This is a genomic window from Labilibaculum sp., from assembly GCF_041595635.1.
Lineage (GTDB): Bacteria > Bacteroidota > Bacteroidia > Bacteroidales > Marinifilaceae > Labilibaculum.
In genome coordinates this window covers 1-49,372 of record NZ_JBFHJW010000026.1, presented here as the reverse complement: position 1 = coordinate 49,372, position 49,372 = coordinate 1, and the positions used below count along the sequence as shown (strand labels likewise).

38 protein-coding genes, 4 tRNA genes and 1 pseudogene are annotated in these 49,372 nt (G+C 35.4%); 22 read left to right on the top strand and 21 right to left on the bottom strand.

Annotated elements, in window-relative coordinates:
• From ABYT26_RS09475 to ABYT26_RS09465, 3 genes are all read left to right on the top strand, one after another.
• On the top strand, positions 1-2,411 hold a 2,411-nt coding region (locus ABYT26_RS09475), incomplete at its 5' end, for a TIM-barrel domain-containing protein (RefSeq protein ID WP_372753216.1).
• 78 nt (positions 2,412-2,489) lie between these two features.
• Positions 2,490-4,142, top strand: coding sequence for an alpha-amylase family glycosyl hydrolase (locus ABYT26_RS09470; protein ID WP_372753214.1), 1,653 nt, complete (start codon positions 2,490-2,492; stop codon positions 4,140-4,142).
• Positions 4,143-4,249: 107 nt separating this feature from the next.
• A complete protein-coding gene (locus ABYT26_RS09465) occupies positions 4,250-5,626 on the top strand; it encodes an alpha-amylase family glycosyl hydrolase (protein ID WP_372753212.1) in 1,377 nt (458 codons plus the stop codon).
• A gap of 183 nt (positions 5,627-5,809) precedes the next feature.
• Here the strand turns inward: ABYT26_RS09465 and ABYT26_RS09460 are convergent, their stop codons facing one another.
• On the bottom strand, positions 5,810-6,256 hold the full coding sequence (locus ABYT26_RS09460) for a hypothetical protein (protein ID WP_372753210.1): 447 nt from the start codon (positions 6,254-6,256) through the stop codon (positions 5,810-5,812).
• A gap of 258 nt (positions 6,257-6,514) precedes the next feature.
• Here ABYT26_RS09460 and ABYT26_RS09455 point away from each other — a divergent pair, with 258 nt between their 5' ends.
• Positions 6,515-7,822, top strand: coding sequence for a hypothetical protein (locus ABYT26_RS09455; protein ID WP_372753208.1), 1,308 nt, complete (start codon positions 6,515-6,517; stop codon positions 7,820-7,822).
• Positions 7,797-8,531, top strand: coding sequence for a DUF6320 domain-containing protein (locus ABYT26_RS09450; protein ID WP_372753206.1), 735 nt, complete (start codon positions 7,797-7,799; stop codon positions 8,529-8,531). The genes ABYT26_RS09455 and ABYT26_RS09450 overlap by 26 nt, the downstream gene beginning before the upstream one ends.
• Here the strand turns inward: ABYT26_RS09450 and ABYT26_RS09445 are convergent.
• Together ABYT26_RS09445 and ABYT26_RS09440 are read right to left on the bottom strand one after the other, a co-directional pair.
• The gene (locus ABYT26_RS09445) at positions 8,528-9,196 is read right to left on the bottom strand and encodes a type II CAAX prenyl endopeptidase Rce1 family protein (protein ID WP_372753204.1); all 669 of its coding nucleotides are present in this window, start codon (positions 9,194-9,196) and stop codon (positions 8,528-8,530) included. The two genes, ABYT26_RS09450 and ABYT26_RS09445, sit on opposite strands and share 4 nt — an antisense overlap.
• Positions 9,197-9,205: 9 nt before the next feature.
• Positions 9,206-9,949: a slipin family protein gene (locus ABYT26_RS09440; RefSeq protein ID WP_372753202.1), complete on the bottom strand. Its 744-nt coding sequence runs from the start codon at positions 9,947-9,949 to the stop codon at positions 9,206-9,208.
• Between the two features lie 493 nt (positions 9,950-10,442).
• On the opposite strand from ABYT26_RS09440, the gene ABYT26_RS09435 reads away from it, so the two are divergent.
• The 4 genes from ABYT26_RS09435 (at position 10,443) to ABYT26_RS09420 (ending at position 13,572) form a co-directional block, all read left to right on the top strand.
• A complete protein-coding gene (locus ABYT26_RS09435; protein WP_372753200.1) occupies positions 10,443-11,168 on the top strand; it encodes a sialate O-acetylesterase in 726 nt (241 codons plus the stop codon).
• A 96-nt stretch (positions 11,169-11,264) separates the two neighbouring features.
• Positions 11,265-12,518, top strand: a complete 1,254-nt coding sequence (locus tag ABYT26_RS09430; RefSeq protein WP_372753198.1) for a carcinine hydrolase/isopenicillin-N N-acyltransferase family protein — start codon at positions 11,265-11,267, stop codon at positions 12,516-12,518.
• A 39-nt stretch (positions 12,519-12,557) separates the two neighbouring features.
• Positions 12,558-13,001, top strand: a complete 444-nt coding sequence (locus tag ABYT26_RS09425; protein WP_372753196.1) for a CGGC domain-containing protein — start codon at positions 12,558-12,560, stop codon at positions 12,999-13,001.
• A gap of 127 nt (positions 13,002-13,128) precedes the next feature.
• Complete coding sequence (locus tag ABYT26_RS09420) at positions 13,129-13,572, top strand: DMT family transporter (protein ID WP_372753194.1); 444 nt, start codon at positions 13,129-13,131, stop codon at positions 13,570-13,572.
• Positions 13,573-13,720: 148 nt separating this feature from the next.
• Here ABYT26_RS09420 and ABYT26_RS09415 read toward each other — a convergent pair whose 3' ends face one another.
• From ABYT26_RS09415 to ABYT26_RS09375, 9 genes are all read right to left on the bottom strand, one after another.
• Positions 13,721-16,306, bottom strand: a complete 2,586-nt coding sequence (locus ABYT26_RS09415) for a M1 family metallopeptidase (protein WP_372753192.1) — start codon at positions 16,304-16,306, stop codon at positions 13,721-13,723.
• Positions 16,307-16,429: 123 nt separating this feature from the next.
• Complete coding sequence (locus tag ABYT26_RS09410; protein ID WP_372753190.1) at positions 16,430-17,239, bottom strand: DUF1338 domain-containing protein; 810 nt, start codon at positions 17,237-17,239, stop codon at positions 16,430-16,432.
• 399 nt (positions 17,240-17,638) lie between these two features.
• Positions 17,639-17,715, bottom strand: a tRNA-Asp gene (locus ABYT26_RS09405).
• Positions 17,716-17,768: 53 nt separating this feature from the next.
• Positions 17,769-17,845, bottom strand: a tRNA-Asp gene (locus tag ABYT26_RS09400).
• A 54-nt stretch (positions 17,846-17,899) separates the two neighbouring features.
• Positions 17,900-17,976, bottom strand: a tRNA-Asp gene (locus tag ABYT26_RS09395).
• 71 nt (positions 17,977-18,047) lie between these two features.
• Positions 18,048-18,121 (bottom strand) — tRNA-Asp (locus ABYT26_RS09390).
• 151 nt (positions 18,122-18,272) lie between these two features.
• Positions 18,273-18,821 (bottom strand): 16S rRNA (guanine(966)-N(2))-methyltransferase RsmD, encoded by a 549-nt coding sequence (gene rsmD, locus ABYT26_RS09385; RefSeq protein ID WP_372753188.1) that lies wholly within the window; start codon positions 18,819-18,821, stop codon positions 18,273-18,275.
• Positions 18,812-19,660, bottom strand: coding sequence for a DUF3822 family protein (locus ABYT26_RS09380; RefSeq protein WP_372753186.1), 849 nt, complete (start codon positions 19,658-19,660; stop codon positions 18,812-18,814). The genes rsmD and ABYT26_RS09380 overlap by 10 nt, the downstream gene beginning before the upstream one ends.
• 15 nt (positions 19,661-19,675) lie before the next feature.
• Positions 19,676-20,317, bottom strand: a complete 642-nt coding sequence (locus ABYT26_RS09375; protein WP_372753184.1) for a hypothetical protein — start codon at positions 20,315-20,317, stop codon at positions 19,676-19,678.
• 88 nt (positions 20,318-20,405) lie between these two features.
• On the opposite strand from ABYT26_RS09375, the gene ABYT26_RS09370 reads away from it, so the two are divergent.
• Positions 20,406-21,839: an ATP-dependent RecD-like DNA helicase gene (locus ABYT26_RS09370; protein ID WP_372753182.1), complete on the top strand. Its 1,434-nt coding sequence runs from the start codon at positions 20,406-20,408 to the stop codon at positions 21,837-21,839.
• Here the strand turns inward: ABYT26_RS09370 and ABYT26_RS09365 are convergent.
• The 4 genes from ABYT26_RS09365 to ABYT26_RS09350 all read right to left on the bottom strand — a co-directional run bounded on the left by ABYT26_RS09365 (position 21,836) and on the right by ABYT26_RS09350 (position 27,094).
• The gene (locus ABYT26_RS09365; RefSeq protein WP_372753180.1) at positions 21,836-23,056 is read right to left on the bottom strand and encodes a response regulator; all 1,221 of its coding nucleotides are present in this window, start codon (positions 23,054-23,056) and stop codon (positions 21,836-21,838) included. The genes ABYT26_RS09370 and ABYT26_RS09365 overlap by 4 nt on opposite strands.
• 47 nt (positions 23,057-23,103) lie before the next feature.
• Positions 23,104-24,849 carry a phospho-sugar mutase gene (locus ABYT26_RS09360; RefSeq protein ID WP_372753178.1) on the bottom strand — a complete coding sequence of 582 codons (1,746 nt, stop codon included), beginning with the start codon at positions 24,847-24,849 and terminating at the stop codon, positions 23,104-23,106.
• A 355-nt stretch (positions 24,850-25,204) separates the two neighbouring features.
• Positions 25,205-26,146, bottom strand: coding sequence for a UDP-glucuronic acid decarboxylase family protein (locus ABYT26_RS09355; protein WP_372753176.1), 942 nt, complete (start codon positions 26,144-26,146; stop codon positions 25,205-25,207).
• 369 nt (positions 26,147-26,515) lie between these two features.
• Positions 26,516-27,094 (bottom strand): PhnA domain-containing protein, encoded by a 579-nt coding sequence (locus tag ABYT26_RS09350; protein ID WP_372753174.1) that lies wholly within the window; start codon positions 27,092-27,094, stop codon positions 26,516-26,518.
• A gap of 288 nt (positions 27,095-27,382) precedes the next feature.
• Between ABYT26_RS09350 and rpsA the strand changes: the two genes are divergently transcribed.
• From rpsA to guaA, 6 genes are all read left to right on the top strand, one after another.
• The gene (gene rpsA / locus ABYT26_RS09345; protein ID WP_372753172.1) at positions 27,383-29,188 is read left to right on the top strand and encodes a 30S ribosomal protein S1; all 1,806 of its coding nucleotides are present in this window, start codon (positions 27,383-27,385) and stop codon (positions 29,186-29,188) included.
• A 17-nt stretch (positions 29,189-29,205) separates the two neighbouring features.
• Positions 29,206-29,565 (top strand): STAS domain-containing protein, encoded by a 360-nt coding sequence (locus ABYT26_RS09340; RefSeq protein WP_101311468.1) that lies wholly within the window; start codon positions 29,206-29,208, stop codon positions 29,563-29,565.
• Between the two features lie 3 nt (positions 29,566-29,568).
• Positions 29,569-30,498: a ribonuclease Z gene (locus ABYT26_RS09335; protein ID WP_372753170.1), complete on the top strand. Its 930-nt coding sequence runs from the start codon at positions 29,569-29,571 to the stop codon at positions 30,496-30,498.
• A 58-nt stretch (positions 30,499-30,556) separates the two neighbouring features.
• Positions 30,557-31,804: a C1 family peptidase gene (locus ABYT26_RS09330; protein WP_372753168.1), complete on the top strand. Its 1,248-nt coding sequence runs from the start codon at positions 30,557-30,559 to the stop codon at positions 31,802-31,804.
• A 306-nt stretch (positions 31,805-32,110) separates the two neighbouring features.
• On the top strand, positions 32,111-33,358 hold the full coding sequence (locus ABYT26_RS09325) for a C1 family peptidase (protein ID WP_372753166.1): 1,248 nt from the start codon (positions 32,111-32,113) through the stop codon (positions 33,356-33,358).
• A gap of 245 nt (positions 33,359-33,603) precedes the next feature.
• Positions 33,604-35,136: a glutamine-hydrolyzing GMP synthase gene (guaA, locus tag ABYT26_RS09320; protein ID WP_372753164.1), complete on the top strand. Its 1,533-nt coding sequence runs from the start codon at positions 33,604-33,606 to the stop codon at positions 35,134-35,136.
• Between the two features lie 83 nt (positions 35,137-35,219).
• Here the strand turns inward: guaA and ABYT26_RS09315 are convergent, their stop codons facing one another.
• Positions 35,220-35,894, bottom strand: a complete 675-nt coding sequence (locus ABYT26_RS09315; RefSeq protein ID WP_372753162.1) for an Hpt domain-containing protein — start codon at positions 35,892-35,894, stop codon at positions 35,220-35,222.
• A 165-nt stretch (positions 35,895-36,059) separates the two neighbouring features.
• On the opposite strand from ABYT26_RS09315, the gene ABYT26_RS09310 reads away from it, so the two are divergent.
• The 4 genes from ABYT26_RS09310 to ABYT26_RS09295 all read left to right on the top strand — a co-directional run bounded on the left by ABYT26_RS09310 (position 36,060) and on the right by ABYT26_RS09295 (position 40,047).
• Complete coding sequence (locus ABYT26_RS09310) at positions 36,060-37,673, top strand: S41 family peptidase (RefSeq protein ID WP_372753160.1); 1,614 nt, start codon at positions 36,060-36,062, stop codon at positions 37,671-37,673.
• A 181-nt stretch (positions 37,674-37,854) separates the two neighbouring features.
• The gene (locus ABYT26_RS09305; RefSeq protein ID WP_372753158.1) at positions 37,855-39,018 is read left to right on the top strand and encodes a class I SAM-dependent RNA methyltransferase; all 1,164 of its coding nucleotides are present in this window, start codon (positions 37,855-37,857) and stop codon (positions 39,016-39,018) included.
• 83 nt (positions 39,019-39,101) lie between these two features.
• Entirely contained in the window at positions 39,102-39,641 is a 540-nt protein-coding gene (locus ABYT26_RS09300) for a SiaB family protein kinase (RefSeq protein WP_372753156.1), read from the top strand.
• 22 nt (positions 39,642-39,663) lie between these two features.
• Positions 39,664-40,047 (top strand): DUF1987 domain-containing protein, encoded by a 384-nt coding sequence (locus ABYT26_RS09295; RefSeq protein WP_372753154.1) that lies wholly within the window; start codon positions 39,664-39,666, stop codon positions 40,045-40,047.
• A gap of 61 nt (positions 40,048-40,108) precedes the next feature.
• Here ABYT26_RS09295 and ABYT26_RS09290 read toward each other — a convergent pair whose 3' ends face one another.
• The 3 genes from ABYT26_RS09290 to ABYT26_RS09280 all read right to left on the bottom strand — a co-directional run bounded on the left by ABYT26_RS09290 (position 40,109) and on the right by ABYT26_RS09280 (position 44,589).
• Positions 40,109-43,177, bottom strand: a complete 3,069-nt coding sequence (locus tag ABYT26_RS09290; protein WP_372753153.1) for an ATP-binding cassette domain-containing protein — start codon at positions 43,175-43,177, stop codon at positions 40,109-40,111.
• 43 nt (positions 43,178-43,220) lie between these two features.
• Positions 43,221-43,559: a hypothetical protein gene (locus tag ABYT26_RS09285; RefSeq protein ID WP_372753151.1), complete on the bottom strand. Its 339-nt coding sequence runs from the start codon at positions 43,557-43,559 to the stop codon at positions 43,221-43,223.
• 97 nt (positions 43,560-43,656) lie between these two features.
• Positions 43,657-44,589 carry a hypothetical protein gene (locus ABYT26_RS09280; RefSeq protein ID WP_372753149.1) on the bottom strand — a complete coding sequence of 311 codons (933 nt, stop codon included), beginning with the start codon at positions 44,587-44,589 and terminating at the stop codon, positions 43,657-43,659.
• Between the two features lie 254 nt (positions 44,590-44,843).
• Here ABYT26_RS09280 and ABYT26_RS09275 point away from each other — a divergent pair, with 254 nt between their 5' ends.
• Both ABYT26_RS09275 and ABYT26_RS09270 read left to right on the top strand, forming a co-directional pair.
• A complete protein-coding gene (locus tag ABYT26_RS09275; RefSeq protein ID WP_372753147.1) occupies positions 44,844-47,000 on the top strand; it encodes a DPP IV N-terminal domain-containing protein in 2,157 nt (718 codons plus the stop codon).
• A gap of 133 nt (positions 47,001-47,133) precedes the next feature.
• Positions 47,134-48,465 carry an MATE family efflux transporter gene (locus ABYT26_RS09270; protein ID WP_372753145.1) on the top strand — a complete coding sequence of 444 codons (1,332 nt, stop codon included), beginning with the start codon at positions 47,134-47,136 and terminating at the stop codon, positions 48,463-48,465.
• Between the two features lie 33 nt (positions 48,466-48,498).
• On the opposite strand, the pseudogene ABYT26_RS09265 reads toward ABYT26_RS09270, so the two are convergent.
• A pseudogene (locus tag ABYT26_RS09265) lies at positions 48,499-49,372 on the bottom strand (hypothetical protein); the annotation flags it as partial.

The window sequence follows — 49,372 nt, the reverse complement described above, 5'->3', positions numbered from 1 at the left end:
CTCTGAATATGTACAATAAAATTATTCTGCGGATTTCTCTTTTTTGGATTGTTGCTCTTGCCTCTTTTTCAGCATTGGCTCAGAACAGTCAACGGATTTATCAATCGTATCAACTCAATGGCGACAAGCTTGAAGTACTTACTCAGGACGGAAAATACCAATTTCAGTTTTACGATGCGAATATTGTAGAAACGGCTTTTGTACCCAAAGGGGAAGTGTTTCAGTCCCAATCGCATGCTGTGGTAATGAAACCTGAATCTGATCTGGCAAAAGTAATTGAGAAAGAGAATCTCCTGCTTTTTCAATCGGCAGGAATTAGTGTAGAGGTTCACAAATCGCCTTTTGGAATCAGCTACAGCTACAAAAATAAGCCATTACTTTCTGAACAGGAAGGTTATGTGAAAACGGATAGTAGCGAGAACATCGATTTTACGCTCGACAAAGATGAAGTTTTATATGGAGGTGGAGCAAGAGTGTTAGGAATGAATCGTAGAGGAAATCGCTTGAAATTATACAATCGTGCTGATTACGGATATGGAACTCATTCCGAATTGATGAATTACACCATGCCTTTGGTACTTTCATCGAAAAAATATGCGGTGAATTTTGATAATGCGCCTATTGGTTACCTCGATTTGGATAGTGAAAACACCAATACACTGCGTTACGAAACGATTAGTGGACGGAAAGTTTATCAGGTAATTGCTGCCGATAAATGGGAGGATATTACTTATGAACTGACCAATTTAACTGGTCGACAGCCCATGCTTCCACGATGGAGTTTTGGAAATTTTTCGAGTCGTTTTGGTTATCATTCCGAAGAAGAATGCCGCAATACAATTGATGAATTTAAGAAAGATTCCATTCCGGTAGATGCAATTATTCTGGATTTGTATTGGTTTGGAAAAGAGATGAAAGGGGAAATGGGAAATTTGGCTTTCAATCGCGATTCTTTTCCTACAGCGGAAAAAATGATTGCCGATTTTAATACCAAAGGAGTGAAAACTGTTCTGGTTACCGAACCTTTTATTCTCACCACATCGAATCGATGGGATGAGGCTGTAAAGGAAGAAGTGCTTGGAACCGATTCAATTGGGAATCCTTACACTTTCGATTTTTATTTCGGTAACACCGGATTGGTAGACATATTTAAACCCAAAGCAGTAGATTGGTTTTGGAATATTTATAAAAATTTAGCAAACAAAGGCGTTGCTGGTTGGTGGGGCGATTTGGGTGAACCTGAGGTGCATCCTTCGGCTTTGCAACATGTCAACGGATCGGCCGATGAGGTTCATAACATTTACGGACACTATTGGGCCAAAATGATTCATGATGGATACCAGAAAGATTTTTCCAAGCAACGTCCTTTTATTTTAATGAGGGCAGGAGCCGTTGGTTCGCAACGTTATGGCATGGTGCCATGGACAGGCGATGTGAGTCGCTCGTGGGATGGATTGAAGCCGCAAACCGAAATCTCTTTACAAATGGGATTGCAGGGAATTGCTTACATGCATTCCGATTTGGGGGGATTTGCAGGCGATAATTTGGATGATGAATTGTATACCCGCTGGTTGCAATATGGCGTTTTTCAACCCATTTTTCGTCCGCATGCACAAGAGGCAGTTGCCTCGGAACCGGTATTTCGTGAGCCAAAAACCAAAGCTCTGGCAAAAAAATCAATCGAACTTCGTTATCAGTTAATGCCATACATCTATACGCTGGCATTCGATAACAATCAAACAGGAATTCCTTTGATGCGACCCCTGTTTTTCGAGGAACCTGAAAATAAAGAGCTACTCTCGGTTTCGGATACTTACTTGTGGGGAGATGCCTTTTTAGTATCGACAATTACCGATGCTGGTTTGAAAGAAAAAGAGGTGTACATGCCAAAAGGATCGGTATGGTTCGATTTTGTTTCTGAGCAGAAATATGAGGGTGGACAAACGTATTCTATAGCCTTGAAAGAAGATCATATTCCGGTATTTGTACGTGCAGGCTCTTTCCTTCCAACAATTACAGGAATGCAAAGCACAAAGACGTACTCTTTGAAGAATTTAAATTTGGATTACTATTACAATGAATCGATTGCTGAAAGCAAAGGACATTTATACGACGATGATGGAGTAACGGCTGAGGCTTTTGAAAAAGGAGAATATGAACTCATTTCTTTTACTTCAAATTCCTCAAAATCGAAACTGAATTTGAGGATTCACAGCGAAGTAGGAAGTGATTTTGAATCTTCTTTGCAAGCTATCAACTGGACAATTCATAATATCAGCAAGAAACCAAAGAAAATATTTTTAGGAAAAAAAGCCATCGATTTTACTTGGGATAAAGAGTTGAAAACAGTGTGTTTTTCGGGAGATGTTCAAGTTTTAGGAGATCAATCAATAACAATAAAATTGCGATAGGTTTTCTTGCTGTTTGATTTGAAAGCAGCGAAAACCACAACCAATCATATAAAATTAGCGTCTAAAATAATCGAAATAATGAAGAAATTAGCATACAGTTTATTTGTCGCACTGCTTTTTTTACTGTCGGCATGTGCAACATCCGAAAAGGAAATGGTAGCTGCCCAAAAACCCTTTGTGTGGGAGGGAGCCAACTTGTACTTTTTGTTGACCGACCGATTTAACAATGGAACGAGCGATAATGATGTGAATTTTGAGCGCGAATTGCCTACCGGTAAACTAAGAGGTTTCGAAGGTGGCGACATTAAGGGGATAACTCAAAAAATAAAGGAAGGCTATTTTACCGATTTGGGAATTAATGCCATTTGGTTTACGCCTGTAACGGAACAGATTCATGGTTCGGTTGACGAGGGAACTGGAAATACTTACGGTTTTCATGGTTACTGGGCCAAAGACTGGACGGCTTTGGATCCGAATTTTGGAACAATGGAAGATTTGGCCGAATTGGTGGAAACGGCTCATGCCAATGGTATTCGCATTGTTATGGATGCGGTGATTAATCACACGGGACCCGCAACGGAAGTTGATCCTGCCTGGGAAAAAGATTGGGTTCGTATTGAGCCAACTTGCACCTATAAAAACTTTGCAACAACTGCAGAATGTACCTTAACGGATAATCTGCCAGATATCATGACTGAAAGTACTCAAGAAGTTGCAATTCCAGCTAGTTTAGCCGAAAAATGGGACAATGAAGGTCGTTACGATCAGGAAATGGAGGAACTGGATGCCTTTTTTACTCGCACGGGATATCCTCGAACTCCAAAATACTACCTAATTAAATGGTTGTGCGATTACATCATAGAATTTGGAATAGATGGCTATCGCTCGGATACCGTAAAACATACCGACGAATCAGTTTGGGCCGATTTTCGCAAAGAGTGCGAATATGCATTTCAACTGTGGAAAAAGAAGCATCCCGAAAAGGTGTTGGATGATAATGAATTTTATTCCGTTGGCGAGGTGTATGGATACAACATCAGCAGTAAGTTTACCTATGATTTTGGCGATAAGCAAGTGAATTATTTTGCCAATGGTTTTAATGAGCTGATCAACTTCGAGTTCAAGTATAATGCACAATCTAGTTGTGAGCAACTGTTCTCGAAATACTCCGAAATTTTAAATGGTGATTTAAACGGTTATGGGGTTTTAAACTACCTCTCTTCTCATGACGACGGATCGCCTTTCGATCCCAATAGAGAAAAAAGTTTCGAAGCTGCCAATAAATTATTGCTTTGTCCGGGAACTTCTCAAGTTTACTATGGCGACGAAACAGCTCGATCGCTAGTGATCGAAGGAACGGTTGGCGATGCAACTTTGCGTTCGTTTATGAATTGGGATCAGTTGGCTTCAGATACAAGCAGGCAACAAATTTTGAAACACTGGCAAAAACTCGGTCAGTTTCGTAGAAATCATCCTGCGGTGGGTGCTGGTGTTCATAAAATGATAAGCGAAAAGCCTTACTTGTTTAGCCGGACTTTTAGCAATGCTGATTTTCAAGATCAGGTATTTGTAGGAATGGATTTGCTAAAGGGTAAAAAAGAATTGGCGATTCCGGAACTTAAAAATGGAACGCAATTGCGCGATGCTTATTCTGGAAAAATCACGAAAGTGAAGAAGGGAAAAGTGAGTCTGGATACGCAATACGATATCGTACTGTTGGAGTTGTTGTAGGATCTAATATCAACACAAAGTGTCCCAAGGATTTCTTTGAATGTCTTAGTGAATTCCTATGAGACCTTCGTAGTTAATTTGAAAACTAATCATATTAAATAACTGAAATGAAAAAAATTAATCAGATTATTTTGAGCATGGCTGTACTAACAGGAATGTTGGTAGGTTGTCAAAATAAGCCAGTTGAAAAAGCTGTTGCTGAAGAAGTTAAAATTGAAAAACCTCTTGCGTGGACTCGAAATGCGAACATTTATGAAGTCAACATTCGCCAGTATACACCCGAGGGAACCATTAGTGCTTTTATTGAACATATGCCTCGGTTGAAAGAAATGGGCGTGGATATTCTTTGGGTAATGCCGATTTTTCCTATTTCGGAAAAAATGCGCAAAGGAAGCATGGGAAGTTACTATGCTGTAGCAGATTATCGTGCTGTAAATCCAGAGTTCGGAACCATGGAGGATTTGAAAAAAATGGTTGACAAAGCTCACGAAATGGGCATGCATGTGATTCTGGATTGGGTAGCGAATCATACAGGTTGGGACAATGTGTTAATGACTGAACATCCGGATTATTATACAAGAAATGAAGTTGGTGACGTGGTAATTCCGGAGGGAACAGATTGGACTGATACTGCAGATCTAAATTACGACAATGAAGGTCTACGTGAATACATGATTGGTTCATTAAAATACTGGATTGAAAATGCTGATGTGGACGGTTTCCGTTGCGATGTTGCAGGAATGGTTCCTACTGATTTTTGGGAACAGGCTCGTGAAGATTTAGATTCTGTAAAACCAGTATTCATGTTAGCCGAGGATGGCGGTGCTGAATTGGTTCAAAATGCATTTGATATGTGTTATGGTTGGGATTTTCATCATTTGATGAACGAGATTGCTCAAGGAGAGAAAAATGCGAACGATATTGATGCCTACTATGCCAAAATCGATACAGTGTTTCCTGCGGATGCTTACATCATGAATTTTATTACCAATCACGATGAGAACTCTTGGAATGGTACCGTTCAGGAGCGAATGGGAGATGCTGGGAATGCTTTTGCTGTGCTCACTTTTACTTCGCCTGGTATGCCATTAATTTATAGTGGACAGGAAGCTGGATTGAACAAGCGATTGGAATTTTTCGAGAAGGATACAATTGATTGGAGCAACAAAAGCTTGCTGCCATTTTATACCGAATTATTGAGTCTGAAAAGTTCGAACAAAGCGCTTCAGAATGGGGTAAAAGGAGGAGCAATCGTGCGTATTCCTTCCGATAAAAGCGAGAAAGTATATGCATTTGTGCGTGAAGCCGAAGGCGATAAAGTTTTGGTTATTTTGAATCTTAGCGGACAAGATCAGGAATTTACACTCCAGTCGGAAGCATTCGCTGGTGATTATAAGGATTACTTTAATGGCGAAGATGTCAGGTTTACTGCTGAAGAGGAAATGTCTCTTAAAGCATGGGGATTTAAAGTATTTGTGAACTAAGTTAGATTTCCAATTTTGGGAATACAGATAATGTTGTGAAAAAGTCGTTTTCAAGAACGGCTTTTCTATTTTTAATTTGTCTGGCTCAGAAATAAGTTAACACTAGTATTTGGCTCTGGATACTTTCCGGAGCTTTTTTTATTGGTTTGAGGGAAGAAAGATTAATCAGCTGTTTTTGTGGTTTTACATACTAACTTTTATTGCAGTATAAAATAGGGTATAAACAAACGACCATGTAATTTGAGAGATGAGCAAATACAGATAGCTGATTTTTTTATGTCCGTAATATTTGGTGTTTAGAAATACACCTATTGGAATCGATAAAAGAACAGGAGTGAGGATCGCAATTCCAGCGAGTCCGTACTTGTTCTTTAAAATGACCAAACGTCTATTTTGTTTGTTGAATTTTTTTTTGATTTTCTTTTTTGACTTGAACAACTTTAAGCCATAAGCATTAAATAGTTTGATTAGACCTTTTGAAGCTAAAGTAGAAATTAGGATGCCGATAAGTCCTCCGATATTTGTGTACAAGATGGTTTCAAAAAATGACATCTGAAAAACATAGACCGCAAGGGGAAAAGTTGCTGCGAATTTCCAAGTGCTCGAAAGAATAATTAGGAGTGCTTTCATGGGATGATCGTAATTGGAAAGTATCTTAAGTATAAAGTCTCTATTTATAAAGGTAAGAATATAAATTCGCAAGCTCCAGAGATACACGATCTCTCAATTGTAAGCGATATTTTAATTTAGACTTTACTGAATTTGATTTGTGTTTGGATTGAAATGTGTGAATATTTCGCAAATTATGAAATATACTAAGGGGACTGCCTTTTTTTCGTAACTTGATAAATGTAAAGACGGATTTTCGTTAAAACACTTACTCTTGTAATGGATAAAAAATTAAGTTTTTGGGCACCTCTTGATAATGCAGCAAAAATATTTCCAGCCATACGTACAAAAGAACATTCTACAGTGGCTCGAATTACAGCAGTTCTTAACGAGAGAGTCGCTATTAAACAGCTTTTTTCGGCGATTGAATTGGTCGAAAAAAGATTTCCTTATTTTAAAGTGAGTCTGCGAAAAGGCTTTTTTTGGTATTATTTGGAGCAGATTGATGATCCTATTAAGGTGACAAGTGATGATGGACAAGTCTGTAAGGCTTTCAACAGTAAGGATTCAAACAGGCTTCTCTTTCGTATTTTGGTTCGTAAAAATGAAATTAGTGTTGAATTTTCTCATGTTCTTACCGATGGAGCTGGTTTGCTGCAATTTCTGAAGGCCATCCTGATTTACTATTTTAAGGAAAAAGGAGTGATTCCTAAGGAACAAATAGATCCATTTTATACAAGCAAAGCGAGTCCTGAAGAATTCGAAGATGCCTACAATCGATACTTCAAAGAAAAAATACCTCATGTGATTCGCCAGCCAAAATCTTTTCATTTGCCTTTTGATTTGAATCCCAAACCTCGTTTTGATGTGCTTTTGGCCATGATTTCAATTCAAGAACTAAAATCCAGATCAAGCGAAAAATCGGTTAGTATCACCGTTTATCTCATTGCAGTTTACCTGCTGGTTCTTCAGGATATTTTTCATAAATGTAAGGCTAACGGAAAGAGGTTGCGACGTAAATTTGCTAGAATTCAAGTACCTATAGATTTGCGGAAAATCTATCCAACGAAAACCATGCGTAATTTTTCTCTCTTTGTTATGCCTGAACTGGACTTTAGGTTGGGGATTTACTCTTTCGACGAAATTCTAAAGATTGTTCACCATAAAATGGAGTTGGAAACCGATGAAAAGCTTATCAGTAAAATTATATCGCGTAATGTTGGTGGCGAACGAAATGTTTTTGTGAGAAGTATTCCGATTCTACTGAAGAGCCTTGTTTTGTATGCAAAGTATTATGCAGAAGGAGCCAATCAATACAGTGGAGTGGTGACGAATTTGGGAAATACACTTGTGCCCGATGCCATAGCCGATCAAATAAATTATTTTGTAATAACACCGCCACCACCCAATAAAAAAGTAAAGATAAATTGTGGTGTAATAGGATACAAGGATAAACTGGTTTTGAGTTTTGGCAACATTAGCAATTCAAAGGAATTTGAACGTAGATTCTTCCGATTTTTGGTTCAGCAAAATGTGAAGGTGAAAATTTTAAATACATATCATGAACAGCGAGATGAATTACTGTAATAAATGTGGTGTTGAATTGGATGACAATATGAATTTTTGTCCCTTGTGTGGTTTATCCATTGGAGAAAAATCAGAAGAGTCAGAGTCATCCATATCTGTGCAAAGCATGGAAAAGGATAAGATTATAGATGATTTCGAAAAGCTAAGCCAAGTGCAGAAACGAAAATTGTTTTGGGAGTTGTCAAACATCATTCTTTTATCGGGTATTTTGGTTACTATAACCATTAATCTTTTTTTGAATAAAAGCATTACCTGGTCGAGTTATAGCACTGTAACCTCGTTGGCAGTGCTTGCCAATATCAGCATTTTTACCTTTTGGCGGCATCGAATGTTGGTCATGGTTTTGGGAAGTTTGGTTTCAACTTCGCTTCTTCTTATTTTATTGGATTTATTTAGCACTAATGTTGGATGGGGAATTAAACTGGGAATTCCCATTTTACTTTCGTTTTATCTTTTGTTATTGCTTGTAATTGGGTTGATTCGTATCTCGAAACAGGTGGGCTTTAATATTTTGGCGATTGCATTTTTGGCAATTGGTATTTTTTCAATTTGTGTTGATGGCTTTGTTTCCCTCTATTTTATTCATCAGTTTCAGATCAGATGGAGTATTATTGTGTCAATATCCATGATTCCAATTTCAGGACTTTTGTTTTATGTCCATTACCGATTAAAAAAGGGTGTCGATTTAAAAAGATTCTTTCACATTTAAAACCAGGCGAATAGTTCGTCCCAAAGGTCCCTCATAAGGACAAAATAGAGCAAAAAACTTCCAATCCATCCATGGGCAATACCTATGGCCCAAAGGTTTCTCCATTTAAAGTAAGCCAGCAAAAAAACGACTTCCATTCCAAAAACAAAAATCATTAAAAAGATACTGGTATAGTGTACCAAACCAAAAAGTGCTGAGATCAAAAAAATAAGGATATATCTATTTATGCTAGGTTTTACCAACGAAATCAGATTATTGGTAATTAGTCCGAGCATTAAATATTGTTGAACGATTCCCCAAATGGGATACAGGCAAATAATGGGCAGAATGTGCCAGGTAAATGTTAGGGAATGATTGAAGTATCCATAAATCAGGGAAACCGTGATACTTAACACAACAAGCGGAAGCAGAAAGGTTATAGAGCGTTTAAAATTACTTCTTGTAAATCCCCAATGTTTAAGTACCTCCCGATTGGTAGAATATCTAAACAGAATATAAGCAGCCCAAAAAATACAGATGCCTGCAATGTAAAAGGCACGCATCTGCAAGTGGTCCATCAGGATGTATTTTAGTATGCCGCTTAGGATTACGGCAATTAATTCTAGACGAGGGTAATTCGTAATTCTCAAAATTTTATTTGTTGATTTGCTCAATAAGATGTGCATAAACAGTTCTTAATCCTCCTCTTTTTGGCGTCGTGGTAAAACCTCTTCTGGAAATGGGAACAGAATGGTCGAGTTCTTTTCGGAAGCGATGTTGGCCAGTGTTTGGTACAATCGAAGTTTGATTGCCGATGGCGATTTATCGATGAGCTTTCCTGCGGCCAGCAAACTTTCTGCAGCTTGCTCTTCTGCTGTAGCCAAAATAATTCGTGCTCTTCTTGATCGTTCGGCTTCGGCCTGATTGGCCATCATTCGGCGCATGTTTTCGGGCAACTGTATGTCTTTTATCTTTACATCAATAATGACAATTCCCCAGACTTCAGTTTCTTTTTCTACAATGCTTTTGATGTTTTTTCCCATTTCCTCACGTTTGGAGAGAATGGTATCCAATTCTACCTTACCACACACATCGCGTAAAGCAGCTTGTGCCAATTGTGTGATAGCAAAAGTGTATTCTTCTACCTCCAAAACTGCCTTTTCGGGATCGTTGATTTGAAAAAATACTACGCCATCGATACTACAGGGTACATTATCTTCGGTCATAACTTCCTGCGAATCGATATTGATGGTGATTACCCGAATGTCGACAATATTGATGGTTTCGACTACGGGAATCACCCAGCGAAGACCGGGTTGCAGAATTTTGATGTATTTGCCAAATCGGAACTTTAAGGCTCGTTTGTATTCAAAAATGACACGAATTCCAGACAGTAAAAAAAATAGAAGAATGACTGTTAAAATAGAGAAAATATTCATGGTATTTTGTTTTGTGTGGGATGAAAAAACGGGTTCAATATAAAGCTGTTGAGAGGGACTGAAAAAGATGGATACCTTGTTTCCAAATTTTTGATTGGATGATGCTTTACTTAATTTACGAAAAAGGCTGCGCTCTAGCAAAAAATCATTTTAGAAGTTTTTACTTAGGTATTTTCTGTTCACAACATTTTTTCTTTTTAGAGTGAAATTCATCTTTTTTTGTTCTGTATTTACTACTTATATTGTTCGTAATACATTTCTAATAAGCTTTAAAATGGTGATTTATCTAGGTATTGGCTAATTTGAGGTTTCTATGTTTTGTTAAGCTATGATTGTTTCGTAGATTCGGGAAGAAAATACACTCAAAATCCTCATGGTTCTCCAAAAGTAGGAGATATAGAAATTGTAATTATTTGGAGCTTAGTCTTTATTCTAGAAGAGTATTACAATTTCTCTTGAAAAGATAAAATACATGTATATATTATTATAAGGAATGAAAGGAAAGACAATTTTATTACTGGGTTTATTCATCATATTATATTTTGGATCTAAACAAGAAGGAAAACATCTATTCATACTCTCGGGTCAATCGAATATGGCGAGATTAAAAGTTGAGGAATCATTTACTCCTACAGTCGAAGCTAAATTTGGAGCAAATAATGTGATTGTAGTGAAAGATGCTTTAGGTGGTCAGCCTATAAGACGTTGGTATAAAAACTGGAAACCACTCGAAGGTGATGAACCAAAGGCTCAGCCTGATTTGTATGATTCCTTGTTGATTAAAGTTGAAACTGCTATTAAAAATGAAAAAATTTCAAGTGTAACTTTCGTTTGGATGCAAGGAGAACGTGATGCCAAAGAGAAATTAGGAGAGGTTTATGAAAAAAGCTTGCTTGGACTATACCAACAGGTATGTGATGACCTAAATACTAAGGATGTAAATTTTATTATTGGAAGATTAAGTGATTTTGATATGTCAAATGAAAAATATCTACATTGGACCATGATCAGGGATATTCAGGTAAAAGTAGCTGAATCGAATCCTCATTTTGATTGGGTGAATACAGATGACCTTAATGATGGTATCAATAGAGGTGGAAATGAAATAATAAATGATTTACATATGTCTGCTGAAGGATACGTAACTTTGGGTAAGCGCTTTGCCGAGACTTCAATTCGGTTAATTGATATAAATAGTAAAATCTATCCTTTTCTATAAGTACTGACAAGGATAAAGCAGCATATAAAACCGCTTATAAATAAACAAATCTTATAACCAAAAAAACACAAAACAAACCCGAAAATTAAAACGTTCATGATAATTACTAAAACAATAAGAAACACAGTTTTATTAGGTGTTTTGATTCTTTTATCTTTTTTACCTATCAACACATTTGCTTGTACAACATTTCTTATTTCAGGAAAGCATACCACAGATGGAAAACCATTGCTTTTTAAAAATAGGGATACCAAAGAGATGAATAATTCATTGGCATTTTTTAAAGATGGGAAATACGATTACATGGGGCTTGTAAATGGTGCAGATGATTGGAAAGATATGGTTTGGGGCGGTTACAATGAAACTGGCTTTGCGATTATCAATTCTGCAGCCTACAATAACAATGTTGGCGATACAGCCAAGATCATCGACCAGGAAGGCATAATAATGAAACGAGCCTTACAAACTTGTAAGACAATAGAAGATTTCGAAAACTTACTGAATAAGCTCCCAAAACCAAGTGGTTTGGATTCAAATTTTGGGGTGATTGATGCTTTTGGTGGAGCTGCATTTTATGAAACAGGAAACTATAGTTTTATGAAAGTTGATGCCAATGATCCAACGAATGCACCCAATGGTATTTTAGTACGAACCAATCATTCAATTAGCGGTGTTAAGGAAAGTGGAATGGGCTATTGCAGATACAATACAGCTACTGCTGCACTAAACAAAGCTGCTGCTGATCAGAAAATTACTCCTCTCTTTCTTTTTAATCATGTATCCAGAAACTTGTACCATTCATTAACAAATACAGATTTATTGGCCGATATCCCTCCGAAAAGAGACGTGCCAGAGTTCAAATTTTTCATTGATTACATACCAAGAATTTACTCGGCTTCTGCTATAATGATCGTAGGTGCCAAGGATGAATATCATGAAAAAGATGCCATGATGTGGACAATTTTGGGTTTTCCCTTGACTTCGGTTGCTATTCCTACTTGGATATCAGCAGGCGAACAATTACCCAAAGTAGCAGTTATGGATTCCAATCTAAAATCGCCTATTTGCACCGCTGCGTTAAAGTTTAAGGAGGAATGTTTTCCTCTTACCTACGATAAAGGTTGGAACTACTTGAATCTTTCTGTACTTGTAAATCAGGAAAAAACAGGGTATATGCAGCTTCTTAAACCGATAGAAGAGGAAATTTTTTGTAAAGCAAATTCATTGATAGCTGAAATGGAAAAAGGCCAAAAATCAGAAAAGAATATTCGATTGTTTTATGCATGGTTGGATCAATATTTAGCAAAAGAATACAAAAATGAATTTGATTTTAACCTAGGTGATTTTTGAAAGTAGACAGAACATCAGTTTTAAAAAAAGGAGGATGAAATGACTAAAATTGGAATAATTATTTGTGGACGATACCTTAATTGTGCAGGGGGAAAATGCCTTAGAGCAATGAAGGAAAATGTTGGCGGATTTGCAGTTTATCCTAAAAGCGAAGATCTCGATTTGGTTGGCTTTGCTAATTGTGGGGGTTGTCCTGGTGGAAATATTGAATATGTCCCCGAAGAAATGATTAAAAATGGAGTAGATGTAATTCATCTAGCAACAGGACTAGTTGTTGGATATCCACCTTGTCCTTATATTAATCAATTCAAAGAGTTCATAGAGACTCGTTATAAAATTCCAGTTGTAATTGGTACGCATCCTATTCCACTGAAATATTTTACTACTCACAACAAACTTTTAAGTTGGAAATCCATGAAAATGGATAAGATTTGTGCCCCATTATTGACCGAGGACAAAACGATTATGGAATCGTATAATTAAGGTTTGTTTCTTTACTAACAAATCGTAGAACTTCTCTTTTTTTTAATCGAGAAGTTTTTTTATGTAATAGCATGTTATTTGTAAAGTCTTAAATACCTACTTTTACAGTCATATTAAATTCCAGTTTATGAGATATTTTTTGATGCTATTGGCATTACTTGTGGGAAGTCTTTTGCCTTTACAAGCTAGTTTAAATGCCAAGCTAGGCTCTTTTCTGAAAGCTCCGCTTATGGCTGCTTTAGTCAATTTTATGGTGGGCGCATTTATTTTGTTGATGGTAATTATTGGCAGCCGAACTCCAAACAACCTAATGTTGGCAGTAAAACAAGCACCGGCTTATGCCTGGATTGGTGGTTTGTTGGGTTGTATTTATGTAAGCTTTATTATTATTTTGGTGCCTCGTTTGGGTGCAGCTTTAAGTTTCGGATTAATTATCTTCGGACAGTTGGGCTTCTCGCTCATATTAGATCATTTTGGTTGGCTTGGTCTTCCGGTTCAGCCCATTAATTGGTTTCGTATTGGGGGTGTTCTTTTGATTTTAGCTGGGATTTTGGTCATTCAAAAGTTTTAACTCGTTTTTCCATAAATTGTACATTCTTTTCTATTAGCAGACAAGCTGCATTACATTTTCGAAAAAAATGAAACTCTATTTGTTAAGCTCTTAGCTGGAAGCTTAAATGAAAAGTAGCGGGTTTAATGGGACTACCACTTTTATTTCTTTAGCCCTTTTCCTTTAGTCTTTCGTTTTTTTCCTTTCGAAGTACCAAATCAGCAGCTTGAAGTATTTTCAATTTTAAATTTTCTGGGTAATTGGGTTTGTCTTGTAGAAATTGACGGGTGATATCGCCAGCTTCTATAGAGGAAAGACCAGAATAGGATGCACTCAACCAATTGTAAGGGAAAAAAATGTCGCCAGTAATCTGAATTTCCTGAAGTAATTCCAAGCATTGTGGCAAATAGGTAAGAGCTTCTTGCTCGCGTAAGGGATGATTTAGATAACGTAGTCCTTCACAAACCCAAGGTTCGTGTTCCCTTTGGTCTTTTTGTTTTAAACTTGTAAAAAATTGCTTGCGAATTTCTTCGTTGGGCGATAAGGCAGGAGCCACAAATAGCATTCTTTTTTTTCGATCTGGATTTTTAATTCGTTCTATTTGTGTTGCTACAATCTCATTGGCTTTTTCTGGTATTTTAATGGCCAAATCGCAGGCCAATGCAATGGATTTGCTTTCTGATAAACTCAACCCACCAATGGCAATTTCTTGCTTCCATATTTTGTACATGTGTTTTAAATTGTTCTCGCTTTGGGTAATGTCTGACAAACATGAAAAAAGACTCGACTTTTTACTCATATCCGTTTCGGTATTGAGTTGTAGGTACAAACTTTCTTCTAGCGATGAACCAATTTGGGTTCTTTCATCTTTTGTTAGATCTTGCCAGTATGAAGTTCGCAAATATTTTAGCATTCGCTCTAAAATCAAGTTATTCTTCTCACCATCAAGATGTGTTTGCAAAGCTTGAACAAAGGCCAAAGGATTTAGGTCTCCTTCTCGAAGATTCTCATATAAGTTAATCCAAGCAATCCCTCTTTGCAAATCATCCTTCACCCGATCGATGTGATGAAGTAAATAAGTCTTCGATTTTTCATCGAGTTTAAAATAGCCGTAGCCATTTCCGCTTCCATTTGGGATCAAATATTCAGGAGTATCCAAGCCCTTTGCATCAGAAATAAGAGTTATAGGCTGGTCTATATTTACAGGTAAAGAAATTGTTTTATCTGCATATCCTAGGATTATATTTAGCTTCTGAGACCAATGTCCCTCATTTCCATTTACATCTTTCTGTACGATGCTTAGCTTAGTAATTTTCCCATCTTCAATTTTTAATTCACTTGTAATTTTTGGCCTTCCGGCCTTATCAACCCATATTTTGCTCCATTCTTTTAAATTAACAGAACTGTTTTTGTCAAGAATTTCAATTAAATCTTCCCAGCTAGCATTGCTATAAGCGTAGGTTTTAAGATAGTTTTGTAAGCCATTTTGTAGTTTTTGTTCACCAGTAATCTTTTCCAACATATCCATTACAATGGGCGACTTGTGGTAAATAATACTGCCATAAACCGAGCCAGCATCTTTTAAATTTTCCAGTTGCTGATTAATCGGGTTGGTTCCAGAGGTACGATCAACGCTATAGGAACTTGGAAAATGAGCCATCTCAAATTTTAGCTTGTGATTTAGTTCCGGAAAGCTTGGATTGGTAATTTTATCGGCCATAAAATTGGCAAATACCTCTTTTAACCATACTTGATCGAACCATTTCATCGTCACCAAATCGCCAAACCACATGTGCGAAGTTTCATGTGCAATCAGATTAGCACGACTTAATAATTTGCTTTGAGTAGCATGTTCATCTAAAAAAAGTGAGGAAGCCTTATAAAGAGTTGCACCAGTATGCTCCATTCCACCATACTGAAAAGAGGGGATGGCAACAAGATCATATTTTCCAAACGCGTAGGGAATTTGCGTATATTCCTCAAGCCAATCGAGAGACTGAAACAGTAAGCGAAAAATTTCATCGGTATTTTGTGCTAGTTTTTTAGGGTCGCTTTCGCGATGATATAGGATGTGCTTGTGTCCGTTTCGTTCACGACTAATGGTGTCGAATTTTCCAGCTACAAATGAGAATAAATAGGTAGGCAATGCCTTTGTTTTTGCGAATGTATATGTGCTTTTCTCCTCTTCTTTCTTTACAGATGTAATTTCTGCATTTCCCATTGCTTTCCAGGATATTGGAATTCTTAGTTTGAGTTGAAAGTTTGCTTTTAGATCGGGCTGATCGAAACAAGGAAAGACTGTTCTTGCCCTATCGGGAACAAAAAGAGTGTACAAAAATTCATCGTTACGGTTCAATGAACTGTTTCCAGCAACAAATTCAATCTTAATTTGATTATCGCCTTTTATTAATTCTTTTTTGGGGATAATCAAGTGCTCCATTTCAAACCGATAATCAGAGTTTCTGCCATTACAAATTACCTTGCGAATCAATTGAGCATTTTCTCGAAAATCAATTTGTAAATCCTGATCATTTTTTTGTAAGCTAAAACGGATCAGATTAATCGCTAAAATAGCTTCTGTTTTGTCTTCAGGAATATCAAAATAGACTTGGTATTCCAAACTGGAAATATTTTCTTTTCTGTAGTTGGCAAGTTGTTTGGAAACGCCAATTTCTAGGGCTATTTTATTTTTCTTGGTAGTACAGGATAAAATTAGAATCGAAAATAGTACGAGTAGGCTTGCAATATTTTTCACGTTTTGTATTTGAGTTCAATGGAAGGGTAAAGTTAAAAGTTTATATCAATAATAGAAAGATAATTACAGAAAAGCCCGTCCAAACAAATTTGTTTGGACGGGCAAATAAAACCAGGAATATGTTTAGTTTATTTTTTCTCTGAAATTGCTACTGTCAAAAATTTTATTGGCATTGGCTGCTATAAATCCAGAGAACAATTCCCCATTTTCATCGGCATAGCGAATGGCAAATTCATAAAAACAAGCTGGAATCTCGAAAATTCCTTCTTCAAATTCAAGTTTTATGAGCTCTGAAAGGGTAGAGGATTGTTGGAGTAATTTCTCGGGACTTCCTTTAATTTTTCCGCCCGAAGAATTCATTTCAAAACCATTGTCTGTGATAAACTGATTCACCATTTCAATGCTATTGAATTTTTGCAGAGCGTTTATACTTACTGTAAAGTGATTTGCTCTAAATCCATGCACATATAGCCATGCTCCATATTCCGATTCTTTTCGTAGTAATTGGTAATCAGCGTAGACAGGCTTTCCCCATACACTTCCTTTGTAAATTAAATCAGGATCGGCATAATAGGCATTCCCAACTGAATTCAGTCTTTTTTTAATTGTTGCTTGAAATTCTTTCGAAAATTCAGAAAGGAGTAATTCTGATATGAATACCCTAGGTGCATTTTTCTCATCTGTATGTTCCAGATGAACTGCCTTTAGGTGTTTATCTTCAAATACATATTCTCCTGCGTATTGGTAGCCAGCCTTCAGAAATTTTTTGGCGATAACCTGAATGTTCATTCTGGGATCATCAAAAGTACGAAAGGCTACATGATCGTTAATTACATTTTCATTTTCTTTAGTGAATAGGTTATGAATATGCTGTGCTGAAGGATTTTGCGCGGTATATTCTTTCCAAAGTCGATTAAATATTTCCTGTTGCATAATCTATGTTTTAGTTTGTTGATCAGTAATTTAGGAATTTTAATTGACTGAATTTGTGTTTGCGACCAAGTTTTTGCGAATCTTGTCTTCTTTTTTAACTCTTGGCTTGATATGATCTGCTAAAGCAAAAAAGAATCGTTTTCTCATTTTTCATTGAAAAGAGATTTATTTTAAAACTAGATGTGAACAGAATTAGTGAGCCACAAATCTGTATTAGGTATTTTGGAAAGTTTGCAGCTATTTTTAGAGCTTCTCTATCCCAATATTCCGTTTTATATGGATTGTGTTTTTGTTGTGTTTTTATTGCAGGAGAGCTTCTAAAAATGCGTTGGTATTTTTCAGTTTTTGTGAGAAGTAAAAAAGCCTTCGACTCAAAAGAATCAAAGGCTTCTACTATTTTGGCGGTCTGGACGAGACTCGAACTCGCGACCCCATGCGTGACAGGCATGTATTCTAACCAACTGAACTACCAAACCAAAATATTCAACGATTTGTTTCTTTTAAGAGTATCAAATCAAAACTCTACTTTTGGCGGTCTGGACGAGACTCGAACTCGCGACCCCATGCGTGACAGGCATGTATTCTAACCAACTGAACTACCAGACCAAAATATTCAACGATTTGTTTTTTTTTAAGAGTGTCAATTCAAAACTCTATTTTTGGCGGTCTGGACGAGACTCGAACTCGCGACCCCATGCGTGACAGGCATGTATTCTAACCAACTGAACTACCAAACCAAAATATATTAAATTTCCTTAAAAAAAAGAAATACAAATCAAAAATAGTGCAAAGAACTTTTTCTTTTTAGCGGTCTGGACGAGACTCGAACTCGCGACCCCATGCGTGACAGGCATGTATTCTAACCAACTGAACTACCAAACCTTTTTTTGATTGCGATGCAAAGATAATGCAAGTTTTCTTACTTGCAATATCTGGCTCTTTTTTTTTTGTTCATAATTCTTCTTTGTGGTAGTAAAACAGGGGTTTTGAGCGTGTTACGGATCTAAAAAAAAAGCATTTTTTTTAGAAAGATTTATTCTTGTTCTTTGTGCTTCTTAAAGAAAGTGAAGTTTACACTTCCATAGCTTCTTTTCTCGATGAAGTTGGGATGAGTGCCAAAATCATTTGTAGAACCGTGTTCCAGAATTAAAATGCCATTTTCGCTGAGTAGTTCTTTTTCGAAAACTAGTTTAGGAATCGTTTCGAAGGATTTCATGTCGAAGGGAGGATCGGCAAAAATCACATCAAACTTTTGACTGTAATTTCTTAGGAATCTAAAAACATCAGATTTAATGACCTGAATTTGTTCGAATTTTAATTCTTGAATGGTTTTTTGGATGAAGGAGAAGTGACTGTGATTTTTTTCAACACTCATGACTCTTTTAGCTCCTCTAGAGGCAAATTCATAGCTAATGCCTCCGGTACCACTAAAAAGGTCCAAAACATTTAAATCCTCGAAATCGATGATGTTGTTTAGTACATTAAAGAGGTTTTCCTTTGCAAAATCGGTTGTTGGACGAGCCTTAAAATTTTTATCCGGACTGATTCTTCTTCCTTTATGAGTTCCACTGACTATTCGCACTTGGATAAATTTAAAAGGTTAATGAATTGGTTGTATTCCTTTGGTGTAATTTGATTGTTTACCTGATACTCCAAGGGAAGTGTTTTAAGTTCAACCTGCCCTAAGTATTTTTTCAGCAATAAAATCACTTTACTGTCTTTCTGAATGAAACCATCTACAATCAGCTTACTTCTCTCATTATTCAATTTTTGTTGTTTATAGATATTGAGAATGTAGTAGGCTAAATCGGAATCGGCAGTATAGCTAAATGTATTTATAAAATGTTTTCCGTTGCGATCGGGTATGATGACATGGAAAAAATTGTTTTGAATATTTACATACACTGGAGGATGAACTTCAGCAGGTTTTTGACTCAAAGCTTTTCTATAAAAAGGAAAACTATGATGAAATAGCTGGCAAGCGCTAAAGTGGGAATGAACAAACTCTTTGATGTCATTTGGCATTGAGAAAACAAGCCAGGCATTTAATTCTGAAATTTCATTCCAAAGCAGGCTTTCATTTTCGGCCAAACTGTGGGATAGTTGAAAACTCTCGTAAGCGAAATCTTCGCTGAAAAAATCAGAGGGAATAATTAATTGTTTATTAGATATCCATTGAAGAAGGATTTCCTCGAAATCTAGATTTAAGATTTTGTTGTTTCTAACTATTTCGGTGAAGGATGCAAGAGGTTGATTATCACTACTCTTTTGAAAAGAAATAAAGCGATTCAATGCAATGCATTTCTTAAGTTTATTCACTATAGAAAAAGAAAATCCATCCAGGCCAAGCTGGATGGATAGAGTGTATTCTTTTGTTTTGTTTGTATCAAATGTTGAATCAACAAATACAAGTTCGTCCATAAATCAATTGTATAATTATTCCCAGTTACCGGCATTGTTGTTTGCTTCCTCAAGCGATCCAACCATAAGTCCAGGATATTTATTTAAACGTTTACGATTACCGTTTTCTTCAAGGATTTCTTCACGATATTCATCCATAATGTCTGCAAAGATATCCATATTCGATACTCTTGCTTCAAAAACTTGAACTTTTACATTAGAACCTGTTACGAAAACACCAGAACCCAATTTAAATTGATATTGTCCTTTCGTAAATGGAACATAGCGCAAATTTTCAATTGGATATTCTTTTCCAAAAACAGTATCAAGAGCTGAAATCATAATAGTATCACGAGTAATGAATCCTTTTTTAACAGCTTCTTTTTCAGTCATACCAGCTTCAACTTGCTCATCAGTTAACGATCCAATTGATTTAACCAAAGGCATTGAATCAGTTTTGATGAATTGAATTAAAGTATCAAAACTTCCGGTATATTTACCATAAACGTCTTTGTACGCACCTTGAGCCTTACGGATATCTTTCAACTGTTCAATTATTCTATCGTATCTTTGATTTTTGATTTTACCAAATTCAATAGGTTTCATAATGCTTTGGTAGCTCAAATAAGCAAGTGCAACAATGGCAATGGCAAGTACGATTTGAAAGACTTTTTTCATTTTATTCTTATTAGTTTGTGTAAGTTTGAATGCAAATTTAAAAAAAAAATCTATTTGGCTATTTTTCTAGCCCATAAAATTATCAGAAATGTTAAAAAATCATATTGCTTCAATGATAAAGGATTGCCTAAATTTCGATCCAACGGACGATCAGCAAAGAGCAATAAACGGCTTGTCGGAATATGTGACTAGTAATGAGGGAGATGGAGTATTTCTATTGAAGGGGTATGCTGGTACAGGAAAAACCACTTTAGTAAGTGCTTTGGTGACTGTTTTAGATAGAATGAAACTAAATACTGTTCTTCTGGCTCCTACGGGAAGAGCGGCTAAAGTTCTTTCTCATTATTCTAAAAAGTCGGCTTTTACAATTCATAAAAAAATTTATCGACAAAAATCACTTAGCGACGAATTTGGGGTGTTTGCTATGGATAGAAATTTAACTCCAAATACTGTTTTTTTAGTTGATGAGGCTTCTATGATTTCAAACTACTCGGCTGAAGCATCGGTTTTTGGATCGGGACGATTGCTCGATGATTTGATGCAGTATGTTTTTTCAGCGAAAAATTGTCGATTGATTTTAATAGGTGATACCGCTCAGTTGCCACCCATTGGACTCGACATAAGTCCTGCTCTTGATCCAGAGGAGTTGGAATCATCTTATAATGTTTCGGTTCAGGAGGTAGTATTAACTCAGGTGGTTCGACAAAATCAGGAGTCAGGAATTTTAATGAATGCAACTAGTTTAAGAGCCATGTTAAACGATGAAAGAACCGGCTTTCCAGCTTTGGCTACAGAAAATTTCCCTGATATAAAAAGAATCGGTGGTGCGGAATTGATAGATGAAATCTCCAATGCTCATTCTGAATTTGGATTGGAGGAAACCATTGTAATCAGTCGATCTAATAAAAGAGCTAATAAATTCAATCAAGGAATTCGAAATACAGTATTGTATCGGGAGGAAGAGATTTCCAACGGAGACTATTTAATGGTGGTTAAGAACAACTATTTTTGGGCTAAGGATATTAAAGATATGGATTTTATTGCCAATGGCGATATTGTGGAAATTGTGAGGATACACAGGTATACAGAGATGTATGGTTTTCGTTATGCCGAAATTACCATTCGTTTTCCCGACTATAAGGATGTTGAGATTGACACTTTAATTCTATTGGATACTCTGGATATCGAGAGTGCATCGCTTGGTTATGAAGAAAATAAGAAACTCTTTTTTAAAATTGCGGAAGATTATGCGGACATTCGATCGAAGAAGAAACGCTATGAAAAAGTCCGGGACAATAAATTTTTTAATGCTCTGCAAGTGAAATTTTCTTATGCTGTCACCTGTCACAAAGCTCAGGGGGGACAATGGAAATCTGTATTTATTGATCAGGGATATCTTACAGATGAATTGTTAACTCCTGAATATTACCGATGGTTATACACAGCAGTTACACGTGCCACCGATAAGCTGTTTTTGGTTAATTTTAAGAAAGAATTTTTTCCCAACGAAGGGGAGTTTTAAAGTTCAATTCCAATAATCAAGATATCATCGGTTTGCTCATTATTTTCTTTCCAGCTTTCAAACCAATTAAAGATATCTGATTTTTGCAGATTAATTGATTTGCCCTGTATTTTTAGCAGTTTTTCATAGAACTGTTTCTTTTTGATGGTTTTTTGCTGTTGTCCACCAAGTTGATCAGTGATTCCATCGGAATATAAGAAAATTCTGTCTCCATTTTGTATTTCAATCTTTTTTGTTGTGAATTCAGCAAATTCTGACTCTTTACTGATTGAATGACGATTGCCAGGAACCTCGAACAGGGAATATTCATCGTTGCTGTCTTTAGCTGTAATCAACTGATTGTCGCATTTTAGTGGCTCTGATGTTTTTCTAAGGATAACTAATGCTCTTTTGGCCCCACAAAATTCCAATACATTTTCTTGAGAGTAGATAGAGCAAAAGAGTCCATCCATTCCATCGTATTGTGTGTAAGTGTCGCCCGATGTGTTTAGAATGCGACTGAATTTTTTACTTAGGAGCGGGAATACATGTTCTGCATGAAGCTCATTTCCATTTTGAGAAAGAGTATGCAGTTCCATTTGTCCCATTATTGTCAGCATTGCAGCGGGCACTCCATGTCCAGTACAATCAAATAAGCCAATATTTTTCCTGTTGAAATTCTGTTGAATCCAATAAAAATCACCACTTACAACATGTTTAGGAAGATTTAGAATAAAGGATTTAGAGAATAATCTTCTAAAATTTTCCGCATCAGGAAGAATAGATCTTTGAATTCTACCAGCGTGAATCATTCCTTGGTGAATGTCGTAATATGATTTGTATTTCGAAATTTCTTGCTTTTGCTCATTAATTTGAAAAGCAATTAACACCTTGGTTTGAAGTTCAGTAAAGTCAATTGGTTTTTTCACATAGTCTTGAGCACCAAGATTCAATGTAGCTTTGATAGAATCCATTTCGGTTTTAGCCGAAACCATAATTACTGGAATCTCTTTCAATCTTTCTACTGCTTGGATTTTTTCCAGAACTTCTATTCCGTCCATAACCGGCATCATAATGTCAAGAAGTATAACATCAGGAATGTTATCGTTTAGCCAATCAAGAGCTTGTTGGCCTCCTTCTTTTGAAATGACAGTATAGTCTCGTCTAAAGTAAGCTTCAATTAATTTATTATTAATTGGTGAATCGTCAACAGATAATATGGTTCTTTTTTTGTCCATAGTTTGTAAAAAGATGTAGGGTAGCATTAAGCTACCCCCCAAAAATATTAGTTTAATTTCAAAGAGTTTCGAATTTCTTGAATTTTTTTATTGGCTTTATCTTCGGTAGTGTAAAATTCTTCGATAGAACCCAGTGATTCACGCACTTCAAAATAATATTTAATTTTTGGTTCTGTTCCCGAAGGTCGAACAGAAATTTTGCTTCCGTCTTCCAAATAAAATTGAAGAACATTTTCGCTGGTCTCAAAGGCTAAAACGCTAGTTTCTCCATTTGTTGGGTTAGTGGCTATCCTTGTACTGTAATCCTTAATCAAAACCAATTTCGATCCATTGATTTCTTTAGGTGGATTGTTCCTATAGTCGTACATGAGTTTTTCAATTTCCTGAGCTCCCTGAAGGCCTTCGCGCACTATGTAAATCATTTTCTCTTTTGAATAGCCGTACTCAACGTAGATGTCTTTAAGGATATCAAATACATTTTTACCTTGATCTTTAGCCCAAGCAGCAATTTCGGCCATGATACTACAGGATGAAACGGCATCTTTATCGCGAGTAAAATCTCCAGGCATATAACCAAAAGATTCTTCACCGCCACCAATATAGTTTTTGTCTGGATTTTTTCTGATCACGTCAGCAATCCATTTAAAGCCGGTGTAAGCATCGAAACATTTAACATTGTTTTTTTCTGCTACATCTTTAAAAAGTTCAGTTGTAACAATTGTTTTTACCACATAATCGTTGCCAGTTAACAAGCCAAGTTCTTTTCTTCGTCGGATTAAATAGTAGTTGAAAATTAACGCGGTCTGATTTCCATTAACAATTTCCCATTCTCCTTTGTCGTTAGTGGCAGCAATTCCCAAACGATCTCCGTCAGGATCACAAGCCATCACTAAATCAGCATTTACTTCTTTTGCTTTATCAATGGCCATTTTTAATGCTTCTGGTTCTTCCGGATTTGCCGACCAAACAGTAGGGAAGTTCCCATCTACAACATCTTGCTCTGGTATATGAATAATGTTTTCGAAGCCGTAATTTTTTAGTGAGGCAGGTACCAAACGAACGGTTGTTCCATGTAAGGGAGTGAAAACAATTTTTATGTCTTTCTGATTTTTAATTGATTCAGGAGATAGACTAAGTGTTTTAACAGTATCTAAATAGAGTTTGTCCATTTCTGCTCCAAGAACCTCAATAAGATCTGGGTTTCCTTCAAATTTAATATCTTCCAGCTTTACGGCTTTTACTTCGGCAATTACATTTTTGTCGTGAGGAACTACCAATTGAGAGCCATCTTCCCAGTAAGCTTTGTATCCGTTGTATTCTTTTGGATTATGGGATGCTGTTATAATAACACCTGATTGACAACCCAATTGACGAATGGCAAATGACATTTCTGGTGTAGGTCTTAAATCTTCAAAAATATAGGCTTTAATTCCGTTTGCCGAGAAAATATTTGCTACGGTATCCGAGAATAATTTGCTATTGTTACGGCAATCGTATCCAATACAAACCGAAAGATTTTCTTTTCCAGCGAATGCTTTATTAATATAGTTGGCCAATCCTTGAGTGGCTGCTCCAACGGTATAGATGTTCATTCTGTTGGTTCCAGGCCCCATTTTACCACGTAATCCACCGGTTCCAAATTCAAGATCTTTATAAAACGAATCGATTAAATCGGTTTTATCTTCGTTCTCGAGTAGTAATTTTACAGCATTTTTAGTTTCCTGATCGTACTTGCCTTCAAGCCATGTTTTGGCTTTACTGTCTACAATTTCAAAAATTTCAGTTTTGTTCATCTTTGATGGTATTTCTTTCGCTTAACTATTCCGTAACTCTTTTAATACAATGTTAAATCCTACTTCTTTAATGTGGGATTTAGAGAGTAAAAATATGTTTAATTTTTGATTTATTCAAAACACTATGTATGGTCTTCCTGCAAGGTGTTGAAAATCTTTGCTTTCAATATTGTTTATTTTACACTTGTTTTTTGATTCTCTTTGAATTTTAATTGTAAAATCGTATCAGTTGCAAACTCCTTTGCTGGAGTAATGATAGGTTCCGAGATCTGTAAAAAAAAGCTTACTATTAGTAATGTTTGTACTTTGTTCCTCAACCTCTCGCTAGTATGATTTCTTACTATTTGTTGTGAGCTTATTTTGAAAGTAAGTTCTCAAAATATGAAATGGTATTTATGAGGCCTTCTTCTAATTGAACTTTAGGTTCCCAGTTGTTTAGCTCTTTTTTAGCAAGATTAATATCTGGTTGTCTTTGGGTTGGGTCATCTTTAGGTAGAGGTAAATGAATGATTTTTGATGTAGAGTTGGTTAGTTTAATGATTTTTTGTGCCAATTCTAAAATTGTAAATTCATTTGGGTTTCCTAGATTCACCGGACCAATAAATTCTTTTTTTGAGTTCATCATTCGAATCATTCCCTCCAAAAGATCATCAACATATTGAAAGCTTCTGGTTTGTAGTCCATCGCCAAAAAGAGTGATATCTTCACCTTTAAGTGCTTGTACAATAAAATTGGAAACCACCCGACCATCATTTGGATTCATGTTGGGACCGTAGGTGTTGAAAATACGAACAATTTTTATGGCTACATTGTTTTGTGTGTGATAGTCCATAAATAGGGTTTCTGCGCATCGTTTACCTTCGTCGTAGCAGGAGCGAACGCCAATTGGATTCACATTTCCCCAGTAATCTTCTGTTTGTGGATGAATTTTTGGATCACCATAGACTTCACTTGTTGATGCCTGTAAAATTTGTGCATGTATTCTTTTTGCCAAGCCCAGTAGGTTGATTGAGCCCATTACTGAAGTTTTGGTTGTTTTTATCGGATTGTATTGATAGTGTACAGGAGAAGCTGGGCATGCTAGATTGTATATTTGATCGACCTCTGCATAGTAAGGTTCTGTAATGTCGTGTCGTACCAACTCAAAGTAAGGATTGCTTATTAAGTGTGCAATGTTTTTTTTCGCCCCTGTAAAGTAGTTGTCCAAACAGATAACATCATTGCCTTCATTTAATAGTCTTTCGCAAAGGTGTGATCCTATGAATCCTGCTCCTCCAGTTATTAAAATTCTTTTCATGTGTTTAAATGTTGATAATTGAATCGATACATTGAAGGTCTTGTTTTTAATTGAATTTCCTCAATGAATTTAATCTATTTTAATGCAAGTAAGTTCGATTTCTATTTTTGAAAAAAATAGCTTTTGGGAGCTAGGAGGATGCAAGCTGCTTTTACAAGTAAGTTTACATGTTTATTTCTTTTAGAAGTAGAATTGTTGTTTGCATTTAAACTGAACGTAAATAAAGCGAAATTAATTCATTATATAAAATGATTTTCGAGTCTGTTTTAAATGATCTTTTCACTATGGGAAATGTTAGTCAGATACAAACAAAGGTGTCAAAAATGACACCTTTGTTCTGTTAAAGTCTTTTGTGGTATTGTAAATGAATTAGTTTGATTTTTTTACGTATTTGGTCAAAATTACGATTTGCTGCCCTTCAACACGACCTTCGATATGTTCTGCATTGTCTGCAACTAACGAAATATTACGAACTGCAGTTCCTCGCTTGGCTGTAAATCCACCACCTTTAACATTCAAGTCTTTAATTAAGGTAACTGTGTCACCTGTTTGTAGTTGAGCTCCATTGCTATCAATGTGTTTAATGGTGTCTTCCTCGTCTTTGTCTTCACCTGTTGCCTTTGCCCATTCTAAAGTTTCTTCCTCTAAATAAAGCATGTCGAGTAAATCTTGTGGCCATCCTTCAGAGCGCAAGCGAGTCAACATTCTCCAGGCCATAACCTGAACTGCAGGAACGGTGCTCCACATACTGTCGTTTAAACAACGCCAATGGTTGGCATTCATTTGTTCTGGATCTTCCATCTGTGAATGGCATGTTCCACAAACAAGAATATTTGTATCTGCGGTTCCATTTGATGGACTCACCTCGTATGCTTTTAGTTCTTCTGTTGCGCCGCAAAGTTCACAAACGGAACCACTTCTGCTATGTAATTCTTTTTCGATACTCATTCTTTTTACTTTTAAATGTTTGGCTTTTTATTATAGTTGTGATTAGTTTTTCGACCATTTTATTAAAATGGATCTCGTTTGAATTAGAGCCCGCAAAGTTAAACGAGTTTATTTAAAATGTAAATAGATTCATTGTAATTGGTCCTTAATCTTGTCGATTACTTACTTTTTTTTGATGGATTACTGAAAAAACATTCGTAACTTGTTTATTCCTCGAATTAATTGTCTACTTTTGCACCGAATTTTATATATAATGTCTAATTTATTAGTAATAAAGTAATTTAACAGATGATTGAAGAAAACAAAAAGGTAGACAGTTCTGCAGCAGATGCAGAATTTGATTGGGATGCGTTCACTAACGACGAAGGATTCGCTGGTGAAAACAGATCAGAACTAGAAGCATTGTACGATCAAACTTTATCTACAATTTCAGAAAAAGAAGTAATTGACGGTACAGTTATTTCGATGAACAAAAGAGAAGTTGTAATCAATATTGGTTACAAATCTGATGGTATTATCAGCTTGAATGAATTCAGATATAACGCTGAGTTAGCAGTAGGTGATACTGTTGAAGTTTATGTTGAAAATCAAGAAGACAAAAAAGGACAGTTAGTTCTTTCTCACAAAAAAGCTCGTGCATTACGCTCATGGGATCGTGTGAACGCTGCTCTTGAAAATGACGAAATTATTAAAGGTTACATCAAATGTCGTACTAAAGGTGGTATGATCGTTGACGTATTTGGAATTGAGGCTTTCTTGCCAGGATCTCAAATTGATGTGAAGCCTATCCGCGACTACGATGTATTCGTTGGAAAAACAATGGAATTCAAAGTTGTTAAAATCAACCACGAATTTAAAAATGTTGTTGTATCTCACAAAGCTCTTATCGAAGCTGAATTGGAACAACAGAAGAAAGAAATTATCGCTAAACTTGAAAAAGGTCAGGTTCTTGAAGGAACTGTTAAAAACATCACTTCTTACGGTGTGTTTATCGACTTAGGTGGAGTAGATGGTTTGATTCACATTACTGACTTATCATGGGGTAGAGTTTCTCATCCAAGCGAAATTGTTGAGTTGGATCAGAAATTAAACGTTGTCATCCTTGATTTTGATGATGATAAAAAACGTATTGCTCTTGGTCTTAAACAATTAACTCCACATCCATGGGATGCATTAAATGCAGACATGAAAGTTGGCGACAACGTAAAAGGTAGAGTGGTTGTTATGGCTGATTATGGTGCATTCGTAGAGATTGCAGCTGGTGTTGAAGGATTGATTCACGTATCAGAAATGTCTTGGTCACAGCACTTGAGATCTGCTCAGGATTTCATGAAAGTTGGAGATGAAGTAGAAGCTCAGATTTTAACATTAGATCGCGAAGAGAGAAAAATGTCTCTTGGTATCAAGCAATTGAAACAAGATCCTTGGGAAGGAATTGAGTCTAAATATGCTGTAAACTCTAAGCACACTGCTAAAGTTCGTAATTTCACTAACTTTGGTGTTTTTGTTGAAATCGAAGAAGGTGTAGACGGATTAATTCACATCTCAGACCTATCTTGGACTAAGAAAGTGAAGCATCCAGCTGAATTCACTACTATCGGAGCTGAAATTGAAGTTGTTGTTCTTGAAATAGATAAGGATAACAGAAGATTAAGTTTAGGACACAAACAATTGGAAGAAAATCCATGGGATGTATTCGAAACCATCTTTACAACTGATTCAATTCACGAAGGTACTATCGTTGAAATCTTCGAAAAAGGTGCAGTAATTGCTTTGCCTTATGGAGTAGAAGGATTTGCAACTCCTCGTCACCTTGTGAAAGAAGATGGATCTCAAGCTAAAGTGGAAGAAAAATTAACTTTTAAAGTGATTGAATTCTCTAAAGCAGCGAAAAGAATTATTCTTTCTCACTCAAGAACTTTCGAAGATGACAAGAAAGCTGATGAGACTGCGAAGAAAAAAGAAGTAGCTAAAATCGCGAAAAAAGGTGTTAAAAAAGTGAAAGATTCACTAGAAAAGACTACCTTAGGTGATATATCAGAGTTAGCTGCTTTGAAATCGCAAATGGAAAAAGGCGATTCTAGCGAGAAATAATTAAAAATAAGGTAATTATGGATTTCAAGATTGACAAGAAAGATGGTTATACCCTTGTACAGGTATTGAAAGACAAGTTGGATACGCATATTGCTCCGGCTTTAAAATCAGAGTTGGTTTTAATTTCAGGTAATGGTGAAAAAAGTATTCTTTTGGATTTAACTCCTTGTACATATTGTGATTCGTCTGGTCTTAGTGCAATTCTTGTAGCCAATAGGTTGTGTAAAAATGCCAATGGAACATTTGTTCTTCATGGTTTGCAGCCTGCTGTTGAAAGGTTAGTCTCAATTTCTCAGTTAGATTCAGTTCTAAATATTTCTTATAATATGGATGATGCTGTTTCAACTATGAAAGGTCAAATTGAATTAAATAAATAGTTTGTGAAATTTGAAGTGACAATTTTAGGCAGCAATTCTGCTTTACCAACTACCAAAAGATTCCCAACCGCTCAAGTGCTCAATGTGCTTGAGCGGTTTTTTTTGATTGATTGTGGTGAGGGAACACAAATACAAATGAAACGATTCAGAATACCTATGAGTCGTATCAATCATATTTTCATTTCACATCTTCATGGCGATCATATCTTCGGATTGATTGGCTTGATTTCTTCTTTCTCACTTCAAGGTAGAAGTGTTGATCTCCATATATACGCACACAGTAAATTGGAGAAATTAATTCGCTTTCAGTTAGAATTACTGGAAAGCAAATTAGAGTACGAAATTATTTTCCACCCCATTTTTGGAACAAAAACGCAGCTATTGTTTGAGGATAATTCTTTGAGTGTTGAATCATTCCCCTTGAAACATGGAGCGATGCCATGTGCTGGTTTTCTGTTTAAGGAAAAACCGAGGTTGAGAACTTTGCGAGCAGATATGCTTAGTTTTTACAATGTTCCGATTAAGTGCAGACAAAGCATTAAAGAAGGTGCTGATTTTGTAGATGATGAGGGGCAAGTGGTTTCAAATAAGAAGTTGACGAAAGATCCGCCAAAAACAAGAAGTTATGCTTTTTGTACCGATACAGCTTATCTGCCACGAATAGTTCCCATAATAGGAGCAGTTGATTTATTGTATCATGAGGCTACCTTTTTGAAAGCTGATGTGAAAAGAGCAAAGAAAACCTATCATTCTACAGCTGAGCAAGCTGCGAAAATTGCATTAGAGGCTAAGGTTGGAAAATTAATCATTGGCCATTTTTCGGCTAGGTTTGAAAATTTGAGAGGGCATTTAAAAGAAGCAAAGGAAATCTTTCCTAATACAGAACTGGCAGAGGACGGTAAAAAGTTTTCAGTAAAACTTGATCGGGATTAATCATCTTCAGTCAAGTTTTTTTCTTTATAAATTCATATAAAATTAAATATATAAATCAATGAAGCGAATACTATTTTTTGGAGTAGCTTTTGTTTTGTCGTACTCGGCGGCAGGACAAGAACAGCAAGACAATTCAACTTTTGTGGAGTCTAAAAGTGGGGTTTTTAAAAAATTAATGACAGAAGATTTTCGTAAGGCAGATGAGCAGTTGGAAAGTAAAGAGGTGAGCAAGCGATTCGTTATGGATCAAAGTTCTTATGAATTACCCAATAAAGTCTCTCTGTTCAAAAATAATATTGAATGGGCACAGCCTCCAATTTCTCAGGGTAAAACGGGAACTTGCTGGTGTTTTTCAACAACCTCTTTTTACGAGTCGGAAGTGTATCGTTTGAGCAAAAAAGAAGTGAAAATTTCTGAGATTTATACTGCGTATTGGGAATATGTTGAAAAAGCTCGTCGCTTTATTCAGGAAAGAGGTGATTCTAATTTCGATCGGGGTTCTGAAGCTAATGCTGTTACTAGAATAATGAAACAATATGGAGCCTGTCCTAATAGTGAATATACTGGATTATTAAATGGTCGCAAATTTCATAATCATGCAAAAATGTATGAGGAAATGAAGGTTTTTTTAAATGACCTAAAGCAAAGGAATGCATGGAATGAGGAAGTTGCTCTTTCTAATATTAAATTGATTCTGAATCATTATTTAGGAACTCCTCCAACAAAATTTACTGTCGAAGGAAAAGAATATACTCCAAAAGCTTATCTTGTAGATTACTTGAAGTTGGATATGGATGATTACGTAGAAATTCTTTCCTATAAGCAAGAACCCTTTTGGCAACAAGTAGAATATAAAGTTCCTGATAACTGGTGGCATTCTAAAGAGTATTATAATGTACCTTTGGACGATTACATGAATGCAATAAAAAAAGCCATTAGAGCTGGTTACACAATGAGTATTGGTGGTGATACTCACGAAGCTGGTTTTATAACATCGACTGGTTGTGCAATGGTTCCTTCTTTTGATATTCCTTCGGAGTATATTAATGACGATGCGCGTCAGTTTCGTTTTTCGAATGGTTCTACAACCGATGATCATGGTATGCATTTGATAGGTTACTATGTTGATAAGGAGGGTAAAGATTGGTATTTGATAAAAGATTCAAGTGGAGGCTCAAGAAAAGTAGAGGAAAGCTCAGCTGAATTTGGATATTATTTTTTCCGGGAAGATTACATGAAATTAAAAATGATGGACTTTACGGTACATAAGGATGCTGTTAAAGACCTATTGAAAAAGTTTAAATAAAAATAAAACCCCTTGTCTTTCGATAAGGGGTTTTGTTTTAAGGTGTAAAAGCAAGTTTCTTAATTTTAAGTGTTAATTGACTTATGATGTAGAGCTGAATAAGTTTGTACATTATATCATTAAACATTTTTCTGTGAAGTATGAAAATTTGAGGGGTAGGTAATAAAAAAAACAAAAAAAATCTTTCCTAATCATGAATTGGTAGAGGATGCTAAAAAAAATTTATAGAACTTGATCGGGATGAACCATCTTCAATCAAGTTTTTTTTTACTTTAGCAGTTCATAAAACTATAAAAACACACATAAATGAAGCGATTACTATTTCTAGGAGTAGCTTTTGCCCTTTGCTCTTCGGCAACAGGACAGCAAAAGCAAGACAATTCGAAATTTAAGGAGTACACACCTGGTTACTATCAGAATTCAATCTTGAAGGACATCCATAATGTGGATGAGCAGCTGGAGAAAAAAGAGGTGGATAAACGATTCTTTATGGATCAGAGTTCCTATGATTTGCCAAATAAAATCTCTTTATATAAAGATAATACAGAATGGGCACAACCTACAATTTCTCAGGGGAATACTGGAACGTGTTGGTGTTTTTCTACTACATCTTTCTACGAATCAGAAGTGTATCGGTTGAATAAGAAAAAAGTAAAAATTTCGGAATTATATACTGTTTATTGGGAGTACGTAGAAAAAGCCCGTCGCTTTATTCAGGAAAGAGGAAATTCTAATTTTAGCGAAGGGGCGGAAGGTAATTCTGTGGCGCGAATGTGGAAAGAATATGGCGCTTGTCCAGAAAGTGAGTTTACAGGTCTGTTAAATGGCCGTAAGTTTCATACTCATGAAAAAATGTACAAGGAAATGATGTCCTTTTTGAATGGATTGAAGCAATCTAATGACTGGAATGAAGAGAAAGCCATTGCTACCATAAAAGCAATCATGAATCATTACATGGGAACTCCTCCTTCAAAATTTACTGTCGAAGGCAAAGAGTATACTCCTATTACTTACCTTGCTGATTATCTTAAATTAAATATGGATGATTATGTTGAGATTCTTTCTTACAAACAAGAACCTTACTGGGAACAAGTAGAGTATAAGGTTCCAGACAATTGGTGGCACTCTAAAGAGTATTATAATATTCCTTTAGATGATTATATGAAGTCCATTAAAAAGGCTGTACGCGCGGGTTATACTTTAAGTATTGGCGGTGATGTTTCTGAAGCTGGATTTTTAAGAACGACTAATTGTGCTATGGTTCCTACTTTTGATATTCCTTCCGACTACATTAATGAAGATGCTCGTCAGTTCCGTTTTTCAAATGGTTCAACTACCGATGATCATGGAATGCACTTAGTTGGTTACTATGTAGATAAAGAAGGAAAAGATTGGTACTTAATAAAAGATTCTAGTTCTGGATCTCGAAATATCGATGAAAATTCTAAAGAATTTGGCTATTACTTTTTTCATGAAGATTACGTGAAATTAAAAATGATGGGCTTTACCATTCATAAAGATGCTGTAAAGGATCTACTGAAAAAGTTTAAATAAGAATCTAAACCCCCTGATCTTCCCGATCAGGGGGTTTGTTTTTATGCGAAATGTGATTTATGGACATTAGAATATTGATTTAATAAATTTGTGATTTTACCGTGTTTTATATCGGATAATGCTGAATTAGAGAGCGGTTTTCAAATCCTTCCCAAATTATGTGTTTCGTTCTTTTTAAGTCGCAAATTTGTATATCTTTGTACGCCAAATAGGATTACTGAACAACCTTCAATTTATAGATTTCTATGCAGGAAAAAATTCTAATATTAGATTTTGGCTCACAATATACACAGTTGATTGCCAGACGAGTTCGTGAATTAAACGTTTATTGTGAAATTCATCCATATAATAATCCTCCAGCTATCGATGATTCGATAAAAGGAGTAATTCTTTCCGGAAGTCCTTTTTCGGTACGTGATGAAAACGCTCCCATTCCAAATTTATCTGAAATAAAAGCAAAGCTTCCTCTTTTAGGAGTTTGTTACGGGGCTCAACATTTGGCTCACTGTTTTGGTGGTGAAGTGATGGCATCGAATAAGCGTGAGTACGGTCGTGCTAATCTTACTTCGGTAGATAATAGCAACGATTTGTTGAAAGGAATTAGTTTAAATTCTCAGGTGTGGATGTCGCATGGCGATACCATCGAAAAAATGCCATCGAATTACAAAGTAATTGCAAGTACTAGTGATGTTGAGAATGCTGCTTTTACTATCGAAGGAGAAGTAACTTACGGTATTCAATTTCATCCCGAAGTATATCACACAACTGAAGGTAGTATTCTTTTAAAGAATTTTATTGTTAGTATTTGTGGTTGTAATCAAGATTGGACTCCGGATGCATTTGTAGAAACTACGGTTGCTGAACTAAAAGAAAAGCTTGGAGACGAAAGTGTTATCTTAGCTTTGTCAGGAGGAGTTGACTCAACTGTTGCAGCAATGTTATTGCACAAAGCCATTGGCAAAAATCTGTATTGTATTTTTGTTGATAACGGTTTATTACGCAAGAATGAATTTACAGATGTATTAAAAAAATATGAAACCTTAGGTCTGAATGTGGTTGGTGTTGATGCTAAGGAGAAATTTATTTCTGCTTTGGCTGGTGTTTCCGATCCTGAAACAAAACGTAAAATAATTGGTAATGGATTTGTTGAGGTTTTCGATGAAGAATCTCATAAAGTTGAAAATGCCAAATGGTTAGGTCAAGGTACGATTTATCCTGATGTAATCGAATCAATATCTGTAACAGGTGGTCCTTCTCAAACTATTAAGTCGCATCATAATGTAGGTGGTTTACCTGATTATATGAAACTGAAAGTGGTTGAGCCATTAAGGTTGCTATTTAAAGATGAGGTGCGTCGCGTAGGTCGTAGCATGGGTCTCGAAGATAAATTTATTAGTCGTCATCCATTTCCAGGTCCAGGCTTAGGAATTCGAATTTTGGGTGATATTACAGCCGAAAAAGTTCAAATTCTTCAAGAAGTTGATCATATTTTTATCTCAGGATTACTGGAAGATGGATTGTACGATGAAGTTTGGCAAGCAGGAGTGATGCTATTGCCAGTTCAATCGGTAGGTGTTATGGGTGATGAACGAACTTACGAGAGCGTTGTTGCTTTGCGTGCAGTAAGTTCAACAGACGGAATGACAGCCGACTGGTCGCATTTACCTTATGAATTTTTGGCCAAAATTTCAAATAAGATCATTAATGGTGTAAAAGGAGTGAATAGAGTTGTTTACGATATTAGTTCTAAGCCACCAGCCACTATTGAGTGGGAATAAATAATACATCCTTTTAAGAAAAGGAAAAATAAAAGCGCAATATCTTTCTTGGAAGGTATTGCGCTTTTTTATGGATAAGGATTTTAATTTTTAAATTGATCTAAATTGTCAAGGTAAAATTGTCTTGCAGTTTCAATTTCTTTAATCAATTGATCTAACTTTTGAAGGGATAGTTCTTCTTGGTTATCCAAGAGCAGTTTTTCTAATTCGATGATTGTAGTTCTAGCTTTCATCATTGAAAAATTTGCTAAAACCCCTTTTAGTTTATGAGCCGAGTCTTTTGCTTGTTTAAATTCTTTATTCAGCAGCGGAACTCTAATGTCATTAATTCTACTTTCTCGAATTTCAAAAAATTTCTCGATTACTGTTTGTATAAATTCTCGATTATTATCCACTCGAATAAAAAGATCTTTGAAATCTATAATTGGTACTTCTTCACTTTCTCTTGTAGGTTCTGTGTTTAAACCAGTCAATTTTACAAGTAGTGATTTAAGATTTAAATGCTTTGGGTAGTAAAGAAGTTCGTGCTCTTTACAAGCTTGTTCTTCACTTGAGTTGGAGGTGAGAATTAAAAGTTTGATTTTTTTTGGATCAGTATTTGCGTAGTATTGTCTGGCAGACTCAATTGATTGATTTAGTTCAATGCCATTTTGGTCATCTAATTGGTAGTTAGAGATGATTAGTTCGAAATTTTCTTTGATAATTAATTCAATAGCTTGCTTTCCTGTCGTGCATTTCGAAAATGCAATTTGCGGCATCGAATCGATTTGAAATGAGTTATGAAAACCAATTAAAAGTATGTTGGGCTTATGTTTCATATTTATAGAGTTCAATACCTGTAGTTCTTATAAAAATTGTATCTTTCGGGGACTTCTTAAATGAGTAATCAATTTGGGCAAAATATATTAAAAAGCATAATTTATATGAGTAGTAAGAAATTATTTTTGAGGAACGTGGTTTCTATTTGTTTAGTTGGCCTTTTAATGCATGTGAGTACACTTCGTGCTCAATCGGTAAAAAATCAGGCAATCAAATATCAAAATTTATTGGCGCTAATCGATGCATTTTATGTGGATACAGTAAGTCTTGAGCATCTAACTGAAGATGCAATAGTTAAAGTATTGGCTGATTTAGATCCACATTCTGTTTATATCAGTAAAGATGAAATTCAGGAAATGAACGAACCTTTGCAGGGAAGTTTTAGTGGAATAGGTATTCAATTTAATATTTTGAGGGATACTCTTATGGTTGTTGCAACCATTCCAGGTGGACCCTCAGAAAAGGTTGGTCTTCGTGCAGGTGACCGAATTGTGAAAATTGAAGGAAAGAATGTAGCTGCTGTGGGATTGAAAAACAATGATGTTCGAAAAAGCTTACGTGGCGATAAAGGAACAATTGTTAGTCTTGTGGTGAAGAGAAAACGAGAAAAAGAGTTGATCGATTTTGTAATTACAAGGGATAATATTCCTATTTATAGTTTAGACGCCTCTTATATGATAAGTAACGAGATCGGGTATATTAAATTGAACCGATTTGCGGCTACAACTTCAGAAGAATTCCTGGAAGCGCTTACCGAGTTGAAGTCTAATGATATGAAAGATCTTATTCTCGACTTACGTGGTAATGGTGGTGGTTATATGCAAGCTGCCATAGAAATTGTAGATCAATTTTTAGATGCAGATCAATTAATTGTTTACACCAAGGGATTAACAACTCCCAGACGTGAAAACAGATCGACTGAGGATGGTATTTTTAAAGACGGAAAAATTGTGGTGCTTCTCGATGAAGGTTCTGCCTCGGCTTCTGAAATTGTTTCAGGAGCTATTCAGGACTGGGATAGAGGTATAATCCTAGGTCGTAGATCTTTTGGTAAAGGCTTGGTGCAACGTCAGTTTCCTTTATCGGATGGATCCATGATTCGATTGACTACTGCTCATTACTATACTCCAACAGGAAGATGTATTCAGAAATCTTATGAAAATGGTTTAGAAGATTATCATTTAGATATATTAAATCGCTATAAGTCAGGAGAGATGATTAGTGCTGATAGCATTCACTTTCCCGATTCATTAAAGTACAATACCTTGCTACATAAAAGAACGGTGTATGGAGGAGGAGGTATAATGCCAGATATTTTTATTCCTATTGATACTACAGCTAATTATAAATATTTCAATTTATTAGTACGAAAGAATGTAGTTTATCCTTTTGTATTGAACTACATGGATGCTAATTTGAGTAAATTGAGGACAGAATATCCAAAATTTGAAGACTTTGAAAAGAATTTTGAAGTTGATGAAGACATGCTTAAAAAAATAGTTGCAATGGGAGAGAAAGAAGGGATAGAGAAAAATGAAGAAGATTATCAGGCTTCGGTAGCGGATTTGAAACTTCATATTAAGGCTCTTTTTGCAAGGAGTTTATGGGATAGTTCGGAATATTATAAAGTAGTAAATAAAGAAAACGATTTTGTTTTAAAGGCGGTTAAAGTTTTGAGCGATACGAAGAATTACGACAAGAAACTTAGCAATAATTAAGTTGAAATTAAAGCTGGAAGTTAATCTTCTGGCTTTTTTTAGTAATATATTTATAAAAGCCTATGTTTTTAAGTGCTAAAGATTAATTTTGTAGCCGAAATACGGATCGGAAGTGAAAGCTTTTGAAAAGCATAAGGAACCGTTATTTGAAATTAATTAGAGACATTAAAAAAAGAAAGTTTTGAAAACAGACTCGGGAAAATTTAGATTAATTGCAAAAACCTTTCAAGGTTTAGAGGAAGTATTGTTTCAGGAATTGGAACAATTAGGAGCAGAAGAGATAAAAATCTTGAAGCGAGCCGTGAGCTTTGTTGGAGATAAAAGTTTAATTTACAAAGCAAATCTTCATTTGAGAACTGCAACCCGAGTTCTTAAGCCTATTCATAAATTTAACGCTAAAGATACTGATGAGTTGTACAAAGGGATTCAGGAGATAGACTGGAGCGAGTACATTACTCATCGTGAAACAATTGCTATTGATAGCACTGTAAGTTCGGAAGATTTTAAACATTCTAAGTTTGTTACCTACAGAGTAAAAGATGCTATTGTTGATCAGTTTTTTAATAAGATTGGTGATCGTCCAAACGTTCGTGTTGTGAATCCGACTCTAAGAATTAATATTCACATCGATAAAAATACATGTACAGTATCTTTGGATAGTTCTGGAGAATCTTTACACAAAAGAGGATATCGTGTAGCCGAAACAGCAGCGCCACTTAACGAGGTTCTGGCTGCAGGTATGATTCTACTTTCTGATTGGGATAAAAAAATGAATTTTATCGATCCTATGTGTGGTTCCGGAACTCTTTTAGTTGAAGCTGCCCTTATTGCCTACAATATTCCACCAGGATTGTATCGTAAAGAGTTTTCTTTTCAAAAATGGAAGGATTATGATGAGGATTTGTGGGAAGAAATCTATAACGATGAAACAGAAGTTGATTTCGATGGAAAAATAATGGGTTCTGATATTTCTGATAAAGCAATAGAAATTGCAGAAGCAAATATTAGAAATGCTGGATTACGCAGAAAAATAAACCTAAAAGTAACTCCGTTCCAACAATTTGTTCCTCCTGAAGAGAAAGGTTTAATGATTACAAATCCTCCTTATGGTGAACGATTGAAAATTAAAGATTTGGAAGGTTTGTATTCTATGATAGGTGAGCGTTTAAAGCACCATTTTGCTGGATATGATGCATGGATACTGAGCTATTCTGAAGAGTGTTTTCATAGTATCGGCTTGCGTCCTTCGAGAAAAATTACATTGTTCAATGGTCCATTGGAATGTAAATTCCAAAAATATACCATGTTTGATGGGAAAAAAAGTGATAGATATAAAAAAGATTAATCTGTAAAATTGGTACCTGAACTATTTATGCTCAGCTATATTTTATTATATTTGTCTAGCAAGTAACTATAATTATATTATATATGAACTTTGATTTGAACCAGTGGTATTCCGAAAAAATAGATGAGGATGCTATTTTTGACTATATGGGTCGAATTGAAGATGAGGATGTTACCAATATTTTGGGTTCGATCGAGAACATATTGGAAGTTAGAGAAGAAAGCCCTAAGGTTTTTAGAAAAATTTTTAATGTTCTGGTTGAATTAGTACAAAATTTATATCATCATGGTGAAGTTCCATCTGATTTTGATGTTTCTTATGAAAAGTTTGGTGTTTTAATCCTTCGTGATGAAGGTTCTCAATATCGAATTTGCGCTGGAAACTTTATTAAAATAGGTGGTTTGCGGCTTATTCGTGATCGTATAGATCAGATTAATACCTTATCGTCTATCGAGACTCAAAGTTTGTATCGAATTATTCTTGGAAATGATCAATTCTCCGAAAAAGGGGGAGGAGGTCTTGGAATGGTTGATATTGCACGTAAAAGTGGGAATAATATGGAGTATCAGTTTTTTGAGTACAACCCAGATTATTTGTTCCTTGCTATAGATGTTATTATTTAAAAACAATAAAAAATAAATTTTCATGAATTCACTTATTATTGAAGGCAGTCCTAAGACTCCAAACATAAATTTTGATGGTAATGAAGGTTCTTTTTTAATTTCTGGACGTTCGATACCTGAGAATTCCTTAGATTTTTACAAGCCTATTTTAGAATGGCTTGACACATATATTAGTGATCCGAAGGAAATTACGACTGTAGATATTAGACTTGAATATTTCAATACTAGTTCTTCGAAATGTTTGTTGGATGTATTTAAAAAATTAGAGACTCTATACAAACGAGGTCAAAAGGTAGGTATAAATTGGTGCTACGAAGCTGATGATGAGGATATGTTGGAAGCGGGAGAGGATTATCAATCCATTATAAAAATTCCTTTTAAAATGATCGAAGAGGAAGAAGCTTAGCGATTAATTCTGAAAATAAAATAAAAAGCTGCAAATTAAATTTGCAGCTTTTTTTCGTTTTTTATCGTGTGAATTTTTTGCTGTTTAATTTTCTTTCGAAAATACCGATTAATCTTTTTAGAAGGTTAAAATACAGAACAATGTAAAGTGTTAGTGTCGATATCCAAATAACAAGGATGTTTACCCAATATGTATCATAATAAGTTCCAAATATTCTCTTTTGTGGAGCATAAAAGTGTGCTTTCACAAAATGTCCATCAGGATTTCTATAAATAGGATCAATCTTTTGATATAACTTCCCTTTGTATTCTATAATCCGTTCAATGTCATTACTGTTTCTAACAAATTCAGAAAGGCGATCGTTGGCATAAGCCTTTTTCATGTTAACGAATGATTGCTTGTCTAGAAATTCCTTCTGTAGCTCGGTTAAACGTTCATCTTTTTTGCGATTAGCAGCATTGTATAAGTTAATATAGTAACGGTTTAATTGGTTGAAATATTCCCTGGTTTCCAGAATGATTGTTTCGTTTAAATCTTCAGGTTTGAGATGATCAAGTGCCTTAAAAGGAATGGGGATTTGATCAAGATCTTCTATAGAAAGTTCGTTTCGTAATAGTTGCAAGTTTTTAGCTAGCTCTTCTTTTTTATCTAGCAAATTAAGGTGTCGTTCACAAGTGTTTAGTTTGTTCTTTAAAATCGGTAACCAATAGTTTTTACGATAATCTGCCTTACTCATTAATTTTTCATAAATATAGAAATGAGCGTTGTAATTATTGTCTTTGTATTGTTTTACCGCTAAGGCTTCGTAAGCCCATCGAGCTGTGATAATTTCACCATACCAAGGAATGTTATTTGGGGTTGAAATTGTAGGATTTAACTTGTCAAACTTAACAATAATACCACTTAATATGAGTTGAGGAATTAATAAAAATGGGATTAATATATAAATTGTAATTACAGTTTTAAAGCTGTCTGAAATAATTAATCCAAGCATATTGGCGAAGCACCAGGCACTGAAAAGAGCTAACCAATATTCAAAGAACATGCCTTTAATTTCCAATATAGAATTTCCGATTATTGTAAACAAAAAGGCTTGAAAGGCCGATATTGAGAATAAAATTACAATCTTAGACAGTAAATAACTAAACTTGCTCAAGTTTAGGAAGCGTTCTCGCTTCAGAATTTTACGATCCTTAATAATTTCTTCAGCACTTAAAGTTAGACCTATAAAAAGGGCTACAATCACCGACATAAAAAGGTAAACCGGTAAATTACTGTTGTTACTGAAAGAATACCCAGAATTATTAGCTGCATCAATATTGTAAAATTTAATGATATAGCTTAATAGAAATGCTAATAATGGGGTTTCGAATAAGTTGATGAATAAATACTGACGATTGGCCAGTTTAGATATGACATCTCGTTTCACAAATACACCAAATTGTGTAAAAATATTTGGAATTTTAAAGGTGATAGGAGGAAGTTCACTTGTTGCTTCAATGTGTTTATGAATAGCTGTGTATTCGTGATATTTTTGTGACCATTGGATTGGAGATACTTTTCTTATTTGTGTTGGATTTCCATATTCATCCAATACTTCTGATTCTACGATGTTGAAAATTTGATCCGCATCAACATTACCACAGGAAGAACATTCACTTTCTGTACGATTGGCTCGCATTGTTTGCGATTTAAAATAGGTGATTGCATCCAATGGATTGCCATTAAAAATTAGGTAACCACCAGTATCTAAAATGAGTAATCTATCGAACATTTTAAAAATATTCGACGAAGGCTGATGAATGACGATAAAAATCAATTTACCCTTTAAAGCAAGATTTTTTAATAAATCCATTATTTTTGCTGAATCTCTTGATGATAGACCAGAAGTAGGTTCATCAAGAAAAAGAACCGATGGTTCGCGAATCAATTCCAAGGCAATATTTAGTCTTTTTCTTTGTCCACCGCTTATTTTTTTGTCTAATACACTTCCTACTTTTAGGTTTCGGGCATCGTACAATCCTAAATCTTTGAGTAAGTTTAATACAATTCGAATGAGTTGATAGTTAGTGTATTTGTCGAAACACAATTTGGCATTAAAATATAAATTCTCGAAAACAGTAAGTGATTCAATAAGAAGATCGTCTTGAGAAACGTGGCCTACAACACCTTCAAGTTTTGATTTGTCTGTAACAATATCAAATCCATTGATCTCAACATTTCCACAACTGGGACTCGCAGTTCCGTTTAAAACATTTAAAAGTGTTGTTTTTCCAGCACCGCTTGATCCTATAATTCCAACCATTTTTCCCGACTCTTCTTTGAAAGACAAGTCGTGGATACCTATGTTATTTTCTTTGAATCGATATTCTATATTCTTAGTTTCAAAAACAACTCTTTTGTATTTCTGGTCCCGATGAAAGGTTGTTGTTATGTCGCTAAAATAGATAGGGTCGATTTTTGGGTTTCGAATGGATGAGCCTTGTGATAAAAGGTGTACTCTATCGGGATTTAGACTTTGACCATTCATAAGAAGTTCTTCAATTCCTTCAAATCGAAGAACGTACATATCAACTCTTTTAAGTCGTAGAATTTTAATTTCTCCAATCAGTCCTTCCGAGTAGTAATGCTCACCAACTTCGGATGTTTTATCTTCATTACTAACTGTTAGTAATCGATTGGAACGTGAAATTTCATCAAAATCATTAAGAACAAAATTTTTCAGGCGATCATAACCATCACCTGGGAGGTTAAAGGTGTCAGCAACGGTTTCAACAAAGGCAAATTCTTGTTCACTAATATCGTCTCCTGATTTTAAGAATTCTAATAGTTGGATTAAAACAACTACTTTTTGACGGACGATGAGTTCTTCATTTATTTCGGTACATATACGCAGTACTCGAACCGAACTTGCCGAGGTGTATTTCTTTATTTTTGATTTTCTGGTCGTCCGTTTTTGGTTGGCTTCGTAATGTTGATCGTATAACTTAAGATATTCTTCAGCAGTTTCTTGATCAAGCTGCTGTTTGAGATATCTGGAAACCATTCTTCGTCTCTCTATTGCGGAACTTTTTGGATGTGCAATAATAGCAAAAAGTTGCATTAAAGCCTTAAGAATTCTTTCACTCATAAAATGCGAGAGTTTGTGTGGTTGGTGTAGACTGGCGTTGGTACTATTGTTTAAATCCTATTAACAGGAGAACAAAACCAGAACTTACTTCTCTTTGATTTAGTTTGGCTTCGATGGTGCAATTAATTGAATTGGTAAATTGAAAATCCCAGTAAGGAGAATTTTGATGGTCTTTGTTAGAGAATAACAAATGATTTTCTTCATCGTAAACCGAAAAAATTACATTTTTCTCCTCTTTTCCAGTAGCACCAACAATGCGATAGTAGTTGTCGGCATAAAAAGTAGTATGGAATTCTGCAATTTCACTTCCAGAAAGCAATGCTTTGTACTGCTGTCCGTCTGATATAAACTCTGGTTCCAAATACTTGGTGCAATTTTGCATTGTTATATCTGTTTGAGCTTTGCTTAAAAAACTTATACTGATTAGAAATAACGATATAATAAGAGTATAATAGCGATTCATAAGTAGTGTTTTTTGATTACTTGATAATGTGATTTCTAATGACACTGACTTTTTCAGTAATCGTATTTAATTGTTTTTTGTTCATTTTTAATTCTGATTGACTTTTCACAATTGTTAATTTATTGCGAGAATCAGTTATGGGGGGAACATAAGTGTATTTTTCATCAATTTCATCAAACGAGTAAGCTAAATCAATTAAGCGATCAACTAAAAAATAAAAATCCTTTGATTCATTGGAGTAGGGAACCAATAGTTTAATTAAATTTTCCAGAGGTCTTTTTTGTTCCGAAATACGGTTGGTTAATTCTTTATTAGGATGCTCTTTAATTTGTTGTGTTAGAATGTAAAGAGATTCAATCCAACCACCAGCTAAAATTAAAGCTCCAGTGTTATCCCTGCCGTTTTCTTTCAAATAGTTATCTATTTTTCGATAGGTAGTACTTACAATAACTAGTAAAGAATCTCTATTCTCAATATTATTTTCTATTCTCGTAATTGTTGGTTTATCCATTGCATTGTACAAACCAATTTCTTGAGATATGATTTTTAAAACAGCGAAATAACTCGCAGCATCCTGGGTTTGATGGTAGATGTTGATATAGCCTAAATCTGATCCGTAAATTCCAAAATTGACTGCTTTGCTAAAATTTTCAACATAATCACTCGCTCTACTAGTTGAATGCAATATTTCTTTGTTGTAAGGAATTTTTGATTGCTCCAGAAGTAAAGATATCTGATAGGGGGATGGAAGGCTAAAGAGTATGTTATTGTATTTAAAAATGTTGGCCGACTGATCTACATCTTCCATAATTGAAGCTTCTGTGGCTTTATTTTCTTTACTGATATCATTTTTATTGCTGTTGTAGTGGATAATGAAAAAGGTAAGGATTGCAGCAGCTGAAATTAGAATCAAATATTTAATACTGTTGGGTATCTTTTTTTTCGACATCTTGTATAACTTAAGTTTTATTAAGCCAATTTAGAAAGAATAAATTAATTCTCAAAGCTCTTTGTTTACTTGCTTTGACGATTTATACTTCGCAATTTGCTTTAGGTTCGTTTTTCTTATTACTTAGGATGTAATCCATAGTAATTGGTAGTAGTCTAGTTTATTTATTCTTTCATTATTACTCTATTTCTTCTAAAAAAGATACATTTGAAGACGAATTTTTTGAAAAAAATATAACAGCAAAAAAAAACACTATGAAGAGAGCATTCCTTTTAGGCTATTTACTAATCATTTGTGTCCTATTTGCACCTGTTTACGCTCAAACAAAAAAACTGAGTATGGAGGATGCAATTCTGGGACAATGGGGCAAATTTTACCCTGAAAACTTATCTCAATTATCCTGGAAAGGTGAAAGTAACCAATTTTCTTACGTTGTAGAGCAGGATATTTTGGTTGCAAAAGTAGGCGAAAAAGCGAAAGTAATTTTCAACTTGTCGGATATCAATGAAATTTTAAAATCGCAAGGCGCTAAAGAATTAAGTCGTTTGCCACAATTTACTTGGCTAAATAATGAGGTGATTCAGTTTACTTCTGGTGGGGAATTGTGTCATGTCGATCTTCTAAATAAAAAGCTTATACTGAAATTGGAAATTAATCCAGAAGCAAAAAATAAAGAGTTTTGTGCTGAGAATTTGATGATGGCTTACACGCTCGAAAATAATTTGTATGTGAGTGGTGCAGATCGCAAAGAGATTGCTGTGACTTCGGATTTGGATAAGAATTTTGTGAATGGACAAACAGTGAGCCGAAGTGAATATGGGATTACCGATGGTATTTTTTGGGGACCCAAAGGAAATTTATTGGCTTTTTATCGCAAAGATGAAAGTAAGGTAAGCTCATTTCCTTTGATTGATATCACAACAAGAGTTGGAGATCTAAAGGAAATTAAATATCCTATGGCAGGAATGGATAGTGAAGTTGTGAGTTTAGGTGTTTATAATTTGAAGGATAAATTTACGGTTTGGATTCAGCCAGATGATTTCGGTGCAGATCAATATTTGACGAATATTTCCTGGGGAGCCGAAGGAAAATACATCTATATTCAAGTTTTAAACAGAGCTACCGATCATGCGAAATTAAACAAATACGAAGCAGCCACAGGCAAATTTGTAAAAACACTGTTCGAGGAAAAAGACAATCGTTGGGTAGAGCCTTCTCACGAGCTGATTTTTCTTCAAAAAAGAAGCAATCAATTTATTTATCAGACCAATAATCGAGATGGCTTTAATCATGCTTATTTATACGATACAGAAGGCAAATTGATTAAACAATTGACTGCAGGAGATTGGGAGATAACCGATATTTTAGGTTTTGATAAGTCGGAAACTACTATGTTTTATGTGTCTACCGAGATTAGTCCGATAGAAAGGCATGTGTATAAATTGAATATGAAAACTGGAAAGCGTGTGCTTTTAACTAAAGAAGAAGGTCATCATGCGGTACAGATAAGTGCGGATGGGAAATACTTTATCGATAATTATAGTAGTTTAAATGTTCCCCGTAAAATTGTTATTGCTGATACCGAAGGCAAACAAATTCAGGAGCTGGTAAATGCAGATAATAAATTGATTGATTACAGTTTAGGTGAAATATCAATTGGAACAATTAAAGCGGCTGATGAAGAGACTGATTTGTACTATCGCATGGTGAAACCTGTGGATTTCGATCCTACTAAAAAATATCCTGTTGTTGTTTATGTGTATGGCGGTCCTCATGCTCAAATGGTAAATAATCGTTGGCTTGGTGGCGCTTCCTTGTGGGAAGAGTATATGGCTCAAAATGGCTATTTAATTTATGTGCTGGATAATAGAGGTTCTGCCAATCGTGGGAAGGAATTTGAAGCCATTATTCATCGTCAGTGTGGGCAAACCGAAATGGCTGACCAAATGAAAGGCGTTGAGTTTTTAAAATCTTTGCCTTATGTGGATGCAGAGCGTATTGGTGTTCACGGCTGGAGTTATGGTGGTTTTATGACTATTTCTCTGATTACGAATTATCCTGATGTTTTTAAAGTTGCTGTGGCTGGAGGTCCAGTTATTGATTGGAAATGGTATGAAGTGATGTATGGTGAACGTTATATGGATACTCCTCAGGAAAATCCGGAAGGATATGCGCAAACATCATTAATAGCTAAGGCAAAAGATTTAAAAGGGAAACTTCTTATTTGTCAGGGGGTAATTGATCCAACTGTGGTATGGCAGAATAGTTTGAATTTTGTTCGCGAATGTGTTAAAAACAACGTTCAGGTAGACTATTTTCCTTATCCATGTGCTGAGCACAATGTGCGTGGGCGTGATCGTATTCACTTGAAACAAAAGGTGAGTAACTATTTTGATGACTTCTTAAAATAGAAAGCTGTTAAAAAGAGATGAATCGTCAGTTCAAAATCCGAAATTTTTCGGCAATTTTGAATTGACGATTTTTTTTGTTTCAAAGGAAAGAAAGTAGTTATTTTGCCTGATTATTTACGAATTACAACGACAATTGAAAACTCAAATCGATTATAAAAGCATTTGGAAAATTGCTTATCCTATTATTTTAGGTAGTGTAGCGCAAAATATAATTGCTCTTACTGATACTGCATTTTTAGGTCATTTGAGCGAAACGGCACTGGGAGCAGCAGCCATTGCTACTATTTTCTATTACGCGGTTGTGATGCTTGCCTGGGGATTTGGTTTGGGAACTCAAATTGTTATTGCCCGAAGATTTGGAGAAGGGAATGTAAAACTTGTAGGAAAGACTTTCGATCATGCATTGTATTTTTTGCTCATTTTAGGCGTTTTCTTAATCGTTTTTATGGAAATTCAGGCACCACCTGTTCTTAAAGCGATTGTGAAATCAAACGCCATTTACGATGCCAGTATCGATTACATATCCTACCGTGCCTGGGGAATCATTTTTGCATGTGTAAATGTTTTGTTTCGAGCATTCTATGTTGGAGTTGCCAAAACAAAAATAATTAGTTGGAGTACTGCCTTTATGGCTTTTATAAACATCTTTCTGGATTACGTACTGATATTCGGAGAGTGGGGATTTCCCGAGATGGGAATGAAAGGAGCAGCCATTGCTTCGGTGATTGCAGAGGCTTGTGTACTAATTTTCTTTCTTATTTATACCTTGCGAAAAATTCCAATGGCAGAATATCAATTGTTCAAATTTGTAAAAATTGATTGGAACCTATATGCCCGTTTACTGAAAGTATCTTTTCCTATGATGATACAAAATTTCTTGTCCTTAGCATCATGGTTTGTGTTTTTTTTAATGGTAGAGCGAATGGGCGAACGGCAATTGGCAATATCAAATATCATTCGAAGTATTTATGTTTTAATGATGGTGCCAGTATGGTCTTTTGCCGCAGCCGCGAATACTCTGGTTAGTCAGGTTATTGGCGAAGGACATTCCGAAGTGGTTTTACCTCTTATTTGGCGAATCATTAGGTTGTCTTTTGTCTCGGTTTTGGTTTTGGTTGGATTTTGTTTGATCAATCCAGAGTGGGTGATTTCTGTTTATACTGATGAACTCAGTCTGATTGCAGAAACGAAACCTGTTTTATATGTGATTTTTGGGAGTACATTAATTTTTCCTATCGCCGTTACTTTCTTTAATGGTGTTTCGGGTACAGGAAATACTTTCCATGCTATGCTAATTGAAATATTGGTTTTGGTCTGTTATTTGGGAGCCGTATATTTGTTAATAGCAGTTTTCAAGCTGCCAATTTCATGGGTGTGGACTTCGGAATATTTTTATGCTGGATTTTTAGGTGTTAGTTCCTATTTCTATCTAAAATATATCAATTGGAAAGAAATTCACATTTAATTGATGCAACTAGTAGCCTGATTTTTATTCTTTCTATTCGTAGAAAAGGACAGTAGGTTGAGAAACTTTAAAATTCTGAAATTTTGGTCTTTCGGCTCCTGATAAGCGATAGTTTAATTGGTCATAACTCGAAGGAATATTTGGGTAAAAGGCCAGGCGTAACTGAATGGTTTTAAATACTAAATTCTCGTTGTGCAATCGGATTCCCAAGCCCAAACCATAGTAGAAATCTTGTTTTAGGATGTTTTTCTTGTTACTGCCAATAAAGCCCATATCGGTAAAAGTATAAAAGGCAAAACGAAAACCTCCCAAGGTGTATGGAGTAAAGGCGATGCTTTCTAAATTGAGAACTAGTTTTTGAGTTCCCATAGCTGCTTCCTCCGAAAAGCCTCTAATTTCATCCTCTAGACTAATAAATTCATCAGAAAATCTTCTGATGCCGAGAGTGTATTCAATTTCTCCAAAATTCCGGAAGCGGTATTTTCCTAATTTACGTATACGGCTAAAAAAATTGGTTTGTAAGCGCAGAACACCTTGTTGATACCTTTTTGAGTTGAAATATCCACCAATGGAAGCACGGCTGAAAAAATAGCTTTTGCTTTTTTTCAAGTAAATAGCTCTCTGAAAATCTAAGGATAAATAATTTCTATTGTAGAACTCACCATATTCTAAGCCCATGTTTACCTGAGCTAGGAAACCATAAGGTATGTCCTCGGTTCGTCCATAATTGTAAATCAAATTACTTTTATAATATTGAGTTTCGCTCAAGCTTAAGCTGGTTAAAAAGAGTGTTCTGTTGCGATAGAATTGGTTCGATTCGGCAGTAACGTTTGGCCTTTCGAAAAAATGCAGATTTAACATTCTTGCAGCAATATAGAATTTTCTTCTGGCAAACGTTTTACTTGGT

What these genes read in the sequence shown, in the direction of transcription:
- ABYT26_RS09470 (WP_372753214.1), top strand. Translation starts at nt 2,490, where the DNA reads ATGAAGAAATTAGCATACAGTTTATTTGTCGCACTGCTTTTTTTACTG.
- ABYT26_RS09465 (WP_372753212.1), top strand. Translation starts at nt 4,250, where the DNA reads ATGAAAAAAATTAATCAGATTATTTTGAGCATGGCTGTACTAACAGGA.
- ABYT26_RS09460 (WP_372753210.1), bottom strand. Translation starts at nt 6,256, where the DNA reads ATGAAAGCACTCCTAATTATTCTTTCGAGCACTTGGAAATTCGCAGCA.
- ABYT26_RS09455 (WP_372753208.1), top strand. Translation starts at nt 6,515, where the DNA reads ATGGATAAAAAATTAAGTTTTTGGGCACCTCTTGATAATGCAGCAAAA.
- ABYT26_RS09450 (WP_372753206.1), top strand. Translation starts at nt 7,797, where the DNA reads ATGAACAGCGAGATGAATTACTGTAATAAATGTGGTGTTGAATTGGAT.
- ABYT26_RS09445 (WP_372753204.1), bottom strand. Translation starts at nt 9,196, where the DNA reads ATGCACATCTTATTGAGCAAATCAACAAATAAAATTTTGAGAATTACG.
- ABYT26_RS09440 (WP_372753202.1), bottom strand. Translation starts at nt 9,949, where the DNA reads ATGAATATTTTCTCTATTTTAACAGTCATTCTTCTATTTTTTTTACTG.
- ABYT26_RS09435 (WP_372753200.1), top strand. Translation starts at nt 10,443, where the DNA reads ATGAAAGGAAAGACAATTTTATTACTGGGTTTATTCATCATATTATAT.
- ABYT26_RS09430 (WP_372753198.1), top strand. Translation starts at nt 11,265, where the DNA reads ATGATAATTACTAAAACAATAAGAAACACAGTTTTATTAGGTGTTTTG.
- ABYT26_RS09425 (WP_372753196.1), top strand. Translation starts at nt 12,558, where the DNA reads ATGACTAAAATTGGAATAATTATTTGTGGACGATACCTTAATTGTGCA.
- ABYT26_RS09420 (WP_372753194.1), top strand. Translation starts at nt 13,129, where the DNA reads ATGAGATATTTTTTGATGCTATTGGCATTACTTGTGGGAAGTCTTTTG.
- ABYT26_RS09410 (WP_372753190.1), bottom strand. Translation starts at nt 17,239, where the DNA reads ATGCAACAGGAAATATTTAATCGACTTTGGAAAGAATATACCGCGCAA.
- ABYT26_RS09380 (WP_372753186.1), bottom strand. Translation starts at nt 19,660, where the DNA reads ATGGACGAACTTGTATTTGTTGATTCAACATTTGATACAAACAAAACA.
- ABYT26_RS09375 (WP_372753184.1), bottom strand. Translation starts at nt 20,317, where the DNA reads ATGAAAAAAGTCTTTCAAATCGTACTTGCCATTGCCATTGTTGCACTT.
- ABYT26_RS09370 (WP_372753182.1), top strand. Translation starts at nt 20,406, where the DNA reads ATGTTAAAAAATCATATTGCTTCAATGATAAAGGATTGCCTAAATTTC.
- ABYT26_RS09365 (WP_372753180.1), bottom strand. Translation starts at nt 23,056, where the DNA reads ATGGACAAAAAAAGAACCATATTATCTGTTGACGATTCACCAATTAAT.
- ABYT26_RS09360 (WP_372753178.1), bottom strand. Translation starts at nt 24,849, where the DNA reads ATGAACAAAACTGAAATTTTTGAAATTGTAGACAGTAAAGCCAAAACA.
- ABYT26_RS09355 (WP_372753176.1), bottom strand. Translation starts at nt 26,146, where the DNA reads ATGAAAAGAATTTTAATAACTGGAGGAGCAGGATTCATAGGATCACAC.
- ABYT26_RS09350 (WP_372753174.1), bottom strand. Translation starts at nt 27,094, where the DNA reads ATGAGTATCGAAAAAGAATTACATAGCAGAAGTGGTTCCGTTTGTGAA.
- rpsA (WP_372753172.1), top strand. Translation starts at nt 27,383, where the DNA reads ATGATTGAAGAAAACAAAAAGGTAGACAGTTCTGCAGCAGATGCAGAA.
- ABYT26_RS09340 (WP_101311468.1), top strand. Translation starts at nt 29,206, where the DNA reads ATGGATTTCAAGATTGACAAGAAAGATGGTTATACCCTTGTACAGGTA.
- ABYT26_RS09330 (WP_372753168.1), top strand. Translation starts at nt 30,557, where the DNA reads ATGAAGCGAATACTATTTTTTGGAGTAGCTTTTGTTTTGTCGTACTCG.
- ABYT26_RS09325 (WP_372753166.1), top strand. Translation starts at nt 32,111, where the DNA reads ATGAAGCGATTACTATTTCTAGGAGTAGCTTTTGCCCTTTGCTCTTCG.
- guaA (WP_372753164.1), top strand. Translation starts at nt 33,604, where the DNA reads ATGCAGGAAAAAATTCTAATATTAGATTTTGGCTCACAATATACACAG.
- ABYT26_RS09315 (WP_372753162.1), bottom strand. Translation starts at nt 35,894, where the DNA reads ATGCCGCAAATTGCATTTTCGAAATGCACGACAGGAAAGCAAGCTATT.
- ABYT26_RS09310 (WP_372753160.1), top strand. Translation starts at nt 36,060, where the DNA reads ATGAGTAGTAAGAAATTATTTTTGAGGAACGTGGTTTCTATTTGTTTA.
- ABYT26_RS09300 (WP_372753156.1), top strand. Translation starts at nt 39,102, where the DNA reads ATGAACTTTGATTTGAACCAGTGGTATTCCGAAAAAATAGATGAGGAT.
- ABYT26_RS09295 (WP_372753154.1), top strand. Translation starts at nt 39,664, where the DNA reads ATGAATTCACTTATTATTGAAGGCAGTCCTAAGACTCCAAACATAAAT.
- ABYT26_RS09290 (WP_372753153.1), bottom strand. Translation starts at nt 43,177, where the DNA reads ATGAGTGAAAGAATTCTTAAGGCTTTAATGCAACTTTTTGCTATTATT.
- ABYT26_RS09285 (WP_372753151.1), bottom strand. Translation starts at nt 43,559, where the DNA reads ATGCAAAATTGCACCAAGTATTTGGAACCAGAGTTTATATCAGACGGA.
- ABYT26_RS09280 (WP_372753149.1), bottom strand. Translation starts at nt 44,589, where the DNA reads ATGTCGAAAAAAAAGATACCCAACAGTATTAAATATTTGATTCTAATT.
- ABYT26_RS09275 (WP_372753147.1), top strand. Translation starts at nt 44,844, where the DNA reads ATGAAGAGAGCATTCCTTTTAGGCTATTTACTAATCATTTGTGTCCTA.